Consider the following 57,671-nt stretch of genomic DNA (forward strand, 5'->3'; position numbering starts at 1 on the left):
CCATCCGCTTTTTACTGTTCAAGTAACGTATCTAATTGCGCCATTGTGGCCTCAGGAGAATTTGTGATAAATCCTGAAATGCCTGATTGCGCCAACTTAATGACGTCATCGGTCTCGTAATTTTCCACATATACAGTGATGTTCAGTTTGTTTAGAAATTGGATGAATCCCTCACTTGCGGGCTGAAATGGACCAATCTTGCCCGCTAAAACGAAAAGGTCAGTCCGAGGACGATACAGATGACCGAAACGACTAGTATATGCTGCATATGCTTGCTTCTGTTCGGCCACGCCTGCTCCTACAGCGGCCATATGTTGTGTGTACAAGTTGAAACGATCCACTTGTTCATCATATTGACTGATGACAGCGACTTGTTCTTGAGCTTCACATTCTTCAAGCAGTTTCCATAACTTAGAAGGCATCAGACTCCCTTCATAGGTATCTGGGGAATCAGCGATACGAATGATGAAAAGAAGATGTGGGTAAAGGGCGAGCATATCTTTAAGTGAGCAATGGGAGGATTCTGGATGCTCATTGTTTACAAGAACGATTTCTTCATTGGCTGTTAGTTTTACATCCATAGCAAATCCGTGAACTCCTAGGGAAGCAGCGTCAGCAGCTTGTTGCTCACTATTGGTGATGTCAGTTAATTGTTGAATAACAATAGGTCCTTCAAAGTGAAGCGCTTTTTTCCCTGGTCTCGCGTTTGGACGGATGATTGCTTTTGAAGCGGCCCAGGCTGCTGCGCCCGCTGCACCGACGGAAAGGGCAACTTTTGTTTTTCTTCCCATGTCAAATTCCTCCTTGTTTTGAAACTGTTACGTTCATTATAAAACAAATCGGACGAACTGTCAGTAAAGTCTGGTTGCGGCTTTTTTCAAACCTATGGTATTGTAAGGGGAAGAAAAGAGGGATACTATTGGTTGATCGTCAAGGAGTTATCATTTATCTCCATCATCTGAAACAGGCGAAATCGTTCCGTAAATACGGACACGTTCACTATATATCACGACGCATGAAGTACGTTGTCCTCTATTGCAGTCAAGACGACGTCGAGGACGTCATTCGTAAAGTCGAGAAGCTCTCGTCGGTAAAGAAAGCAATTCCTTCCTATCGACCGTTTGTGAGCACGGAATACGAGAATGTACGTCCTGACAAAGCCAAGGAATACGATTACAAAACAGGTCTATAAGGTTAGTCGAGTGGCGGTAATAAGTGATTGAGCCGTAAAACTCCAGTTACGTATTGGTAGAACAACTTTGTTTCTGGAAACTCAGATGAATGTTTAAGTTCTACTGGAATCGGCTTGCTGCCGACAGTTGCAGCGGCTTCTTCAAACATGAGTTGTCGTTTAGAAACACTTCCTTCTTTTGATGGGATTCCTTCCCGGCAAATATAGATCGGGTAAAATCCACCTTCACCAGCAGGAGAGAAAGAAGCTGCTAAAGAAATGGAAGGTTTGCCATCTTTTGTGGTTGTTTTGAATAGGAAGGTTCTTTCAAGTCTGTTTGAGTTTGTAGTAATTAGTTCGCACAATTCAAAAATATCCGAGTACCCTTCACCTAGTTCGATGAATCGTTGTTGTCGCATTTGTGATGCACACACCTTTCAAAAAGAATCTTTTCCATCATAGCATGCTAAAGGATTCTTTGCAGATTGGTACGTAAGGGATAAATAAGGGAGTTACAAAATGAGAGTGATCGCTGGAACGAGAAGGGGAATCCCTTTAAAATCGATTACAGGAACGGATACAAGACCGACATCTGACAAAGTAAAAGAAGCGTTGTTTAGTAAAATTGGTCCTTTTTTCAACGGAGGCATTGCAGTCGAGTTATTCGGTGGAAGTGGCTCGCTTACTTTGGAAGCGCTCTCGCGTGGATCGGACAGCGCTTGGATTTTTGAGAAGAATCCTAAAGCATGTGCGATCATTAAAGCGAATGCTGAGAAATGTAAGTTTCAGGAGGAACTTCACATAGTTCGAGGGGATGCCAGATCGGCAGCTAGTATTTTTGCTAAAGCAGGTGTTCAAGCTGATTTATTATTTTTAGATCCACCCTATGCAAAAGAAGAATTTTACAATCTTGCTTTACAGTTTGTAGAACAGGATTTGTTGTCAAATCATGCAATTATTGTTTGTGAACACGAAAAACAACTCACTCTTCCAACTTCATATGGTGCGTTTGCAACAGTAGGGACTACAGTGTATGGCGGAAGTGCAATCACTATTTACAAGAAATGAGGGTCTATCATGTCTAGAGTGGCAGTGGTGCCAGGAAGTTTTGATCCGCTGACGAATGGTCATCTTGATATTATTAAACGGGCGGTAAAAATTTTCGATGAAGTTCACGTTGTGGTCATGAATAATTCATCTAAAAATCCGCTTTTCACGGTTGAGGAACGCCAACAGCTAATTGCACAGGCGACAGCAGAGTATCCGTCTGTGAAGATTGACTCCTCTTCAGGTTTGCTAATTGACTATGCTAAAAGTATTAAGGCGATTGCGATTGTTAGAGGATTACGTGCGGTATCTGATTTTGAGTATGAAATGCAAATTACATCGATGAACCGCTTTTTGGATGAGGACATTGAGACATTCTTTGTCATGACAAAGAATCAGTATTCTTTCCTCAGTTCGAGTATTGTGAAGGAAGTGGCGAAGTATGGCGGAGATGTCTCGGCATTGGTTCCGGAGACAGTCAATCGGGCATTAAAGAAAGTGTATACATAGCAGAGCGAACAATGGGTATGGCAGTTGCCGTACCCATTGTTTTTGTTTAGCTCATTTTGTGAATTTGCTTTTAATTATAGGTTAACTGCGTTGATTGGATCTGAAGTGAATTTAACACTGGATCGCAAAAGCATTAAGTCAAAGAAGTATATAAAGAATCACAGGGACTGCTAGGACACTCCAGATACGACCAATTACATAAGGTTTGAGTGACAGTTCGGCAGAGCGCGCAATAACGAATACTTGCATGTGAATACTTAAGCCATTGATCGAGAGAATGGCGGCAATTAAATACGGAAAGATGGGGGAATTATAAAAATGCTGCGTAGCGGATTGCACACCAGATGTCATTTCGAAGAACGAAAGTACAACTGTTTTCACAATCCCCATCTCCACTGATGCAGCGGCTTGTATAACAGTGGTCAGTACGTTGCCGAGAGAAGAAAAGAACACGACAGTTGTTGCAACTAAAATGATAATGGATGAGCTTTCTTTAAAGGCATCCAATAGAGGCGCTGAACTTGGAGCTGAGGTGGGAACATTTTTTGGCATCTCGAGTTGAGAATTTCGTGATGCCATTAACAAAAGAACGAATAGGAAAAACAGAATGTTAGCCACGTGTATTGCAATGAGTAGTTTCCATCCTGACATCGAATTTCCAAACAATTCGAGCCCCACATATCCCACAATGAACATTGGACCAGGTGCATGACAAGCTGCTAGTAGAAGGCTGCTTTCGTAAGCTGAAAGCTGCCCGTTTCGTTTCATTTCACTTACTGTAACCGCCCCGACTGGAAATCCACCAAATGAGCCCAGAGTGTACGCTTTCAAGTAGCGCATCCAAGGAGGAGAAGAATTTTTGGAAACGGGTAATTTTAAGAGCCATTGGGTTAGAATAATGTAAGGCAGTAAATAGGGGAGCAATGCCTGCACAAATAATTTCACGCCTGTCTCTGCGCCGTCATGTGCAATCCCTGGTTGTAAAATGAATAAGGCGATGAGCGCCCAAATCATAATGACGTTAATCATGCTTCTCTTGCAAGTATAGGTAGCTTTGTTTGCACGCTTGCGGCTCCTTTCTCTAATGTGTGAGAAGCTCAAACAAAAAACATTGTGCCGCTCTTTTTTCGGATGGTACACTTAACCATATGTAAAATAGGTACAGGCTATTAATGGAGGTGCAGGAAAATTACATTTAAACGAATTGGCATAACCGCAATGCTTACAATTTTGATTGCATTGTTCATGCTCTATCCACTTGACAGTTACATATCCCAACCTGGTGGCGCCTATGAATTATCACCACTCGTCAAAGTGGAAGACGGCGACGAAGACGATTCAGGAACGTTTAGTCTCATGACAATTTCTGTTGGGAAAGCAACACCTGCAACCTATTTTTGGTCTAAGGTTTCAGACAAAATGCAGTTACTTCCAGCGAACAAAGTAAGACGCCATGGCGAGAGTGATCAGGAATACAATGTGCGGCAGTTGCGGTTGATGAGTGATTCACAATTCAACGCTATTACAGTTGCCTTTGAAAAGGCCGGGAAACCGGTGGACATTGATTTTGCTGGCATTTACATTCAACACGTCGTAGAGGGAAGTGCATCAGACGGAAAACTAAAAGCGGGTGATCGAGTTGTTGGAGTAGACGGAAAGCCGCTGATTGAGCCTGATCAGTTCGCTACTTATATTGCAGATCAGCGTAAAGGTGACACAATTCAAGTTGAAGCAGAGCGAGACAAGAAAAAATTCCAAACAGACATTACATTAAAAGAAATTCCGGAAGCAAAAGGAAAAGTAGGACTAGGGATTCAATTTTTAGAAGATCGCTCACTGAAAACGATTCCGAAAGTGAATTTCAATACATCTGAAATCGGAGGTCCTTCTGCGGGATTAATGTTTACTTTGGAAATTATTAACCAATTAAAATCGGGAGATATCTCAAAAGGATATACCATTGCGGGAACCGGTGAAATGATGCCAGGTGGAACTGTTGGGCGAATCGGTGGGATAGACTTTAAAGTCATGGCAGCTGATCGTGATGGGATGGAAATCTTCTTCGCTCCAGATGACGATTTACCTGAAGAAGTGAAAGCTGCGAACCCAGGCATTAAGACCAATTATGAAGAAGCCGCAGAAACCGCAAAAAAAATAGGTACGAAAATGAAAATCGTACCCGTTAAAACCGTGGATGATGCATTGAGCTATCTAGAGAAGTTAGAACCGAAAAAATGAGTTAGTCTTTCCGGATCGGAGGGATCCTATAGTCAAGCCCGAGCTGTGGCTGGGTTGAATCAATGCCAAAAGCGTACAAATCCGAAATAGTCGCAGAGAAGATAGCAGACGCACTTTCGGAATTGGCTAGGCGGCTAACTACAGGCAGTTTCATCTCCTCTTTCATTTCTTTCAAATAGGATTGGCCGATGGATGTCATTCCTAAGAGTCGCAAGTGATCTGGATTCTGCATGGATTCTCGATCATTGTATGTGAAACCTGTGAAGATATGAGTAAGCATGCGTTGGATCCGTGTCCAGGTGTATCGCTTCGATTTTACGATTGCCATGAATTGCTGAAACGTATCAGCTTTTTTTGCTGCTTTGTACAAAAGGTTTTCAAGTCCTTCTGAAACATCTGCAATGGTTGCAAGCCACAGGGGACCTTCACGCAGGATTTGGAATCGAAGAAGTGGATAAAAGCTATCCCAGCTACCAAAACGTCCGCGCTGCACAAGCCAATCGTTGAGTGATTGAACAACTGAATGGGGTACAAACTGCTGAATGTTCTCTGTGCTCTTGCTTTCGAAAAACGCTTTTCGGATACCTGTTGCACTTGCAATTGCCGTGTCATGCGTAACATCATCATGATATCCGGCACCAAGTCGTGGGAGGGTTGTGGGAACCATTGCAGACCCCATTTTTCTAGCTGATTCCATATAGTGAAAACCTAAAATGTTATTAGGTAGCGATAAATCCACAGTCTCATGTTCGGTATTAGTAGAACGAATGAGTGTTGAGTAGGCTCTGTTCAATGCTTTTGGATAGCTTATGCCTTCTTGAACTGCATCCCGGATAGTGTCGTCATACTGAGTTTGAACCGATTCTATTCGGTTCAGCGTTTCAATAAAGGGGGCGATTGAACCGTTTTCACTTCCGAAACAATAACTGGAGCACCCAGCAGCATCTAAAAGTTGGATAGCACCGGATGCAAACGAAGGTGCGTTTGAGGTTGCACGTTCGTAAGGTAATTCGAAAACTAGGTCGACTCCATTGTCAATGGCCATTTTTGTACGTGTCCATTTGTCGATTAGTGCAGGTTCACCACGCTGCAGAAAGTTTCCACTCATTACTGCGATAACTAAATCTGATTCGGTTTGAGCTTTCGCAGAGATTGCATGGTGCAAGTGTCCGTTGTGAAAAGGATTATATTCTACAACAATGCCAACAGCTTTCATGGAAAATCACTCCTGTTTGAAGAATTCTATTCGTTTAGTATAATGAACTAAGCGTTCAAGTGACAAGAAAATATCTTGACATCTTTTTTTATCCGCTATATAATCAAAAGTGTTGTCTTGAGGTGATAGGCATGAAATGGTCAATTCATCAATTGCGTAAGTTCAGGCAGGGAGCAGCAATGCCGCTTGACGAAGTGGTTGATCTTGGATCTGTAAGGGAAAGAAACCCGGAAATCCGGGCAATTTCACCTGTTCAGTTAAAAGGAAGTTGTACAGTTGGTTCGAAAAAGATATCGTTTCATTTCCATTTGGAAGGTTCGTTGACATTACCATGTGCTCGCACATGGGAAGATGTTCATTTTCCGTTCTCTATTGAGTCGGACGAGCAATACAGCTGGGATGAAGACGTGTTAGCACAAGACGATGAAATCCACCCGATTACGGGAGATGTAGTCGATCCAATGCCAATCTTTGAAGAACTCATTCTTTTGGAAATACCATTACAGGTCTACTGTGATGATGCGGAAACCATGACGGAAGCCTCCGGCACGGGTTGGTCGTATGCGACTGACGAAGAGTACAATCTACAATTGACAGAAGAACAGGATAAGAAAACGGATCCTAGACTTGCAGGCTTAGCAAGATTTTTTGAATCCGATAACGACTAGTCGAAATAAAGGAGGTGCCCTCTAATGGCAGTACCAAAGAGAAGAACATCTAAAACCAAAAAGAACATGCGCCGTACACATTACAAGTTACAAGTTCCAGGTATGACAACTTGTGAAAACTGTGGTGAAATGAAATTGGCACACCGCATCTGTAAGTCTTGCGGTCAATACAAAGGGAAAGTTGTTGTAGGCGAATAATTAGATTCTGCCGCAACTCCCGGATAGCATTTGCTATCTTAAGACTACCGTGAGACCATGGCTCACGGTAGTCTTTTTTTATACATATAATTAGGAGGCATCAGCATGTCAGTTAACATTACATCTGATCAGGGAATTGTCACGTTTACAATAACGCGCCCTGAAGTTCGCAATGCCGTAAATCATGAAGTGATGGATGGTCTTGAACAATTCATTGACTTGGTTGAAAAAGATGTTGATATAAAATGGGGTGTTGTCACGTCTGAAGGTGGAGAAGCTTTTTGTTCGGGAGGAGATCTCGGAGAGTTCCATTCGTTAGAAACGTCTGCACAAGCACTTCCTATGCTCTCTCGAATGACAGAGTTGTTATACAGACTTGCAACGTTACCAATCCCGGTCATTGCACTGATGGATGGTACAGCAGTCGGTGGTGGTTGTGAAATTGCATCGGCTTGTGATTATAGATTGATGAAATCAGGTGCTAAAGCAGGATTCATCCAAGGGACGCTTGCGATTACAACTGGCTGGGGTGGCGCATCGTTGCTATATGAAAAAGAACCGGGGCATAGTGCTATCCTTCAACTATTAACTGAAGCGCGTGTCCATACAGCTGAAGACTTAGCTGAACGGGGATGGATAACGGAATTGTATACAGGCGACAAACAAGTCGCACTTGACCGATTCACTTCGAAATTCGAACATATCCATTCTTCAGTGATGCGTGCTTATAAAGCGATTGCAATCCGTAAATGGGAACGGTCAGATTTGAAAAATAGAATGATTGAAGAGTGCAAGCAGTGTTCAATTCTCTGGGAATCTGAAGCGCATCATGCGGCTGTTCATCAATTTCGTAGCCGGTAAACACTTCTTCAATAGATTGAATATTCAAAAGATAAACGAATAGTTGAAAACGGTTTCATTGTTCAGATAAACTAGTAAATAGATAAATGAAAATCATCTATCTGCAGCAAACAAAGTTGAGGAGGAACACAATATGACACAAGTACTTTCTACAATGACAGGAACAGTATTCACAATTGAGGTTGAAGTAGGGCAAGAAGTGAAAAAAGGGGATGTCGTTGTAATCCTCGAATCGATGAAGATGGAAATTCCAGTAGAGGCTGAAATGGATGGGAAAGTAGCATCGATAGCTGTAAAAGAAGAGGATTTTGTTGACGAAGGAGACCTAATTCTGACGTTTGAAGGATAAGCGAATTAGTTAAGGGGGAGTTCACATGACAAACCACACAGAAGAACAAAAGGGGTATAATCATAAGCTTGAACAGCAACTCGAGAAAATCTTTGCTGGCGGACAGCCTAAATATCATGAAAAATCTGCACAACAAGGGAAGTTATTTGTACGCAAGCGTCTTGAGTTACTGTTTGACGACGGTGAGTATACAGAAGATGGACGTTTCGCGAATTGTGAAGCTGGAGACTTGCCAGCGGATGGTGTCGTCACCGCTATGGGGAAAGTCGGTGGCCAAACAGTTTGTGTCATGGCAAACGATTCAACGATTAAAGCTGGCTCATGGGGTTCTCGTACAGTAGAGAAGATTATTAGAATCCAAGAAACGGCTGAAATGCATCGTGTACCAATGCTGTATTTAGTCGATTCTGCAGGCGCTCGTATTACGGATCAGCTGGATATGTTTCCGAATCGGAGAGGCGCAGGTCGAATTTTCCATAACCAAGTGAGACTGTCAGGGTTTATCCCGCAAATTTGCGTTCTGTTCGGACCGTCAGCTGCTGGAGGTGCGTACATACCAGCTTTTTGTGATCTTGTCATCATGGTCAAGGGGAATGCATCGATGTATTTAGGTTCTCCGAGAATGGCAGAAAAGGTCATTGGTCAGAAAGTGTCATTAGAAGAAATGGGCGGTGCGGAAATGCATTGTTCAGTCAGTGGATGTGGGGATGTACTGGCGGAAGACGAAGAGGAAGCGATTGCTGAAGCAAAACGGTATCTTGCGTTCTTCCCTGCGAACTTTACGGAGTCTGCACCTGTAGCGGACGCGGTGGCAGCGAAAGTTGGCCGAACATTGGAAGAAATCATTCCTGAAAACCAGAACGCACCGTTCGATATGTATGAAGCTTTGGATGTGTTAATTGACGAGGGTAGTTTCTTTGAAGTGAAAAAGAAGTTTGCGGCTGAATTGATTACAGGACTCGCGCGTATTAACGGCAAGTCTGTAGGGATTATCGCAAACCAACCAAAGGCAAAGGGTGGCGTGTTGTTCGTGGACTCTGCGGACAAAGGTGCGAAATTCATCAACTTATGTGATGCCTTTTCAATTCCTCTGCTATTTCTAGCGGATGTCCCGGGGTTCATGATCGGGACAAAAGTGGAGAAAGAGGGGATCATACGTCATGGAGCCAAACTAATAATGGCGATGAGTTCTGCAACTGTACCGAAAATTTCAGTTGTTGTTCGAAAAGCATACGGCGCTGGACTTTACGCGATGGCGGGTCCTGCGTTTGAACCGGATGTATGTATCGCATTACCAACTGCACAAATCGCGGTGATGGGACCAGAAGCGGCCGTGAATGCTGTCTATTCGAACAAAATTGAAGCAATTGAAGATCCGAAAGAGCGCCGCGCGTATGTACAGGAAAAACAGCAGGAATACAAAGAAGAGATTGATATTTATCGATTAGCTTCTGAAATGATTATCGATGAAATCGTGAAACCTTCTGATTTGCGATCAGTCCTTACTGCACGTTTTGAGCTGTATAGTACGAAGAGTATTCCGCAGCCTCCACGGAAGCACCCGGTTTATCCAGTTTAATTGATAAGAGTTTCTGTCCGCCTAAAGGGCGGACTTTTCTTGTGAAAGGGGGGATAGAATGGAAGTTGTCATTGCAGGAGCAGGAGCGATGGGGCTCTTAATTGGTTCTTACTTGGCTGAAGCGGGGATGTCGGTGTCGTTTTTAACTAGACGTGAAGACCAAGCTATTGAACTTCGCGAATATGGTGTGACAAGAATACAAAATGACCGAGAAATAACTTTTCAAGTTGCTGCATTTTCGGATTTGACACGTGCCCCTCGTAAAGCCATGTGGATTCTTGCTTTGAAGTCGATTGATCTTCATAATGTAGTGGAAAAGCTGGAGAACAATGTACATCCTGAACATCTAATGTTCATCCAAAACGGACTTCGTCATTATGAACTTGGACTCTCAACATCCATTCCATCTGTATCAGCTGCATCGTTGACACATGGCGCAGGGAAAAGGGATGACAGAACTGTGATCCATAACGGTGTCGGAGTAATGAGTATAGCTCCTATTAAAGGCGGTCAGAAATTATCTTTTCCGCTATTTGAAGCAGATTCACCTTCATTTCCTATTCTGCACGAAGAGGATGCATATCAGATGTTGCTACGAAAGGTGTTAGTGAATTGCTGCATTAACCCGTTGACGGCTATTTTAGAGTTGAAAAATGGTGAATTACTTACTAATAATTCCGCTCATCATCTTATGCAAGTAATCTATGGAGAACTTGCAGCTGAATATCCAGAGATAGCAAAGAAACTGTCTTTTTCAGATGTAGAAGAAGTGTGCAGAAGTACTGCAGATAACCGCTCTTCTATGTTTGTTGATAAAAGAAATAAGGTACCAATGGAAATCGACACGATTATTAGTGCAGTTCTCGAAGGACACGAAGAAAAAATGCCAACACTTAAATTGTTTGAAACATTGCTGAAAGCAATTGATGAAAGGAAAGAAGACACATGAAAGAGATGTTACAGTTTTTGTTGTCACTCATCATCATTGTGCCATATTTTTTGACAATGGTATTGTTTGTAATTGTAAAAGTGAGTGGTTATTCTTCCGTAAGGTCATTTCGAATTGCGGCAGATGTAACAGTACCTTTTTTGTTCCTATCTGTGAGCGTGTTACTTAGAATGATCACAGGGATACAAGCCGGTGTCTTGCTAATTGTAGGGGTGCTTATCGTAGGGATTGGTTTTGCGATTGCAGAGAGAGTTCGTAGTAAAGAGTTCCGAATGAAGTATATGTTCCGCAATCTTTGGAGAATGCTGTTTCTTATACTGTCATTGCTCTACATCGTCTTGCTGTTGTTAGGTGTCGTACAAACGGTTGCTGAATTTTTAAGGGGTTAGCTGATCAGCAAGCGTATGTTTTTTAACAATGACAGTGGAGTGATATACTCAATCCATAAATAGATGGTGAAAAAAGGGGCTTGAACGATGGAAATTGCATCACAAAACGTACATAAAAGCGCCGTTATGGAGGCGTATGGACAAGACGCGCAGTTCAACAAAACATTCTATGATTATCCACTTAGCGCTGAAAGTTACCCACAGCGACTAGCTGAATTGAACAGTCGCCTGTTTCAACGACAGGAGCTTGCGAGTACAATCCGCTCCTATATGGAGCCTTTCGGAATTTCGGATGCCGCTTCTGCGCATTTAAAAGAACTCTCAAATAATGGAGTTGTTATCGTTGGGGGACAGCAAGCTGGACTCTTGACGGGACCTCTCTATTCCATCCATAAAGCGATTACTGTTATTTTACTTGCGGCACAACAACGGAAAGAGTTGGATGTTCCCGTCATACCTGTATTTTGGGTAGCCGGAGAAGACCATGATTTAGAAGAGATCAATCATGTCTTTTCAGAACAAGATGGCAGACCGTTGAAACAGCAATATCCGGAAAGATTTGTCTTAAAGACAATGGCATCAGATACTGAGTATGATGCTGTACAAATGACTAGCTACATACGTCAAGTTTTCCGGGATTTCGAAGAAACCGCATATACTAAGGAATTATTAGAAGAAGTGCTTCAATCAGCAGAACAAGAACATACATTTACTGGTTTCTTTGTTCGATTGATGAATGGCCTATTCCAAAAACACGGACTGTTGTTCATAGACTCAGCAGAAAAGTCGTTGCGTAAGCTCGAATCCGACTATTTCAAAAAACTCATTAAAGAGTCTGAAACAATTGCTGGAATGATTGCAGGTAAGGAGCGACTGTTTGAAGAACAAGGCTTCGGAACACCTATTCAATCATCAAAAGATGCGGCTCATTTGTTTTATATTCACGAAACAGGCAGAGTCTTATTGAGTAGAAATGGTGATTTGTTTATCAATGAATCAGCAGGTATTCAGTTTACAACTGCAGAAATGCTTGAAATCGCTGAACAAACTCCATGGCTACTAAGCAATAACGTTGCGACGAGACCTTTAATGCAAGATATGGTATTCCCTGTTCTTGCATTTGTCGGAGGACCTGGTGAAATTGCTTATTGGTCGCTGTTGAAAGATGCTTTTAATCATTTAGACATGAAGATGCCTATACTCGTACCTAGAATATCCATGACGTTAGTTACTCAACAAACCTTGCACGCATTGGAAAAGTCAAAACTGACAGTTGCTGAAGTGATGGCTGGAGCAGTCATTAGCAGAAGAGCAGATTTTCTAGACGAGCAACGAGACGTTGAACTCGAACGGTTACTACAAGAAACTGGGGACGTCATTCAGGAACAATACAACAAAATGGAGCAGCACATCTCTGATAAGGACTTGGCGAATCTTGCTGAAAAAAATCTTGCTTATCATTTACGTCAGCTTAACTATCTTCAAGATAAAGCGGAAGATGCCTTGCTTAGGAAATACGCGGCGGCAATCCGGAACTACAGTCTGATAGAAGGGGACTTGTATCCCGAAAGAAATCTTCAGGAACGTACGTATACTCCATACCCATATTTAAATGTGTATGGACCTAAGTTAATCGACGATTTACTGAATGCCTCGTTACCGATTAATGGTCAACATGTTGTTATCTACTTATAATTGATTTGTTAGAGCATCTCTTATGCACAGCAACTGTGCATATAGGGGTGCTTTTCTTTGTAATAAATGTAACAAACTCAATAAATGAAGTACTATTGATACATTTTCATTGCAATATGGGAAATTGGTGGAGGAAAGTGGGGGGATGTGGTACATTAAATTTATATAGTGGGGTGAAGGGTATGTTCATGGGCGAATATCAGCATACTATCGATACAAAAGGCCGTTTGATAATCCCTTCAAAATTCAGGGAAGATCTTGCGGATGGATTTGTGTTGACTCGTGGCCTGGACAATTGCCTCTTTGGTTATCCAATGAATGAATGGAAAAAGCTCGAAGAGAAATTGAAAGCGCTGCCCGTGACCAAGAAAGACGCCCGAGCATTCACGCGATTTTTCTTTTCTGGTGCAACTGAAGTTGAACTGGACAAGCAAGGACGTGTAAATATTCCATCTTCACTACTTGGCTATGCCAAAATCTCTAAAGATTGCATGGTTATTGGTGTTTCCGGAAGATTTGAAATATGGTCTGAAGAAAATTGGCAGACTTATTACGAGGAGTCCGAGGAATCCTTTAACGATATCGCAGAGAATATTATGGACTTTGACTTTTGATGAGTTAGTTTGAATTTTGACGTTAATTTTAGAAAGCAGGCGGTACCAGTGTTCGATCATACAACTGTTTTACTTCACGAAGCTGTAGAAGGCCTTTCCATACAACCTGAAGGAATCTATGTGGACTGCACACTTGGCGGTGCGGGACATAGTACGGAGATTGCAAAGCGTTTATCAGGTAAAGGAAGACTTATTTGTTTTGACCAAGATATGACTGCTATCGAAGCGGCGAAAGATACGTTATCCGAGTATTTGGATAGAGTGACGTTCATTCACGCTAATTTCAGTCAGCTAAAAGAGGAACTCCAAAGAATTGATATAGAATCTGTTGATGGAATTTTGTATGATCTTGGTGTTTCTTCACCGCAATTGGATACACCTGAACGAGGATTTAGTTACAATCATGATGCACCATTGGACATGAGGATGGATACCACAGCTGCTTTGACTGCTTTTGAAGTAGTGAATGAATGGAGTTATCAAGACTTACTTCGTATTTTCTTCCGCTACGGAGAAGAGAAATTCTCGAAAAGTATTGCCCGTAAAATCGAGGAAGCACGAGCTGAAAAGCCGATTCAAACGACTGCGGAACTTGCAGAGCTTATTAAAACTGGAATTCCTGCAGCTGCAAGAAGAACAGGTGGCCACCCTGCAAAACGAGTGTTTCAAGCTATTCGAATTGCAGTCAATGATGAATTAGGTGCGGCAGAAACATCGCTGACAGATGCTATTGAACTCCTCAACCCTAAAGGGCGCATCAGTGTCATCACGTTTCACTCGTTGGAAGATCGATTGTGCAAGACGATTTTCAAAGAAGCTTCCTCTCTACCGGAACTTCCACCCAACTTGCCTGTGATACCAGAAGGTCTTGACGTTAAATTGAAGCTGATTACCCGTAAACCTATTTTGCCAAGTGAAGAGGAAATAGAAGCGAACAAACGAGCAAGATCTGCAAAGCTTAGAATAGCTGAAAGAAAATGAAAAGGGGATGAGGATGAATGGCTCTAGAGCAACGTAAAATCCAACCGAACTACATACCGGAACAGGAAACTCAAGCGAGTCCTGCATCGATACCTGCTCCGAAAACCCGGAAGTTTTTATCGCCGGGTGAAAAATTTCTAGCTGTTGTGTTCATTGCGGCTGTTGTGATGTTTTCAACGATGGTGCTTCATACACAGGCGCAAATCAATGATACAAATAAAGATATGCACTACCTTTCAAATGAAATTGAGGAAACATCAAAACAGAATATTGAATTGTCCAATCAAGTAAGCGAGAAATCGACGTACGAACGTATTTGGGAGAAAGCAAAAGAACTTGGCTTGAATCTGAATGAAAGTAACGTAAAGGTCGTGCCTGGACGATGAATAAAAAGAAATTTCGATTTCAAGGTGGAGCCTTTCTAATGCTGTTGTTATTTGGAGGGCTCTTTTTCCTTTTGTTCGGAAGAATGCTTATAATCCAAATTACCGGACAAATCGATGGACGTCCCCTTGCGGCAATGGCAGATCAGAAATATTTAAAAGAAAGTGTGTTAAAAGCAAACCGAGGACAGATTGTTGACCGAGCGGGGGAAGTTATAGCGACGGATACGCTGAGTTATCGGTTGGTTGCCGTTCTTAGTAAGGATGCAAGTAAAGGTTCTAAAAAACCGCAACATGTAACTGATTTTGAACATACTGCAGAAGTGCTAAGTAAGTATATTGATATGGACAAGGATGCTATCCTGAAACGATTTGAAGATGCTCCAGAAAAAGCATATCAAGTGGAATTCGGCAAGGCTGGCCGCTCCATATCAAATGAGGCTGCTAATGCTATCAAAAAAGAGGATTTACCAGGTATCCGTTTCTTCGAGGACAAAAAACGACTTTATCCGAATGGCAATTTTGCTTCTTATTTGGTAGGCTTTGCGATGCCAGAAGAAACGGAAGACAAAACTGTCGAAACTATTGGGAAGATGGGACTCGAAAAAACATACAACAAACAACTGACCGGAATTGACGGAAAAGCGGACTTCAAAACAGATCGCTGGGGAATTCAGTTGCGAGATACGAAAAAAAATATTGAAGCCCCACAAGATGGCCAGACTATACAGCTCACACTAGACAAAACGATCGAGAATTTCACAGAAGATGCGCTCAATCGGGCTGAGGAGAAATACCATCCTGAAAAAATGCTTGCTGTCGTTGTGAATCCGAAAACCGGCGAAATTCTATCAATGAGTCAACGTCCATCTTTCCATCCCGGAACACGCGAAGGATTGACCGAGAATTGGCTTAATGAAGCTGTTGAGGAAACATTTGAACCAGGATCGACGATGAAAATGTTTACACTTGCAGCAGCCATCGAAGAAAACAAATGGGATCCCGATGCTTACTACAAATCAGGACAATATGAAATTTATGATAAAACCATTCGCGATGTAAATAAGGTCGGGTGGGGGATGATTACATTTCTTGAAGGATTCCAACGTTCGTCCAACGTATCGATGGCATACTTGCTTGAGAAATTGGGAGATCAGACACTTATTGAATACTTTGAGGAATTCGGATTTGGGAAGAAAGTCGGAATCGATTTGCCGAATGAGGCACCTGGTATTCTGTTAGCTAACTATCCAAGTGAGCGACTCACAACTTCATACGGACAAGGTTCAACTGTTACTCCGATTCAGATGGTACAGGCAGCAACAGCCATCGCGAATAATGGAAAGATGATGACCCCTTATGTGATTGACCAAATTATTGATCCCAATACAGACAAGGTCGTCGAGAAACATGAACCTACGGAGAAAAAGAGCCCAATTAGTGAACAAACCGCTAAACAAGTGCGTGAAATTCTAGCTTCTGTTATTACTTCTGAACATGGAACTGGTAAAAAGTTCGCTTTAGAGGGATATGATGCAGGTGGAAAAACAGGTACTGCACAAATTCCAAAATCATCAGGTGGAGGATATATTGCAGGGGATGGTAATTACCTGTATTCATTCCTTGGAATGGCTCCAGTAGATGATCCACAGTTATTAACGTATGTACTCGTTCAAAAGCCTAAATTGAAAGCGGGTCAATATGGATCAGACCCGACTTCAGAAATTTTCACATCTATCATGGAAAGTAGCTTGAAGTATTTAAATATTGCTCCTGATGCTGAACAACCTGATAAGTCGTTGGAACTGAAAGATTATACAGGTAAATTATCAGAAGAAGTAACGGCGAGTTTGACAGAATTAGGATTAAAACCAGTCGTTGTCGGAAAACCAGGTAAAGTCGTTCAGCAGTCTCCAGCCGTCAACACTAAGTTAACTAAAGGCTCACTTGTGCTTCTCAAAACTTCTGGGGAAACTATGCTTCCTGACTTTACAGGATGGTCCAAGAAACAAGTATTAGTGTTCAAGAACTTCTCGGGTCTAGATATACGCTTTAATGGGGAAGGATTCGTTGTGAAACAAAGCCTATCGAAAGGTGCATCCGTGTCCGGAGATGACCCAATCGTAATTACACTAGAAGAACCCGAAGAACTTAACCAATCGAAGCCCGAATCAGAAGAAGAACCTGAAATTATTGGTGGTTGATGAATAGCTGAGCATACACTCTCATAAATTAGCAATAAAACGAGAGGTGTGAAGCTCTTTGAAAGAAATAATCGGAATGCGGTCTAAAAAGAGACTGCGAGCCGTGTTTGTTATTTTTTTACTCCTACTGGGAGCAACTGTCGGGAAATTATTTCATGCACAAATCATTAAACATGAATGGCTAAAAGAGCGCGCGCAAGCAAACTGGGATCGAGAAATTCCTTTTGGCGGGGTGAGAGGAGAGATTGTGGATCGAAATGGCAAATTGATTGTCGGGAACCAACTTGCCCCTACGCTTTACTTCATGCCTGCTCAAAACCCTGATCCTGAAGATGCGGCAGCGAAACTTGCTCCCATCCTCCAAGTCGATCAGGCGAAGTTAGCCGAGAAAATGAGTAAAAAAGATTATATGGTTAAATTGGCACCAGAAGGAAAAAACATTGCGAAAGCTCAAGCTGATGAGATTTCTGCGTTGAAAATCCCTGGTCTCTACACTGGTGTAGATTTCATGCGCAGCTATCCAAATGGCGAACTACTTTCACGTCTTCTAGGATTTACAGGTTATGATGGTCAAGGTCTTGCTGGTATTGAATATGCATACAACGAATTTCTGAACGGAACAGGGGACAGAATTCGAATGTATACTGATGCAAGAGGAGTGCCACTCCCCCATGTAGATGATGACTTCAAGGACGGAAAAGAGGGCTCATCCGTAGTTTTGACAATTGATGCCGAGATACAAAAAATTGTTGAACGAGAACTCTCACAAGCTATGGAAAAGTATGATGCCGCTCAAGCACTTGCGATTGTGATGAACCCTAAAACAGGGGAGCTTCTGTCTTTAGCGTCGGCACCAACATTCGATCCAGCAAACTATCAGGAAGCTGATCCTAATATTTACAACCGAAACTTACCGGTTTGGATGACGTTTGAACCGGGTTCCACATTTAAGATTATGACATTAGCGGCAGGACTGGAAGAAAAAGTTATTGACTTAGACCATGAAACCTTCAATGATCCAGGGTATACTATGGTAGGTGGAGCTCGCTTGCGTTGCTGGAAGCGGGAAGGTCATGGCCATCAATCATTTCTGGAAGTCGTTGAAAACTCATGTAACCCGGGCTTCATTGAAATTGGACGACGTCTAGGAGAAGAGAAACTTTCTTCTTATATTCGTGATTTTGGATTTGGTGAATCGACAGAATCGGGTATTGCAGGTGAAGCAAAAGGAATTTTATTTGCTAAAGATGCGTTTGGACCTGTTGAGCAAGCAACCACTTCTTTTGGTCAAGGTATAGCGGTAACTCCAATTCAACAAGTGCAGGCTGTAGCAGCAGCGGTTAACGGTGGATTGCTGTACAAACCATATATCGTCAAGGAAATTATTGGACCTGATGGTAAAGCATCTCAATCGTACGTACCTGAGATGAAGCGCCGTGTTATTAGTGAAGAGACTTCTGCTGAAGTTAGAAGAGCATTGGAATCTGTTGTTGCCAATGGTTCAGGACGTAATGCGTTTGTCGATGAAATTAGAGTCGGTGGGAAAACGGGGACTGCGCAAAAAGTTCAAGATGGAAAGTATAAAGAAGGAGACTACATTGTCTCATTCATTGGGGTTGCACCTTCAAATGATCCTGAATTAGTCGTCTATGTAGCAATTGATAATCCTAAAAACTCAGTTCAGTTCGGAGGAGTCATTGCAGCTCCGATTGTCGGAAGAATCATTGAAGAAATTGCGCCGTTGGCAGGTGTCAAACCACAAAAAGATCAGTTGGAAAAAGAATATCGTTGGGGCGATCCCATTACGCAGCAAATTCCAGATCTTCGAGGATTGACTAAAGACGAAGTTGCAAAACAGCAATATACGCTTAAAATTGAATGGCATGGAAATGGTAAGAAAGTTAATAAGCAGTTACCTGTACCAGGAACAGAAGTGAATGAAGGAGATGTAATTCACGTTTATACAGAGTAATTGTGCAAACATGACTGAACCAACAACTTGTTTGGGAACACAGAAGGAGAACTAGACATGACGCTCGTCACAACAATCACGGCTATTGCCGTAACATTTGGGCTTACAGCTCTACTGGGTTATGCGATCATTCCACTGCTAAGACGGATGAAATTCGGTCAAAGCATTCGTGAAGAAGGTCCTCAAGCCCATTTGAAAAAAGCAGGGACACCTACAATGGGCGGTCTGATTTTTCTTGTCGCGATTCTTATCGCAACGCCTATTTTGTCTTACATAAATGGCGTACTCACTACGCAGACAATTGTTCTATTGCTTGTATTGGTAGGATTTGGAGTCATCGGGTTTATAGATGACTTCATTATCGTGGTAATGAAACGAAATCTTGGTCTGACATCACTACAAAAACTGATTGGTCAAATCATTATTGCGATATTTGCATTTTTCCTATTGAAATTAGGACCTTTTGATACAGTGATCTCGATTCCCTTTACAGGATTTGAAATCGATATGGGAATCTTTTATGTCGTATTCCTGATTTTCTGGCTCGTTGGATTTTCAAATGCTGTGAATCTTACAGATGGATTGGATGGCCTTGTTTCAGGTACGTCATCGATTGCATTTTCTGCTTTCGGAATTCTAGCAGTTTCCTATAATCAGCAAGATATCGCAATGTTTTCATTTGTCGTATCTGGAGCCATGCTTGGTTTCCTATTGTTTAACATGAAACCAGCGCGAGTGTTTATGGGAGATACAGGCTCACTAGCACTTGGTGGAGCACTGGCAATGATTTCAATGCTCATTAAGCAAGAGTTCTTGTTGCTCATTATCGGGATTGTATATGTAATTGAAACATTATCCGTGATTATTCAAGTGATTAGTTTTAAAACGACAGGCAAACGGGTATTCAAGATGAGTCCGATTCATCATCATTTTGAACTTTCTGGATGGTCTGAATGGAAAGTGGTTCTTGTCTTTTGGGGAATTGCATTTCTTGCTGCAATCGTACCTGTACTTATGGAGGTGATGTAAATGCACAACGCAGCACAGTTTTTAGGGAAAAAAGCACTCGTGCTAGGATTGGCGAAAAGTGGTCATGCAGCTGCCTCGTTGCTTGCAACTTGCGGGGCATCTGTTACGTTAAATGACTCGGCACCGGATAATGGAAACCCACTTGCTGAAGAGTTACGGGTACAAGGAGTCCATGTGATTTGTGGTGGACATCCAGAAGATATCTTAGATGCTGGATTTGACTTCATCGTTAAAAATCCTGGTATTCCTTATACCAATCCTGTTATTTTACAGGCTGAGCAACTCGGAATTCCGATTTGGACAGAGATTGAACTTGCTTATCTAATTAGCGAAGCACCGTTTATTGGAATTACAGGTTCAAACGGAAAAACTACGACGACGACACTGCTTTATCACATGTTGAATATCGGGGATAGACACCCTCTAATAGCAGGTAATATTGGAACGGTAGCCAGCACAGTTGCTTCAACAGCAACTGCTGATGAAGTCATTGTTTTAGAAGCATCTTCGTTCCAATTGATGGGCGTTGATGAGTTCCGTCCGCATATCGCAATTTGGACAAATTTGTACGAGGCGCATTTGGACTATCACGGTAGTGCAACAGCGTATGCTGAAGCGAAAGCTCAAATCACAAAAAACCAAACAGCAACTGATTTCCTAATATATAACGCAGACCAACCAGTAATTAAGCGATTCATAGAAAACTCAAAAGCCACTCTGGTTCCTTTTACAACAAGAGGAAGATGCTCTGAAGGAATTTCAGCAGACGGTGAGTCGATATACTGGCTTGGTGAACCGATTATCTCAAGGAAAAAAATTACGTTACCTGGAGCGCACAACTTAGAAAATATTTTGTCTGCTACTGCTGCTGCATTGTTGTATGGCTGTGAACGAAGTGCGATAGAAAGTGTACTCAGTTCGTTTACAGGTGTTAGGCACCGCATGCAATTTGTAACGGAATATGATGGACGGAAATTTTATAATGATTCAAAGGCGACAAATACGCTGGCAACCAAAAGTGCGTTATCTTCATTTGAAACACCGACAATTCTAATCGCTGGCGGTTTGGATCGAGGACATTCGTTTGAGGAATTACGCTCCCATATGACCAATGTCAAAGCGCTTATTGGAATTGGTGAAACGGGTGATCGACTCTTACAGTTCGCTGAGTCATGCGGCGTAGGAATTGTTCATGAGGCAGGAACTCTTCGTGAAGCGATACTGGTAGCCTACGCCGCTTCTGATATAGGAGACACAGTTCTACTATCACCAGCTTGTGCGAGCTGGGATCAGTATCCTAACTTTGAAGCAAGAGGCGATGAATTTATCGAAGCTGTTCAAAAACTAAAAGCATGAACTATCAGTATTCGTTAATTCTTTAAATCTAACAGCGAAAGGATGCATCCACTGCTTTCAAAGTATAGAATGCTCTTTATGTTTTCAGCGGTAGCTCTCACGATAATCGGTGTGCTCTTCGTCCACTCAGCCGCAGCTTATTGGGGAGAAATCCGCTATGCTGATGCCGCTCCATTTGCCCTCAAACAACTTATTTACATAGGTGTATCCATTACCATTGCCTATTTGATGATGCGAAGCCCGCTCTTATCGACGGAGAGGTTTTGGACGTTATTTTATGTTGTAGCTGTCGTGTTATTAACGTTAGTGCTCATTCCGGGAATTGGCGCAGTTAGAAATGGTTCTCAAAGTTGGATTGCATTTGGTCCGATCAGTTTGCAACCTGCAGAGTTTGTGAAAGTGGCTTTGATTGGGAAGCTTGCTATGAGTATGAAGACTAAATCGGGCCAGAAAGTTTGGGATTGGCGTCATTTCGCATTGATCTTATTACCCTTTGCGTTAATTATGATGCAACCTGACTTGGGTTCAGCCGTCATAATGATCGTTTCAGCTTTTGTCGTATTGTTTGTTGCAGGGTATCCTCTCACTTTCTTTTCTTTGTTAGGTGTAACTGGTGTTGGAGCGTTCGCTGCGTTAATAGCAGCAGCACCTTACCGTTTAGCCCGCATTAAATCCTACATCGATCCATGGAGTGACCCGCTAGGTAAAGGCTTCCAAGGTATCCAATCGCTTTTTGCAATTGCGCCTGGAGGATTGCTGGGACATGGATTTGGAAATAGTAGACAAAAATATTTGTACTTACCTGAGCCTCAAAATGATTTTATCTTTTCGATTATTGCAGAAGAGACTGGCTTTATAGGTGCAACCGTTGTTTTATTATTGTTTGTCTGTTTACTTATAGGTGCATTCGGGGTCGCTATTAGAACTTCTGGATGGAAAGAATGTCTTGTTGTATCTGGCATGGCATCCATCATTATCTTCCAGACATTCTTGAATGTTGGTGTTGTTTCTGGCCTGCTTCCAGTAACAGGTGTTACTTTACCATTCATCAGTTACGGTGGATCTTCGATGCTGACGACATGGCTTGCCGTAGGTACGATTTTACATTTTTCTAGACAAAAGAAAGATTGAGTGAAAAGGAGGGGGAGGAAATGGAGAAGGTTATCGATATTGAAGAACGGATTCCGTCTATGCGCAAAAAGCGTCGTAAAAAGACGAATAGGAAGTTTGTAATCATTTTACTCTTATTTGTCACCATCCTCCTCGTCCTCCTTTACTTTCAATCGCAGGCGAGTAAAATCGATGCTGTCGTTCTAGAAGGCTCCGTGCTTCATGATAAGAATTTCTATTTAGAACAAGCTGGGATCTCTTCAGGTGACTCTATATGGGGATTTGGTATTGAGGATGCAACCAAACGTCTTCGTGCCGTAGAAGGTGTACAAGAGGCTACTGTTTCTCGAAAATGGTTTCGTGATGTACACATTACGGTAAAGGAATGGAGCCCGATAGCGTGGATGGATAGAAAAGGACAATACGAGCTTCTTCTTGAAAACGGAGATGTTTTCACGCCTGTTGAAAAACCTTTAGTGGACATTCCGATTGTGGATGGATTTGAAGACGAAGATGTGCGAAAACTTCTAGCCTCACAGCTTATGGAATTGGACGAGTCAGTTTACCAACTCGTTTCTGAAATTGTGGAGCAGGAAGATTCAAAGGGTGACAGCGTGATTTTGTATATGGATGATGGATATGAAGTTCACGCTTTACTCGGAACGCTATCGGAGAAGCTATCTTATTATCCTGAAATTGTGAATCAGCTGAATGGTTCAGAAAAAGGCGTGATTGACGTGGAAGTAGGAACGTATTTCACTCCGTATAGTAAATTGTATGGAAGTGAAGAAGGTAAAGTGGATGAAGAAAATGCGGACGAAGAAAAAGGTGATGACAGTGAGTCTGAAGACGAGTGATCGAAAAAAAAGGAATAACCGTATTTCTTATGCCCTCGTATTTTTAGTGCTTGGTTTCATTTTATCCTTTTCCTATCGTACGCTCGGTCCAGGGTCTGAAACACAGCAACTTCGCTCTCAAATCGATTCGAAAGAAGAGGGATTTCGAGAGGAATTAATCGAACAAAAAGAACGTAACAAGCAGCTAACTGATGAAATTTCATCAAAACAAAAGACGATTGCAGAAGTTGAACAAACTTTAAGTGACACGGAAGAAAATCATGATTTGCTCGTCAAAGAAGCAAAAAGTCTCCGGTTACTACTTGGAGTTGTTCCAGCAAGCGGACAAGGGGTTCGAGTGGAACTGGCTGATGGAGATTACGATCCGGCTGAACAAAATCCGAATGAATATATTGTCCATGAGAGCCAAGTTCTATTAGTAGTCAACGAACTCAAAATTGCAGGAGCTCAAGCGCTTTCGATTAATGGTCAACGTTTGAATGCGAACTCCAGTATAAAATGTACGGGGCCCGTCATTACAATTGATGGACAAACCTATCCTGCTCCTTTCGTGGTTGAAGCGATAGGGGATTCCAATGCGCTTAACTCGTCGCTGATGCTAAAAGGAGGCGTAATGGATAGTTTGTTATCAGATAACATTGAGATGAAAATCGAAAAACGAAAAGAGATTCTCATGCCTGCACTACGGGATGATATACAAGGATAATTCGATCCGACGAGGGAGGATGAGTGTGTATGAAGCGTAAATGGATGTTCACTTTCATCCTGCTCATTGTCGGTTTTATGGTTGCGGTACAGTACAATACTGTTCAGCAGCCGGAAGAGCGAGATACGCGGGACTTGTGGGCAATCAGAAACGAGTTAGCAAAGGAACGGAAACTCCATTCAGAATTATTGACTGAAGTTCGTGAACTGGATAAAACAATTGGGAAGTACAATGCATCCGAAGGAGCAAGTGCAGGTAAAGCATTAGCCGATACGGTTCATGATTTATACGGACAAGCAGGAATGATAGACCAAACGGGTGCGGGCATTGTAATAGATGTCGTCCCTTCTGAAGAAAGTATTGCATTCGGTACCCCACTTCACGAAGTGAGTCCTGAATTATTGACGCGCTTTGTCAATGAAGTGAATCGTTTTAAAGGGATTGACATGGAGATAGATGGAAAACGTGTGACGGGGTTAAGTGCCATCCGGGACATAAATGGTGAGACAACAGTGAATGGATTGGCTGTGTCGTTACCTCCATTTCAAATAAAAATCCTTTCTGCAGATATGGAGAGTAGTGAAAAGTTATATAACTTTTTACAATCCTCATCCATTCTCGATGACTTCTACTTAGATGATTTTGTGTTAGAGGTTGGACAACCTCAATCTGAAGTAACGATAAATGGTCGAATCGATAAATTTGAGAATCACTTTCTCAAAGAACTGCCAAAGGGGGGCTGACAATGTGGTTACCAATATTGGGGTTAATACTTGGGGTATCGCTAGGATTTCTCTCAGATATCCAGATTCCACAAGAATACGGTAATTATTTGTCAATTGCCGTATTGGCAGCACTCGATACCTTGCTTGGAGGCATCCGAGCTCACTTGCAAAGGGTGTATGATGATCAAGTATTCATCACAGGATTTTTCTTCAATATATTACTGGCTGCAGGACTCGCATTCCTTGGCGTACACTTAGGTGTGGATCTTTATTTAGCTGCTATATTTGCATTTGGAGTCCGGTTATTCCAGAATTTAGCCGTTATTCGACGGGTATTACTCACTAAATGGTCAGAGTATCGAAAAGTTTCTACGACAAATACTTCAAAATGAGAGGATTTCGAGAGGGGATGGCGAAAATATTTAGACAATGCAGTAAGAATACAATAGAATGGAAGAAGAGTCACAATGGGAGGTGCCAAAGATGAGTCAGTCAAATATGTATGTATCACTCGACATCGGGTCCTCCACTATCAAAGTCCTAATCGGCGAGGTGGATGGCGGGTCCCTACATGTGATCGGGGTAGGCAATGTTCAATCTGCCGGTATTCGTAAAGGATCCATTGTGGACATTGACGCAACAGTACAATCTATCCGTAAAGCAGTAGAACAAGCAGAACGGATGACAGGATTACAAGTTAAAGAGGTTGTTCTTGGAATCCCATCAAATGGTGTTACTCTTCAAGACGTAAAAGGTGTCGTCGCTGTAAACTCTGTGAACCGTGAAATTACTGACGACGATTTAGACCGAGTCATGGAGTCTGCACAAGTAATGTCTGTTGCACCTGAACGAGAAATTGTAAATATCATTCCGAAGCAATTCATCGTGGATGATTATGATGAGATAAAAGATCCTAGAGGGATGATCGGTGTACGTCTAGAAATGGACGGTACAATGATTACCACATCGAAAACACTAGTGCACAATATCCTTCGTTGTGTAGAACGCGCTGGGCTGTCCATTCGTGAAATCTATTTACAGCCGCTCGCTTCCGGGACGTTCGCGTTAACAGAAGATGAAATGAATCATGGAACGGCGTTCATCGATATCGGTGGCGGTTCAACGACAGTTTCCGTGTTCTGGGAAAATCGATTCGCCGCGACGACAGTATTACCTGTCGGTGGGGATCATATTACGAAAGATCTCTCGATTATTCTCAAAACGCCGACTGAACAAGCAAGAAAAATCAAGCACCAATATGGTCATGCATTTTACGATGATGCATCTGATGACGAGCTATTTGAAGTTCCGGTAATTGGTGCAGATACAAAAGATCAGTATAGCCAAAAATACATATCGGAGATTATCGGTGTAAGACTCGAGGAACTCTTTGAGCTTGTCCTTGAAGAGTTGTATCGCTTGGGTATCAGGGATCTTCCGGGTGGTGTTGTGTTGACTGGTGGCACGACCAAAATGGATGGCATTTTGCAACTGGCACGTCATGTACTCAACACGCGCGTCCGAATCCATACACCAGAATATATCGGTGTACGTGAGCCGATGTACTCAACAGCTGTTGGCCTAATTCGTTATGCGAGTATGGAGGATACATTCTTTGGAGAAGGTCACTCTGAACCAATGGGACAAGCGTATGATGAAACAGCTGCTGCACCTGCTGCAAGAAGGAGTCACGAACCGAAACAAGAAAAAGATTCATTACTTGGTAAAACAAAACGCTTTTTCGACAGCTTTTTTGAATAAATTCGAGTTCCAAATGAGACGTTGAATGATTAGGAGGAGAAGAGATGCTAGAGTTTGATACGAATATTGAAGCGCTTGCAGTCATCAAAGTAATCGGTGTTGGTGGCGGCGGTAATAACGCAGTAAATAGAATGATTGATCATGGAGTACAAGGTGTAGAGTTCATAGCGGTGAACACGGATGCACAAGCACTTAACTTATCCCAAGCCGAAGTGAAACTTCAAATTGGTGGGAAATTGACACGTGGTTTAGGAGCTGGAGCTAACCCAGAGGTCGGTAAGAAGGCTGCAGAAGAAAGCCGTGAACAATTGGAAGAGGCGCTTCGAGGCGCTGATATGGTATTTGTCACTGCAGGTATGGGGGGCGGTACTGGTACTGGAGCAGCTCCTGTCATTGCTCAAATCGCCAAAGATCTTGGAGCGTTGACAGTTGGTGTTGTGACTCGTCCATTCACATTTGAAGGACGTAAACGTTCGACACAAGCAATCGGCGGAATTACAGCAATGAAAGAATCTGTCGATACACTTATCGTCATTCCAAATGATAAATTGCTTGAAATTGTAGACAAAAACACACCAATGCTTGAAGCATTCCGCGAAGCGGATAATGTCCTTCGTCAAGGTGTTCAAGGTATTTCAGATTTGATCGCTGTACCTGGATTGATTAACTTGGACTTTGCCGATGTGAAGACGATCATGTCCAATAAGGGATCAGCGTTAATGGGAATCGGGATGTCCACTGGTGAAAACCGTGCATCTGAAGCAGCTAAAAAAGCCATTTCGAGTCCTTTGCTTGAAACATCGATCGACGGAGCAAAAGGTGTGTTAATGAACATTACCGGTGGTTCTAACTTAAGCCTATTCGAAGTACAAGAAGCTGCCGATATTGTCGCTTCTGCATCCGATGAAGATGTGAATATGATCTTCGGTTCTGTCATTAACGATGACTTGAAAGATGAAATCATCGTGACAGTCATTGCGACTGGTTTCACAGATGAGCAAATCACTCAAGTTCGAGGAACACGAGCAGCTGGATATGGCGGAATTCGTCAACGTGAGACGCAAGCACCACAAAGTAATCCGACTCCAAACAATCAAATTCGTCATGAAGAGCAGCCGCATCAGCAACCGGTTCATCAAGAACCTGTGCGCAGTCAGCAACAGACCCAACAAGACGATGGCTTAGATATTCCTACGTTTTTGCGTAATCGTCGTCGCAAATAATTAAAATGTACAAACCTCCGGCAATTGAGTCGGAGGTTTTTTGTGTTTTTCTTTCGAACAATCTGTCGAACTTTTCTTTCACTTAGGTACCGTAAAGTGACAAAACTCGTATTGGAAAAATGGTAGTCTTGCAAACAAGGAGGACAGCCTATGTATGGGGAAGTCATGATCGGCATAAATATGGTCTTCAATTATACAGTTCTGTCATTTGCGAATGCGACGGGAAATACAAAAATCAGCAGAAAACGATTAGCGTTAGCAGCCTTTGCAGGAGCAATCCCAGCCGTTGCTTTCCCTGGTTCCATCATTGCTTCGTTTTCTGCGTTTGCAATCATGACAGGCTGTGCATTCGGTTTTTCTGCGCGACTCTGGAAATCATCAGTGGGTTTAGTGCTAATCGGTGCATTTTTAGCAGGAGGGTTGCTATCGGCACTTCCATTTAGCCATTGGGGGCAAGATTTTCAATATCGATTGATTATCTATGTAGCTCTTGCCTATTGCTGTCTTCAAATTGTAAAAGTTAAATGGCTTGATGTTCGTAAAATTAGCCGATTTTCAGAGTTTGCTTGTAGTTCGCACTTACATCTTTTCGGCTCCTCTATACCTCTTCATGTATTCATCGATACAGGCAATAGTTGTACAGAGCCATTATCCAATGATGCTGTCCATTTTGTCTCATTACGGGCTCTAAAACCAATTATTCCAGATGAATTCCTTGAGAGTTTACAGCAAATTGGAAATGCACAAGGCGTTATTCCGGATATCACCCAATTTCCTGAACAATACAGGAAGGATTTACGTCTTATTCGAATTCAAACTGTCGAAGGAGCGAATTGGGCGGTAGGAATTAGATTTGACGATTGGGAACTGGAAGGAAATCGTCTACTTGAAAAAGGTTATATTGTTTTAACGGCTGACGATGCACGTTATCCACACAATGCATCTGCAATCTTGCATGTATCTGCCTTGGAAACTAGAGAAGAAGAAAGGGGAATGCTTCATGCTACATGAATTGAAAAAATGGCTATCCGTTCTTGCAGGAATATTTAAAAAGAAAAATGGGACTTACTATATTGGGGGGCATGAATCGTTACCGAAACCTCTGACTAGAGAAGAAGAAGCGGAAACTATTGCTGCATATATGGCAGGTGACCAACAAGCTAGAGATCGGCTTATAGAGAAGAATTTGCGTCTAGTCGTTTACATTGCTCGCCGCTTCGATAATACGAATACGCATATTGAAGATTTAATCAGCATTGGGGCAATAGGACTTATTAAAGCAATTGAAACATTCAAAAGTGATAAAAATATTAAGTTGGCAACGTACGCATCGCGTTGTATTGAAAACGAAATCTTGATGCATCTACGGAAAACCAATCGTACACGTTCTGAGATTTCTTTTGACGAACCACTGAATTCTGATGCAGATGGGAACGAGCTATTGCTGTCCGACATTTTAGGGACTGATGAAGATATTATTACAGATGATGTTGAAAAGAAAATCGAACGTCAGCATATGATAGATGCCGTAACGACTCTTAGTGATCGAGAGCGTCATATTATGGAATGTAGATTCGGGTTAACAGGAAAGATTGAGATGACCCAAAAGGAAGTTGCGGATTTACTCGGCATTTCACAATCTTATATTTCCCGTTTAGAGAAAAAGATCATATCGGAACTTCGAGAGCAATTGAATCATCCAATCGCATAATGGTTGAAATTGGCGTTACCGAAAACCGCATAGAACTCCACTCAGAGGATAAGCTATCTCGTACAGTCATCTACAGAATACGGAGGAATTCAGATGGTACGTACAAGAGTGGAAATTTGCGGTATCGATACATCTACTTTGCCGCTTCTGACGAGTGATGTCATGAAAGAGACATTCATCCGGTTGCAAAGTGGGGATGAATCAGCTAGAGACGAACTCGTAACAGCGAATTTGCGCCTCGTCCTAAGCCTTGTGCAACGATTTGCCTATCGTGGAGAACAAGCAGATGATTTGTTTCAAGTAGGGTGTGTGGGACTGCTTAAGTCGATTGACAACTTTGATTTAAAACACAATGTCCGATTTTCGACATATGCAGTTCCGATGATTGTCGGAGAAATCAAGCGACATTTGAGAGATCATCATTCCGTTCGTGTGTCACGCTCGCTCCGAGATATTGCATATAAAGCAATCCGTGCAAAAGAGGAATTCATCAATGAACACCAAAAGGAACCAAGAATATCAGACTTAGCTAAAATGACGGACATTCCAGAAGAGGATATCTTATTTGCACTCGATGCGATTCAAGATCCTATGTCCCTCCATGAACCGATGAATGGTGAAGGAGGAGACCCTGTGTATATGATGGATCAGCTGCATGACAAAACTGTATCGGAAGAGCGCTGGTCAACTTATGTGTCGATGAAGGAAACTATGACGGGACTGGATGATCGTCAGCAACTGATTTTGTCGAAGCGGTTTTATCTCGGACAAACACAGACTGAAATAGCCCGAGAGCTAGGAATTTCACAGGCTCAAATATCTCGATTGGAGAAGCAAGCAATCGCTCAAATTCGTGAAGGAATGGAACAAAGTAATTAATATAGGACGCAATGCGATTACCGCATTGCGTTTTTTTTGTGCGCCTATCTGCATAGAATATGGAAAAGGGGGATTTCTATGCGCTTTTCAGAATTTCAAAAAAAAGAAGTGATTGATATGCAACGCGGGAAATTTCTTGGATTCATTCAAGATGCGGCGATCGATATAACGAAAGGGAAAATTGATACGCTTCATATCGGTGATACGGAACGGTCTTTGTTTATGGAAATGCGTGTGAAAGACCAAAAGCAGTTTGGTTACGATGAAGTTGTGACAATTGGAAAGGATATTGTACTAATTAAAAAGAAAGAGCCTAAAAAGTGACTAATCGTTGATAACTAAGTGGCCGCTTGATACAATAGAACAAAGTATCGAGAAAAGTAGTGATCAAGATGAAACCATTACAGCAACGGATAAATACCATCGAAGAAACAATCTGTCAGGCGTGTGAGCGTGTTGGTAGAACTCGTGATGAAGTTACGGTTATTGCAGTCACAAAACAAGTGTCTGAAGAACGTACACAGAACGTATTGGACGAAGGGATCATCCATTTAGGTGAGAACCGACCTGAAGGGCTTCTTAATAAGCAACATGCGATTCCTCAAGGGGCTGTTTGGCATTTCATCGGAAGTGTGCAAAGTCGTAAAGTGAAAGAAATTATTGAGCGCATTGATTATCTGCATTCATTGGATCGATTGAGCTTAGCAAAAGAAATTCAGAAACGTGCTGTTGAACCAGTTGACTGTTTCGTACAAGTTAACGTTTCTTTTGAAGATTCTAAATCGGGATTGTCGCCAGCTGAGACACTAGGATTTATTGAGGCATTGAAAGATTATGACAAAATAAGAGTGATTGGTCTTATGACTATGGCTCCATTGACTGAAGATCAAGATACAATCCGAAAAGTTTTTAGAGGCTTGCGTGAACTGCGAGATGAACTTGCGGCTAAAAAGATGCAACACGCACCGTTAACCAAATTATCCATGGGGATGTCGAATGATTACAGTATTGCAATCGAAGAGGGCGCAACCCATGTGCGAATCGGGACTGCACTCGTCGGTTCAGAGAGCGAGGGAGACGAATGAGTATTAAAAACAAATTCGAAAAATGGTTTTACCTTGACGAAGAAGAGGCAGCGGCGCAAGAAACAGCGGCAAAGCAACAAGTTGCTCCGACACAACCAGAGAGGAAGCCAAGTAAACAATCCTCGATGAAAAATGCTCCCTTGCCAAAACAAAATCGCAAAGAACCTCAGACAGCCGGGAACATTGTGAGCCTGCAAAGCGTCCAAAAGTCGTCAAAGGTTATTTTAGTGGAACCTCGTGTCTATGCTGAAGCTCAAGATATATCAGAACATCTGACTAACAAACGTGCAGTTATTGTTAATTTACAACGTATTGATCGCGAACAAGGAATACGGATCGTAGATTTCCTGAGTGGTGCGGTTTATGCATTAAATGGAGACATTCAACGAATCGGCACAGATATTTTCCTTTGCGTTCCGGAAAACGTAGAAGTGAATGGTTCAATCTCCGACTATTTGAACGAAAGAAACTAAATGAGGTGTACCGACAGTAATGGCACAATTATTAATCCAGCTTTATAATGTAATTACGTATGCACTTTCCATTTATTCTATTTTGCTCGTCATCTATATCTTGATGTCGTGGGTACCGGCTTCCAGAGAAACTAAGTTCGGTAGAATTCTTGAAAAGATTACAGAACCATATTTAGGATTTTTCCGAAACTTCATTCCACCTCTTGGAATGATTGATATTTCCCCTATTGTTGCTTTGATTGCTTTGCGGCTAATCGGCGAAGGATTAGCACCGGTATTTAATTTCCTTTTACGTATGCTTTAATGTTCTGAACTGAACAATCATTTCGTTGAACCAATCCTCACGCTGTGGGGATTTTTCTATAAGGAGACCAGTACAATGGATGGCATCTTACAACACTTTAGAAAAGAAGAGCAGCCTTTTATAGAAATGGTGATGGACTGGGCGAGAGAGGTCGAGGATTTATACTCACCTAAATTGACCGATTTTCTTGATCCGCGTCAGCGTTTTATTGTGGAATCCGTCGTTAAGGGAAGCGGCTTGCTTGTTGCTGAAGATGGAGGTTTTGTTGGAGCTGAGCGAAAAAGGATGCTCATCTATCCTGATTATTATGAACCTACGCGCCAAGATTTCCAAATATCTGTATTCGACGTTCGTTACGCTTCCAAGTTCTTGACGTTAGAACATCCTGAGATTCTTGGTGCGTTAATGGGACTTGGTTTGGACCGGGCAAAATTTGGCGACATTCGTTTAAAAGACGAAGATGTGCAACTCGCGACTGTAATGGAGCTGAGTACGTACCTCACTGCTAATTTTACTTCAGCTGGCAAAGCAAAGATTCATCTTACAGAGTTGTCAGATCATGAAGGTTGGATTGCGCTTGAAGAAGCTTGGACCGAAGAAACGCAAGTCATTAGTTCTCTTCGACTAGATACGGTCATTGCTTCATTATTAAATGTTGCAAGGCAGAAATCTTCGACGTACATTCATGGAGGTAAAGTAAAAGTGAATTGGCGTGTGGTGGATCAGCCATCGTTTGAGTTAAATGAATCTGATGTGCTTTCAATTAGAGGGTATGGTAGATATAAAGTAATCGCGATTGAAGGTAGGACTAAGAAGGATAAAATCCGATTGGTTACTGGGAAGTTGGAATGATTTTTATGGACAGACTTTAGAAAAAGTCTATTTTCTGTTATAGTCAACGATATAACGAATAACGAACATCAAAAGGGGAGAGACTCGCATGGCGCTTACACCAATTGATATACATAATAAAACATTCGGAAGCAGATGGCGTGGCTACGATGAAGATGAAGTGAACGAATTCCTCGAGCAACTCATGAAAGATTATGAAAACTTGCTTGATGAAAACAGAGAATTGACACGTAAACTGAAAGAAACAGAAGAACAAGTGGCGCATTTCAATGCAATCGAAGAAACATTACAAAAATCAATCATGATAGCTCAAGAAGCAGCAGAGGATGTTCGTAGGAATTCTACACAAGAATCCAAGCTCATCATTAAAGAAGCTGAAAAGAATGCGGATCGCATTGTTAACGAAGCGCTATCTCGCTCACGTGAAATTTCAATGGAGATCGAAGATTTGAAAAAACAATCTAAAGTATTCCGCAACCGTTTCCGTATGCTAATTGAAGCGCAGCTGGATTTAGTGAAGATGGACGATTGGGATACACTTCTCGATTATGAACAGAACACGAAACAACTGGAAGCAGCTGCTGATCAGGAGTAACATCCACTTGACTTAAAGGCCAGTTCGCCCCTATAATATGGTTCATATTGAATGACAGGCATTGAAAGAGACAGTACTTTCCAAGTAGGCTGTATGTAGCGAGTTGGGGATAGTGGGAGCCCGATTGCAGGTTGGAAAGGAAGATCACTCTGGAGCCGGATTGCAGCAGCAATCCCGGAGCACACCCCGTTACGGTGTTCGAGAGGTAGCCGTGATTTCTATACGGCTGCAACTAGGGTGGTATCGCGAGCACAGTCCTCGTCCCTTTTATGGGGACGGGGTTTTTTGATGTTTTATTTTTATTCAAAGAAATCTTAGTATCAACACTGTAACGAAACGGAACACCATCATTATTGAGCTGTTATTTCAAAGGAGGAATTGGAATGGATTATAAAGACACGTTACTTATGCCGAAAACTGACTTTCCTATGAGAGGCGGTTTACCGACGAAAGAACCGCAAATGCAAGAACAGTGGGAAAAGGACAATATGTATGCAAAAGTTCAGGAACGAACAAAGGGAAAACCGACGTTCATTCTACATGACGGACCTCCATATGCTAACGGTGACCTCCACATGGGTCACGCGCTTAACAAAGTGCTCAAAGACATCATCGTACGTCATAAATCTATGACAGGCTTCCATGCACCATACGTTCCAGGCTGGGACACACATGGTCTGCCAATCGAACAAGCACTTGTGAACAAAGGTGTAAAGCGTAAAGAGCACAGCATTGCGGAGTTCCGTGAAATGTGTAAAGACTATGCTCTCACTCAAATCGACAACCAGCGTACTCAGTTTAAACGTCTAGGTGTTCGAGGCGATTGGGATAACCCTTATATCACACTAAAACCTGAATTTGAATCGCGTCAAATTAAAGTATTCGGTGACATGGCGAAAAAGGGATATATCTATAAAGGATTAAAGCCAGTTTACTGGTCACCATCCTCTGAAACAGCATTGGCTGAAGCAGAAATTGAGTATCAAGACAAAAAGTCACCATCTATCTATGTTAGCTTCCCAGTTCGTGATGGCCAAGGTGTATTAGAGTCAGACGTCAATATCTTGATCTGGACAACAACGCCTTGGACAATTCCAGCAAACTTAGGAATTTCCGTACACCCAGACTTTGTTTACACAATTGCAGAAGCAAACGGTAAAAAGTTCCTTGTTGCAAAAGACTTAGTTGAGGGTCTAGCTACTGAACTCGGATGGGAAAACTACACGACTGCAGGTGAATTCAAAGGTCGCGAACTTGAGCGTATCACTGCAAGTCACCCAATTTATGATCGTGAATCACTCGTAATGCTTGGCGAACACGTTACTGCTGATGCAGGTACTGGTTGTGTTCATACAGCACCAGGACACGGTGAAGACGACTTCTACGTAGCGAAACAATATGGTCTCGGCGTCTTATCCCCTATCAACGACCGTGGTGTGATGACTGAAGAAGCACCATTGTTTGAAGGATTATTTTATGAAGATGCTAACAAAGCCGTGACTGAGAAGTTGAAAGAAGTAGGAGCACTTGAAAAGCTTTCGTTCTTCACTCACTCATATCCGCATGACTGGCGTACGAAAAAGCCGGTTATTTACCGTGCAACTGCGCAATGGTTTGCATCAATTGAGACATTCCGTGACGATCTTCTTGAAGCAATCCGTAAAACGAACTTCACGCCAACTTGGGGTGAAACTCGTCTCTACAATATGGTCCGTGACCGTGGTGACTGGTGTATTTCACGTCAACGCGTATGGGGTGTTCCGATTCCTGTGTTTTATGCAGAAGATGGCGAACCAATCATCACAGATGAAACAATCGATCATATTTCAGCATTGTTCCGTGAACACGGTTCAAACATCTGGTTTGAGTGGGACACGAAAGATTTACTTCCAAAAGACTTCTCACATAAAGGAAGCCCGAATGGTACATTTACGAAAGAAACGGATATTATGGACGTGTGGTTCGACTCCGGTTCGACACATCAAGGAGTTCTTGAGGAGCGCGAGGATCTCTCTTACCCAGCAGATCTCTATCTCGAAGGATCTGACCAATATCGTGGATGGTTCAACTCATCATTGACGACAAGTGTGGCGATTAACGGAATTGCACCATATAAAGGCTTGCTGAGCCACGGATTCACATTAGACGGTGAAGGGCGCAAGATGAGTAAATCGATCGGTAATGTTATCCTTCCTTCTAAAGTAACTAACCAATTCGGAGCCGATATTTTACGTCTCTGGGTATCTTCAGTCGATTACACAGCAGATGTCCGTGTTTCCGATTCAAACTTTAAGCAAGTTTCTGAAGTGTATCGTAAAATCCGTAACACAGTCCGTTTCCTTCACGGGAATACTTCTGATTTCACACCAGGAACAGATACGGTTGCTTTTGAAGAGTTACGCCCGGTAGATCAGTATGTGTATGTAAAGCTTCAAGATTTGATTCGTGACGTGAGAACGGCTTACGAGCAATATGAATTTGCGAATGTCTACCATGCCATCAATTCATTCTGTACAGGTACATTGAGCTCCTTCTATCTTGATATCGCGAAAGATGTTGTCTACATCGAAGCTGTCGATCATCCACACCGTCGTGCGATGCAAACAGTTATGTATGATGCACTTCTAGCACTATTGAAGCTAGTTGCACCAATCTTGCCACACACAGCGGACGAAATGTGGGCATACTTGGAGCACGAAACGGCAGAGAGCATTCAACTTACGGATATGCCGGAAGCAAAAGAGCTTGAATCGACAGAGCTCCGTACTCAGTTCGATCAGTTGATGCTTGTACGTGACGATGTGTTGAAAGCGCTGGAAGAAGCACGCAATAACAAGACAATCGGTAAATCATTGGAAGCTCATGTCACTGTAGCTGTCCGTGATGAGCTTGCTCCACTATTTGCAACAGAACAAATCGACTTTGCTCAATTCTTCATTGTATCGAAATTCAGCGCTGTTGCTGCATCTGAGATGCCGGATATCGCAGTTTCGCTTGCGACGGGTCAAGTAGCTGTTGACAAAGCATCTGGAGAAAAGTGTGAACGTTGCTGGACAATTTCGGAGACGGTCGGTTCAAACGCTGATTATCCTGAGTTGTGTCAGCGTTGCGCAGACGTTGTTGCGCATCATTATGCTTAATTGTTAAAAAGGCGCTGCAATCCGTCTATCGGGTCTTGCAGCGTTTTTTTCTTTCATACCTGTTAGAGTTGCGCGTGTAGGGTTAGGGTATGATAAACTATACAAGATACTGCAGGATGGAGGGAACCGGGTTGTTCATTTATTATGGTATTGCTGCGCTTGTCATTTTGGTCGATCAGCTGACAAAATGGTTGGTTGCTACAAATATGGAAATCGGCGAACGAATTCCTTTAATAGAACCTTATCTAGGCTTGCTGTCTCATCGAAATCGTGGTGCGGCATGGGGCATGTTAGAAGGTCAAATGTGGTTATTTGCAATTGTTACGATTGTCGTCGTTATCGGCATCGTTTACTATTTTCAAAAAGAAGGAAAGAACGAACCGTTGTTTGCATGGAGTTTAATGTTATTGCTTGGTGGCGCTGTAGGTAACTTTATTGACCGCATGGTGCGAGGCGAAGTGGTGGACTTTGTCAACGTCCTCATCCCGGTCATCAACTACGATTTCCCGATATTTAACGTAGCAGATGCAGCCTTGACATGCGGTGTCGTACTCGTGATCATTCATTTAATCTTAGATGAAAAAAAGAATAAGAAAGATAAGGTGGCATAATGGAACAGTTTCAATATGTAATTGAAGAACAGACAGCAGGAGAACGGATTGACAAAGCGCTTGCATCTGTAAATGCAGACTGGTCCCGGACTCTTATTCAGCAATGGGTAAAAGACGGAATTGTCTTAGTGAATGGTGTTGCGGTGAAATCGAATTATAAGGTGAAGTCTGGAGATTCACTTACAGTCGATGAACCGGAACCGGAAGAACTCAATATGCCTGCTGAAGATCTAAATCTTGAGATTGTCTATGAGGACAGTGATGTGCTAGTTGTGAACAAGAGAAGTGGAATGGTAGTCCATCCGGCTCCTGGACATACGACAGGAACACTTGTGAACGGGCTTATGCACCATTGCACAGACTTGTCAGGCATCAATGGCATCATGAGACCGGGTATTGTGCACCGTATCGATAAAGATACGTCAGGATTACTCATGGTTGCTAAAAATGATAAAGCGCATACGTCACTCGTTAATCAGCTTGTGGAGAAATCCGTGACACGCGTTTATACAGCACTCGTTCATGGCCATATTCCTCACGATAACGGTACAATCGATGCGCCTATCGGAAGAAACCAGAAAGATCGCCAAAGCATGTCAGTCGAGAACAATGGCAAACATGCTGTTACTCACTTTAAAGTGCTGGAGCGATTCGGGGAATTTACACTCGTGGAGTGCCGCTTGGAAACAGGTAGAACCCATCAGATTCGTGTCCATATGAAATATATCGGTCACCCACTTGCAGGAGATCCGAAATACGGTCCGAAAAGAACCATCGATTTTGATGGTCAAGTTCTTCATGCAGGAACACTAGGATTTGTACATCCAGTGACGGAAGAGTATATGGAATTTAAAGCGCCACTGCCAGACGACTTCGAACAGTTGCTGAGTGAAATGAAATCCAAAAAAGGTTGACGGATAGAATTTCAAGCTGTATGCTTGTTGTAGAAACTTCATAGCGAACCTTTAACGCCAATCCAGAGAGGTTGGGAAGGATGCACGTTGTTCAGAGTCACGCTTGCGAGCGCAGACTGCTGGATTGTATTCACGCACGCAAACCTTCCTGCCCGAAAGACGGCCGGAAGGTTTTTTGTATGGAACGCTTTTTGGAAGAAAATATTTGTAGTTAAAGGGAATACCATGTATTAAGCATTATTCAAAAGCTGAAGGAGGCGTTTGACATGGCAGAAAAAGCTAATATTTTGGATGAAAGTGCCATCAACAGAGCACTCACCCGCATCGCACATGAAATCATTGAACGTAACAAAGGCATCGATCATTGTATTCTAGTCGGCATCAAAACAAGGGGAGCTTTCCTTGCAAACCGACTTGCAGAAAAAATCGAACAGATCGAAGGCAAGCCTATCCGCATCGGTGAACTTGATATTTCTTTATACCGCGATGATCTAGGCCTGAAATACGAAAACAAAGAACCGCTTGTTAAACAAGTAGACATCAACTACAGCTTAACAGATGAAAAGGTAGTCCTGATCGATGATGTCCTCTATACAGGACGAACAGTGCGAGCGGCAATGGATGCGGTCATGGACTTAGGAAGACCTTCGTCTATCCAACTCGGAGTTTTGGTAGATCGTGGACATCGTGAACTTCCGATTCGACCGGACTTCGTCGGAAAAAACATTCCTACTTCAAGTGAGGAAAAAGTAGTTGTAAACTTAGTTGAAACAGATTCAGAAGACAGCGTCACCATTCACTCTAGATAATTGAAAATAGCTTGGAGGCGCACAGACTATGGCAGAAAAAGTATTGGATATTCACGAAAAACCCGCAGCCGGTAAATGGCTTGCATTAAGTCTCCAGCACATGTTCGCCATGTTCGGGGCAACAATTCTAGTCCCACAACTCGTTGGACTTAGCCCAGCAATCGCATTACTCACGAGTGGTATTGCAACACTCATCTTTGTAGTCATCACACAAGGTAAAGTTCCAGCTTATCTAGGATCTTCATTCGCTTTCATTGTCCCGATTACAGTTGCTACTGAAACTGGGGGCATCGGTAGTGCGATGATCGGAAGTATGTTCGTAGCACTCGTTTACGCGATTGTGTCCCTTCTAATATGGAAGACAGGTCATAACTGGATCATGAATATTCTACCTCCAGTCGTTGTGGGACCCGTTATCATGGTCATCGGTCTCGCAGTAGCACCAACTGCGGTTGGTATGGCAAGTCGTATCGATGTTAACGGAGTGTCAACTTACAGTCTTCTTCATTTCTCAGCAGCTCTCGTCACATTGGCGTCAGCAATCATTTGCCTCATGTTCTTCAGAGGTGTCATCAGCTTGATGCCGGTCTTGATTGGGATTATCATAGGCTACTTTTACTCAGCTGCAATCGGCATTTTGAACTTCCAGCCAGTACTTGATGCGAAGTGGTTTGCAGTTCCAGAATTCTTAATACCAGGAGTCGATTATGACTTTGTTGTAACACCAACTTTGTTGTTTGTCATGGTTCCGATTGCGATTGTGACGATTTCAGAGCATATCGGTCACCAGCTCGTACTTGGGAAAGTAGTGGAACGTGACTTCATCCGCGATCCAGGACTGAATCGTTCGTTGCTCGGCGATGGACTAGGAACATTGATAAGTGGAGTGCTCGGTGGTCCGCCGAAAACGACTTACGGTGAAAACATCGGAGTCATGGCGATAACAAGAGTATACAGTGTCTATGTCATCGTGGGAGCTGCAGTGTTTGCGATTCTATTCTCCTTCATGGGGAAAGTCATGGCACTCATTTCAACCATCCCAACAGCTGTTCTTGGTGGAATTTCAATCCTGCTCTTCGGGATTATCGCATCATCCGGATTACGCATGCTCGTCGATCATCAAGTGGATTTCGACAAACAGCGGAATCTAGTTATCACATCGGTCATTCTCGTCATTGGAATCGGTGGTGCATCCATCAACTTTAGCGAAACCTTCCATATCGAAGGAATGGCATTAGCGGCAATTGTTGGTGTAGTGCTGAACTTAGTACTTCCAGGTCGTGAGAAGAACACGTTGGATGATGTTGAAGACGAACCATTGCTTGTAGATAAAGACAACTAAATACGTTAGACCTTTTAACATTGTACAGAGAGACAAGGAAAGGTTTATGTGGCAGGGACTGTAAAAGGGATCTGCATACATAAATGGCCTTCCTATATGCTGGGAAGGCCTTTTTTAAAACCTTCCCCTAACTAAGAGGAGGACGACAAAATGGATAACTTACTTACGATGAAACAATTTAGCGAAGAGAATATTATGGAAATCTTGAATTATGCGGAGTACTTGAAGCGTCATGGAATTCGGGAATTGCCCGGGAAATATTTAGTGAGCAACTTGTTTTTTGAGCCAAGTACACGCACAAAACTAAGCTTCGAAATCGCTGAAAGAAAATTAGGATTAGAAATTATCCAATTTGATCCAGGTCATTCAAGCACGACTAAAGGCGAAACGCTTTTTGATACAGTACGAACATTGGAAGCACTTGGTGTCAACGCAGTTGTCATCCGTCATCCTGAAAAAGAGTATTACAAACAACTAGAGGGCATTAAAATCCCAGTATTCAACGGCGGAGATGGAACAGGGCAACACCCGAGTCAATCACTGTTGGACCTATTTACCATCAAAGAGGAGTTCGGTTACTTCTTAGGGCTGAATGTAGTGATTGCTGGAGATTTGTCGCACAGCCGTGTCGCTGCATCGAACGCAGAAGCTTTACAAAAACTCGGTGCAAATGTGCAATTTGTCTGTCCTGATGAGTGGTCTGGGGATTATGAGACTCTTCCAGGTTGGGACAGTGTGATCGAACAAGCGGACGTGGTAATGCTGCTACGCGTTCAACATGAGCGCCATGACGAGAAGATGAGCTTCACGAAAGAAGAGTATCACGCGCAATATGGATTGACTGCTGAGCGTGCAGCTATGATGAAGGAAAATGCAATTATCATGCACCCAGCACCGATCAACTGGGGAGTTGAAATTGCCGAGTCACTGACAACTCATCCAAAGCTAAGAGTCTATGAAGCTGTTGAAAATGGTGTTTACATCCGTGCTGCTGCAATGGAAATGATCTTAAGAGGGGGAAATGTTCATGCACAAGCTGCTCCGAAATATTTGGCTATATGATGAAACTTCACAGAATTTAAAGGATGTACGAATTCAAGATGGTAAAATTGTGGAAATAGGACAAAAACTAGAAGTGAATGGTGCTGAAATAATCGAAGGCAACGGTTCTTGCCTTGCACCTGGGTTTGTCGATGTACACGTTCACTTACGCGAGCCAGGTGGCGAGCATAAGGAAACGATTGAGAGTGGAACGAAGGCTGCAGCAAAAGGCGGTTACACAACAATCTGTGCGATGCCAAATACACGACCAGTTCCAGATACAATTAAAAACATTGAACATGTCAATGAATTGATTGAAAAAAATGCTGTCATTCGAGTTTTACCATATGCATCCATAACTATCCGTGAAGCCGGAAAAGAACGTACGAATTTGGCGGAGCTAAAAGAACATGGTGCGTTTGCGTTCACAGATGACGGTGTAGGAATCCAACAAGCAGGAATGATGCTTGAAACGATGCAAGACGCAGCAAAATTGAATATGGCGGTCGTTGCTCACTGTGAAGATAATACGCTCATTTATGGTGGCGCAATGCACGAAGGGATCCGGAATAAGGAACTTGGACTTCCGGGAATTCCGTCTGTTGCAGAGTCAGTTCATATTGCACGCGATATTCTTCTTGCAGAAGCAGCGGGCGCACATTACCACGTTTGCCACGTTAGTACGAAAGAGTCCGTTCGCGTCATCCGAGATGCAAAACGAGCAGGTGTCCATGTAACAGCTGAAGTGACTCCTCACCATTTATTGCTAACAGAACACGACATTCCTGAAGATGATGCTGTCTGGAAGATGAATCCGCCACTACGTGGAAACGAAGACTTGGCGGCACTGCGAGAAGGATTGCTTGATGGTACGCTTGATTTCATCGCAACAGATCATGCACCACATAGTGCAGAAGAGAAAGCTGCAGGATTCAAGATAGCACCGTTCGGAATTACTGGGTTTGAAACAGCATTCCCGTTACTTTACACACATTTTGTGAAAAACGGAGATTGGACATTGAAACAACTGATCGACTGGTTTACGAAAAAGCCATGTGATGTTTTTGACCTTCCGTATGGCTCGATTGAAGAAGGGGCTAAAGCCGACCTTGTATTGCTCGATTTGACAACTGAGCAAGCCATTGACCCAACTACGTTTTTATCAAAAGGAAAAAACACGCCGTTTACAGGAGTGAAATGTACAGGATGGCCAGTACTGACACTGTTCGGAGGAGAAACGGTCTTTTCAGAACAACAGTGAGGACCGCAATAATCCAGAGAAATAGAAGGGGGTTCTTGCATGATTGTGCAGAACAGAATGACTATATGCGCAACACGTCAAATCGCCGATAATATTATTGAAATGGTACTTGAAGGTAACTTAGTGAAAGAAATCGCTTCACCTGGTCAATTTGTTCACATCCGTGTAACGGATACATTTGAACCATTACTTAGACGACCGATTTCAATTGCTTCATTCGATAAAGAAAAAGAACAGATGACACTTATTTTCCGCGCTGAAGGCAGGGGAACCCAGTTACTTGCTGCAAAACAAATTGGTGTAGAAGTAGATGTTCTTGGTCCGCTTGGAAATGGCTTTTCTGCAGACAATTCAGCACCGGGAGAAACAGCACTACTGATTGGGGGCGGAATTGGAGTTCCTCCTTTGTATCAATTGTCGAAAGAACTGACAGCCAAAGGCGTTCACTGCGTACATATTCTAGGATTTCAATCAGCTACTGCTGTATTTTATGAGGAAGAATTTGCAGCACTTGGCGAGACAAGAATCGTAACTGCAGATGGTAGTGCGGGGGAACAAGGTTTTGTCACAGATTCCCTTGCACGAAATCCTGTAGATTTCACAACATATTATACATGTGGCCCAACTCCAATGCTTCATGCAGTACAGCAAGCATTTCATGATAAACAGGGATTCTTATCGTTTGAACAGCGCATGGGGTGTGGCATTGGTGCTTGTTTCGCATGTGTATGTGAAACTCAAACGGGACAAGACATGCCTTACGTCAAAGTTTGCTCGGATGGACCTGTATTTCCGGCGGGGGTGGTTGCGATATGAATCGATTAGCTGTTGAATTACCTGGTTTGTCACTAAAAAATCCGATCATGCCTGCTTCTGGATGTTTCGGGTTCGGTAAAGAGTATGGAAATTTGTATGATTTGTCACAGCTTGGGGCAATTATGATTAAAGCAACGACGCTGGAAACACGTTTCGGCAACCCGACACCACGTGTAGCGGAAACGGCTGCAGGTATGTTGAATGCAATCGGACTTCAAAATCCAGGATTGGAACGGGTGATGGCAGAAGAGTTAACGCGACTTGCACAACATGACGTTCCGATTATAGCTAATGTGGCAGGCTCTGAAACGGAAGATTATGTACAAGTTGCTGAAGCTATATCTAAGGCACCCAACGTGAATGCGTTAGAACTAAATATTTCATGTCCGAATGTAAAATGCGGCGGAATTGCATTCGGAACAGATCCAAAACTTGCAGCAGAGTTGACTTCGGCTGTAAAAGAAGTATCAAGTGTCCCGGTTTATGTGAAACTATCACCAAATGTATCGGACATCACTGTAATTGCTAAAGCTGTGGAAGCAGCTGGAGCAGATGGTATTACCATGATCAATACACTCGTTGGCATGCGCCTTGACCGGAAAACAGGGAAGCCAGTCATCGCAAACGGAACTGGTGGACTTTCTGGACCAGCAGTCAAACCTGTAGCTATTCGAATGGTGTATGAAGTGAGTAAAGCGGTTAATATTCCTATCATCGGAATGGGCGGAGTAACGGACGCAGACGATGTGATCGACTTTTTATCAGCAGGAGCAAGTGCAGTAGCAGTCGGCACAGCAAACTTTGTCAATCCATTCGTTTGTCCGGAAATCATTCATGCCTTGCCAACCTTGTTAGATGAACTAGGGTTAAAAACAATTACAGATTTAATCGGAAGGAGTCATGCGGTATGAACACATCCCCAATCATTGCATTGGATTTCGAACACCAAGAAGCCGCATTATCCTTTTTAAAACCTTTTGAAAGCGGTACGTTTGTCAAAGTAGGGATGCAACTTTTTTACAAAGAAGGTCCAGCAATTGTTTATCGTCTAAAAGAACAAGGATTTGACGTGTTTCTAGATTTGAAATTACATGATATTCCGAATACCGTGAAGTCCGCGATGACTTCACTCGCGTCAGTTGGTGCTGATTTAGTGAATGTGCATGCAGCAGGGGGCTCATTCATGATGGATGCAGCACTTGAAGGCTTGGATATAGGTACTGCAACGGGTAAGAAGAGACCTGCGATCATTGCGGTCACACAGTTGACTTCAACAACGGAAGATCAGATGCAGCGCGAGCAGCTCATTCAAACTTCATTGAACGATTCAGTCCTCCATTATGCAAAACTTGCTCAAGCTTCCAAGTTAGACGGTGTCGTATGCTCCGTTTTAGAAGCGGGATCTATTGCTGAAGTATGTGGAAACGAGTTTTTGAAAGTGACACCAGGTATTCGACTTGCAAATGATGCAGCTCACGATCAAAAACGAATCGCGACACCAGCGGAAGCTAAGAAAATGGGATCGACACATATTGTGGTTGGTCGCTCGATTACAGGAGCTGCAGATCCGTTAGCTGCTTACAAGGAAATTGCACGACAGTGGAAAGGACTGAGTGAATGATGACAAAACAAGAAATCGCGAAAATTTTATTGCACGTAGGGGCTGTAACCCTTAGTCCAGATGAACCCTTCACATGGGCGTCTGGCATTCAATCACCCATCTATTGTGACAACCGTCTCATTATGTCAGATCCAGGCGGTAGAAGACGAATTGCTGAGGGAATGGCAGCTTCTATTAAAGCAAATTATCCAGAAACAACTGTCATCGCGGGTACTGCAACAGCGGGAATTCCACATGCAGCATGGATTGCTGATATTTTAGGGTTGCCGATGGTGTATGTTCGTTCGAAAGCGAAAGGACATGGACGAAGCAAGCAAATCGAAGGGAAAATTAAGCCGGAAGACCGTGCTGTCATTGTGGAAGATTTAATTTCTACGGGTGGTAGTAGTTTGACAGCAGCTGACGCATTGCTAGAAGCTGGCGTTCAAGTAGAAGGCGTTGTCTCCATCTTTACATACGGATTGGAAAGTGCAGACACTGCTTTCGAAAAAGCTGGTTTATCCTACACAAGCCTCACAGATTTCAATGCCCTCGCTGAAGTCGCAACCCGTTCCGGAGCAATCCGCGAAGAATCCGTTGCCTCTCTCCTTGACTGGCACCAAAAATTAAAATCAGGCACATTGCAATAAATGACGGAAGCTGGCGTTTTACGCTGTGCTTCTTTTTTTATGGAGATTTTTTAATCGACAGCATTCGATGGGTGTCGTTTGTTGGGAGAAAGTGAATTCCTATGTAGTTTTGCGGCGATTCGAGGAGATATATGTAAGGGAAGGTTGGTTTATGAGCAGTTTTGTCGATTTATGATCACTTTTTGGAGTTTATGAGCGCAAAATGATGTTTATGATCACATTTTGTGTTTTATGAGCGTTTTCGACGATTTATGATCATTTTCTCGAGTTTATGATCGAATTCTAGGGTTTATGATCACCCCCCAAAACAACATAAGAAAAACCAGCAAGGCGTTAAGCCTAGCTGGTCTCGGTTATGCTTTCAATTGTCGTACGACATCTTCATCCGGCGTGACAAAAATCGTCTTTTGTTCAAAATAGATGACAAATCCTGGTTTTGAACCATTGGGCTTTTTCACGTGACGAACTTCTGTGAAATCGACAGGAACAGATGCTGAACCTCGCGCTTTACTGAAGTAGGCGGCGAGCGTCGCGGCTTCTTGAATCGTTTTTTCACTCGGATCTTCATCGTGAATCACAACGTGAGATCCAGGTATATCTTTTGTATGAAGCCAAATGTGATTCCGTGCAGCAAGCTTAGAAGTTAGCCAATCATTTTGTCGGTTATTTTTTCCGACTGAGATTTTAATACCATCGGTCGACTGGTACGATTCCGGCATGGGCTTCTTCGGTTTCACTTTCTTCTTGCCTTTTCGAGCTTTCATGAGACCGAGTTCCGCAAGTTCATCCCGGATTTCATCGATATCGTCAGTAGATGCTTGCATGACCTGCTGTTTCACCATTTCAAAATACTCGATGTCCTCGTGTGCTTTTTCTAATTGACTTGCGAGTTGAATCAAGGCATTCTTCGCTTTTGTATACTTGGAAAAATAGCGCTGCGCATTGTCAATCACGGATTTGCGTGGATCGAGCTGAATGGTGACCGTCGTTCCTTGCTCGTAATAGTTTTCAACAACTGCCTCTTTTTGCCCCTTTTCAATCGCATAACTATTCGCTGTCAGAAGCTCTCCATAAAGCTGGAAAGTATCAAGACGTCCCGCATCGTTGCGTTCTTTTTCTAGCTTTTGGACTTTTAATTTCAATTTCGCAATTTCGTTATCCAGCCAGCGCTCTAAATCGGCCGCTTGTGCTTTAACTCGTTCCCGAACCGCACGAGCAAAGTAGACTTTATCCAACAATTCACCAAGGGTTGGATAAACAATCTCGGCTCCTTGAGTGAAAGTTAGCTCAGCTGCAGAAAATAATAACTTCCCGTCTTTTTCTAAAGTGTTCGGATGGATTGGACCCTCTGAAAATATCTGAACAAATGATAGATATGTCTGGAATGCAGATTGCCCTGTTGAACTCTTTAATCGATACAGGAGTTCTTCAGCGTGAATGGGTGAAAATCCTGATAGTTCCTGAACGACTGCTTTCGGAGTATCAAACGTCGGGAGCAATTCTTCAAAGACTTCTTGTGTGAGTGTAAAGGGATTCCGTTTATCTTGTGGTGGAGCCGGAATATACGGTTGCCCAGGCATAATTGTGCGGTAGCTGTTTACGCTCGGAGGCAAATGCTTCATGCTGTCGATAATCATATCCCGTTCAGGATCAATCAGTAAAAAGTTACTGTGACGACCCATGATTTCAAATATGATCGCACGTTCCATGTCGTCACCAATTTCGTTTTTTGAGCGGATGGTAAACTTCAAGATTCGGTCAGTTCCCATTTGCTCAACGGCTGTAATGGTTCCCCCTTCAAGATGTTTCCGCAGTGTCATGCAAAACATTGGAGGCTCTTTTGGGTTTTGAATCGTTTCTTCTGTAAATTGTACGCGTGCATAGGATGGATGCACCGAAAAAAGTAATTTTCGGTTTTGACCGCCTGCACGGATAATGAATACGGTTTCTTGAGCGTTTGGTTGGTGAATCTTTGTGATTCTTCCATTTTCAATAGTTTGTAGTTCGCGTTTCATCGCGGTTGTGAACAACCCGTCAAATGCCATGTGAATTCCTCTTTCTTTTCGTTTCCTCCATTTTAGCACTACGCGTCAAACATATGGTATAATACGAATACAAACTTCGGATCGAACTGGATTAGGGATGATTTGAATGGAGAGACTACATTAGAAGAGGGATCGCATGTTTAAACAACGAGGACTTTTGATTGTTCTTTCTGGCCCATCGGGAGTCGGAAAAGGAACTGTCCGGAAAGAGCTATTTACACAGCCGGACACCAATTATGAATATTCGATATCGATGACGACGCGTCAGCCAAGAGAAGGCGAAGTGGATGGAGTCGATTATTTTTTCCGTCCACGTGAAGTATTCGAAACACTGATTGAGGAAGGTAGACTTCTTGAGCATGCGGAGTATGTCGGAAACTATTACGGTACACCGCTTGATTATGTCAACGAAACACTCGATTCCGGAAGAGATGTTTTCTTGGAAATTGAAGTAGTCGGTGCTGCACAAGTGCGGGAGAAAATGCCAGACGGTCTATTTATTTTCTTAGCGCCACCAAGTCTTTCACATTTAGAGCAACGGCTCGTAGGTCGAGGAACAGAAGTTCTGGAAGTCATCGCATCACGTGTCGCAAAAGCGCGTGACGAGTTAGAGATGATGGACTTGTATGATTATGTAGTAGAAAATGATGAAGTGACGAAAGCTTGTGATCGCATCAATGCAATTGTCACAGCTGAGCACTGTCGAAGAGAACGCGTTGAAGAACGTTATTTAGCCATGTTGGAAGGGGAATAAGACAATGTTATATCCATCTGTAGATTCACTAAAAGAGAAGATCGACTCAAAGTACACACTCGTTTCACTTGCTGCAAAGAGAGCTCGCGAAATGCAAGAAAAGAAAGATGAGCAACTCGTTTCCTATACATCACATAAAAATGTCGGTAAAGCTCTTGAAGAAGTAGCAGCAGGCATGCTTCATAAACGCAAGACGGACGCTTCCGTTGTCTATGAGGACGAAATTTAAACGTACTTGAGTTGAATACACATATGGAAGCTCCCTTAGAAAATGTACTTTCTTTGGGAGTTTGTCATTTTCGGGGAGGATGAAGGTGTTGTTAGCCAATAAAAAAGTTTTGCTTTGTGTGACCGGTGGCATTGCAGTCTACAAAGCGGTTGCACTGGTTAGTAAATTGAGTCAATCCGGAGCGCAGGTGAAAGTGGTGATGACCCGCTCTGCGATGGAATTCGTTCAGCCGCTATCGTTTCAGGTGATGTCCCGGAACGATGTTTATTACGATACGTTCGATGAGAAAGATTCGTCAGTTATAGCACACATCGATCTTGCAGACTGGGCAGATTTAATAATCGTGGCACCGACTACTGCAAATTTCATAGGCAAACTAGCAAATGGCATCGCAGATGATATGGCATCAACCCTCTTACTTGCAGCGACAGCTCCTGTATGGATTGCCCCTGCGATGAATGTCCATATGTATGAGCATCCAGCGGTTCTTCGGAATATCGATCGCCTTTATCGAGACGGCGTTCGATTCATCGAACCATCCGAGGGCTTTTTAGCATGTGGATATGTTGGCAAAGGCCGTCTGGAAGAGCCTGAGCGCATTGTAGAATTAATCGATTCGTTTTTCAATGAAACTCCGAAGCTTCCGCTAGCTGGAAAAAAAGTCGTCGTAACAGCAGGTCCGACATTAGAGCGGATTGATCCGGTCCGATACATTTCAAATTTTTCAAGTGGCAAGATGGGGTATGCGATGGCACAAGCTGCGGTTGAACTAGGAGCTGAAACGGTTCTTATTTCAGGACCTGTGTCGCTTGACCCGCCTACAGGTGTAGAGCTTATTCGTGTCGAGAGTGCAGCTGAAATGCTTGCTGCAGTGTTGGGTCAGTATACGGATGCAGATTACGTCGTGAAATCTGCTGCAGTTGCGGATTATCGTCCAAAAAAAGTACATGACCAAAAGATGAAGAAAAAAGAAGGTGCTGCATCGTTGGAGCTGGAGCGGACAACCGATATTTTGAAATCGTTAGGTGAAATGAAATCGACGCAACGGCTCATCGGATTTGCGGCAGAAACGACAGATGCCGTTACATATGGAAAAGGTAAGTTGGAATCGAAAAATCTCGATTGGATTATTGTCAATGATGTCACAGATCCTGCAGGAGGTTTTGGCAGTGATGCCAACGTCGTAACTTTAATTTCAAGGACTGGTGTTGAGATTTCGTTCCCAGCTATGGAGAAAAAGGAGCTTGCAAAACATCTACTCACAACAATTGTTCATGAAGGACAAGATTCCCTATGATCGCTGAAGTGATCGTGGACGTCGCAGCGTATCCGATAGATCGTCCATTTGACTATAAAATCCCTGAACTGTTTTCTGGATTTGTTGAACCTGGGATGCGTGTGAAAGTCCCATTTGGTCCACGGAAAGTTGTAGGGTATGTGATTGCGTTGAAAGAAGAAAGCGACTTGGACATCAGTAAGATAAAACCTTTAGAAGAGCTTATCGATTTTGAACCAATTCTCTCTACGGAGTTACTTGAACTTTCGGAGTGGCTTGCTACAGACACGCTCGCCTATCGTATAGAAGCTCTTCAAGTCATGCTGCCAGCAGCAATGCGAGCAAAGTATGAGAAGTTTATCCAAGTGGAGGACCTTCAAGCGATTACAGATGAACCATTCTTGAAGATGCTTCAAAAACGAGATCGTGTCCCTTTGAAAAATGCTGACACACCCGAGCTTTTGAAGCAATTGAAAGTGTATACAAAATCAGGTGCTGTGCGTGTCGATACCCTGGTTAAGCAACAAACTACGGTTAAACGAGTCCGCATGATTCATATAGAAAGTGCAGAAATTCTTCACCAACTGATAGATACACTTAGTAAGCAAGCAGTTAAACAGCGCGAACTGATGGAGTGGATGATAGCGTACGCTGGACAAGCCATTGAAGCAGGAAAATTGATGGCGGATGCAAGTGTATCTGCACCAGTGCTGAAAACAGTAATCGAAAAAGGGGCTGCACAAGAAAAAAAGTTGGAAGTGTATCGCGAACCTGAATCCTTGGAGATACGAGACACTGCCATCCCCAAACAGCTCACTAGTTATCAGCAACACGCTGTAGATGAAGTACTTGATGCATTTCGAACAAGTTCTGACACGACGTTCCTATTGCATGGAATAACAGGGAGTGGCAAAACAGAAGTCTACTTACGCTCTATCGAAGAAGTGCTATCAACAGGTAAAGAAGCAATCGTTCTTGTTCCTGAAATTTCATTGACACCTCAAATGACTTCACGATTCAAAGAGCGATTTGGCGATCAAGTCGCAGTTATGCATAGTGCGCTATCTGCAGGTGAGAAATATGATGAGTGGCGTAAAATTCACCGGAAAGAAGTAAAAGTGGTCGTTGGAGCACGTTCTGCTATTTTTGCTCCGTTTGAAAAACTAGGGATCATTATTCTGGATGAAGAGCATGAATCGACTTATAAGCAGGAAGATTCTCCACGTTATCATGCAAGGGATGTCGCGATTTGGCGGGCACAATTCAATCACTGTCCCGTTATTCTCGGGAGTGCAACTCCTGCACTTGAATCTTATGCGCGTGCCTCAAAAGATGTTTATCATCTTCTCGAATTGCCAACGCGTGCAAAAGACCAGGAGCTACCGAACGTCTCTATAGTTGATATGCGTGCTGAACTGAAAGAAGGTAACCGTTCGATGTTTTCAGTCCCGTTGGCGGAAGCTATTCGGGATCGATTGGACAAGCGGGAACAGACCGTACTATTTTTAAATAAACGTGGATTCTCTTCGTTTGTTTTATGTAGAGATTGTGGGACGACGATTCAATGTCCGAACTGTGATATTTCATTGACATATCATCGAGCTACTGAAAATTTAAAATGCCATTACTGTGGTCATGAAGAACGAGTGCCTCACATTTGTCCTGAATGCGAAAGTGAGCACATTCGATTTTTTGGAACGGGCACACAAAAAGCGGAAGAAGAAATTACAAAACTGTTCCCTGAAGCGCGCGTGCTTCGTATGGATGTTGATACGACTCGTCAAAAAGGCTCACATGCCCGATTGCTCCAGAAATTCAGTGAAGGCCAGGCAGATATTTTACTTGGCACACAAATGATTGCCAAAGGGCTCGATTTTCCGAATATCACATTGGTCGGTGTTTTAGCGGCAGATACGACACTCCATTTGGCAGATTTCAGAGCTGCGGAAAAAACATTCCAATTGCTGACACAAGTGAGTGGGAGAGCAGGGCGTCATGAATTGGAAGGGGAAGTATTCGTCCAAACGTACACGCCTGAACACTACGCCATTGAACTTGCTAAAGCTCAAGTGTATGAACCGTTTTATCAGATGGAGATGAGTAGTAGGAAGCAATTTGGGTATCCTCCGTTTTACTACATCGTCAATGTTCAATTTAGCCACGAAGACTTAATGAAAGTTGTGGGATATGCTGAAAAAGCTGTGCGATTTTTGGCGGACGGATTAAGTCCAGAAAGCGTCATTATCGGTCCGACAGCTTCTGCCATTAGTCGGGTGAATAATAGATATCGCTATCAATGTTTGATAAAATACAAAAAAGAACCAAAACTGACAGAGACGCTACAAGCACTCATCCGCTTTTATCGAACAGATTGGATAAAAGACGGATTACTGCTTTCTGTTGATAAATCACCTGTCGTTATTTACTGAATAGGGATCAGAAAAGAGGAATTTGTTTGACTGTACTAGAAATTGTTAAATATCCAGCTGAAATATTAGAAACGAAAACAAAAGAAGTGACGAAATTTGACCGCAACTTACATCGGTTGTTGGACGATATGATGGAAACGATGATTGCTTCAGATGGCGTAGGAATTGCAGCACCGCAAGTCGGTCACTCGATCCGTGTTGCAATTGTGGATATCGGTGAAGGAGATCCACCTATTGAACTTATCAATCCAGTCATTACAGCAATTGGTGGAGAAGATGTGGACTTGGAGGGCTGCCTCAGCTTCCCGGATTTGTACGGTGAAGTAAAGCGTCCTTTCTATGTACGATTAGAAGCACAAGAGCGTGATGGTTCACTTTATGAACTAGAAGCTGAAAGTTTTGAGGCACGTGCAATTATGCATGAAATCGATCACTTGGATGGCATTTTGTTCAATACGAAAATCAGCAGGATTGTCGATGCTTCTGAATTTGAAGAATTGGACGAAGAACTTGTTCAACTTGAGAAGGACGGTGAAGGGATTGAATAAGCTTTTATTTATGGGAACTCCTGATTTTTCAGCCCCTATTTTACGTATGCTTCATGAAGAAGGGTATTCAATTGTCGGAGTTGTGACTCAACCTGATAGACCTGTTGGCCGAAAGCGCGTCTTGACACCACCTCCTGTGAAAGCGGAAGCATTGCGTCTAGGGCTTCCTGTCATTCAACCTGAAAAATTGAAAGGCTCCGCTGAGTTGGAAGAGATAAAAGCGCTTGCTCCGGACTTAATCGTCACAGCAGCATTTGGTCAGATTTTGCCAAAAGAATTGCTTGATGTTCCTAGACTAGGGTGCATCAATGTCCACGCTTCCTTGCTTCCAGCGTATCGTGGTGGGGCACCTATCCATCAGGCCGTCATGGATGGATGCACCGAAACTGGTGTAACGATTATGTACATGGTCCAGAAACTCGATGCAGGGGACATCATTTCACAAGCGACGGAACCAATTTTACCGACTGATGATACGGGTATCATGTTTGAAAAATTATCTCGTACGGGAGAAATTCTATTAAAAGAAACGTTGCCGTCCATTTTGGAAGGAACGAATACACGGATTCCTCAAGATGAAAAACTGGTTACATTTGCGAGAAATATCTCACGCGAACAAGAGCGTATTGACTGGACACGTCCTGGTGTGGACATTCACAACCAAGTTAGAGGGCTTTCTCCATGGCCAACAGCTTATACAACATTCGGGGATGAAAACGTGAAGATCTGGAAGACCGAAGCAATAGCAACAGAAGAAGAAGGCAAGCCAGGTGAAATCATCGAGTTGACGAAGGAACATATCCTTGTAAAGTCCGGTGATCAAACAGCAGTTGCGATTACAGAATTGCAGCCTTCAGGCAAAAAACGCATGACTTCATCTGTTTTCTTAAATGGAACGGGTAGCCAGTGGAAAAAAGGAGATCTCTTCCTATGACAGCAAAGAAGAAAATAATGTTGCAAGGGAATGTCCGCGACGCGGCACTTTCCATTTTACTAGAAGTGAGTCGTAACCAAGCGTACAGCAATCTATTACTAACACGAACAATGAAAACGTATGCGATTAGAGAACAGGACAAACCGTTGTTAACGAATTTAACTTACGGTACGTTGCAATATCGATTGACGTTAGACTACTACCTAGCACCATTCATCAAAGGGAAACTGGATGATTGGGTTCGTGAATTGCTACGTATGTCGCTGTATCAGATCGTCTACTTAACAAAGATTCCTCCACATGCTGCTGTAAACGAAGCTGTGGAAATCGCAAAAGTACGGGGACATAAAGGAACAACCGGGTTCGTAAATGGAGTACTTCGCTCTGTATTGCGCCAAGGAGTCCGTTCTCTTGATGAAGTAACGGACGGAATTACACGTCTGTCATTAGAGACAAGTCATCCTGAGTGGCTAATCCGTCGTTGGATTGACCAGTACGGGTTGGAAGTCACTTCAGAAATGGCACGTGCTAATAATGAGCCACCAACGAATACGGCACGTGTCAATATCGCTCAGACAACTGTAGAAAAAGCGTTGCATCAGTTGAAGAGTGAAGGTGCTAAAGTGGAGTTAGGGAAAGTGGTACCTGAAGCTATTTATTGTCATTCAGGAAATGTCGCGAAAACCTATACGTATACCAAAGGATGGCTAACTGTTCAAGATGAAAGCTCGATGCTTCCTGTCTATGCACTTGATGTGCATCCAGGTATGAAAGTACTTGACATGTGTGCAGCACCTGGCGGGAAAACGACGCAAATCGCTGAGCATTTAGAGGATACAGGAGAAGTGCATGCGCACGATCTTCATGAACACAAACTGCAACTCATCGAAGAGAATGCAGAACGGTTAGGTCTGAAATCGATTTGGACATCTAGTGGTGATAGCCGTGAACTAGGATATACGTATGCACCGAACACTTTCGACCGAATTTTAGTAGATGCTCCATGTAGTGGGCTGGGAGTTATCCGCAGAAAACCGGAAATTAAATATAACAAGACAGAAGCCGACCTTGAATCACTCACAAAAATCCAAGCAGAGTTACTTGAAACAGCTTGGACACTCGTCAAGCCAGGTGGGAAAATTGTCTATAGTACATGTACCATCGATAAAACCGAAAATGATGGAGTTGTTCTTCAATTTTTAGAACGTCATCCTGAAGCTTTGAAATTGGTCCCGGAATTCTTCGAAGAAGCAGGACTCGCGACACCGAACGGAATGCTACAAGTATTGCCTCAACACTTTGGTAGTGATGGATTCTTTGCAGCTACCTTGCAAAAACCAGCTAGTAACGACTAAAAAGACGTACAGGGATGGGGGAAGCGCAATGCATTTCAGTGTACGAACCGACATAGGTAGGAAACGCACGTTCAACGAAGACCAAGGTGCTGTATTTGTACTTGATAATGGCTATGCACTCGCTGTCATTGCTGACGGTATGGGTGGTCATCGTAGTGGTGATGTCGCAAGTGCAATGGCTGTCTCGTTAATAGGAGAGCATTTCAGCAAATTAGGTTCTAGCATACCTCAATCTAAGGAGACGTGGATTGCATGGCTTGATACGATTATTCGTAAAGTGAACCAGCTAATTTTTGAAAAAGCACAATCGTCTCCTGAACATGAAGGCATGGGAACGACGTTAGAAGCTGCAGTCATTGCAGAAGGAAGCTGTTACATCGCACACGTTGGGGATAGCCGAGTCTACTCAGTTAATTCTGAAACAATCACTCAGCTGACTAAGGATCATTCCTACGTAAATGCACTACTAGCTAGTGGCGAAATTACGGAAGAAGAAGCGGAAGTACATCCTCAACGAAATTGGATTATGCGAGCTGTCGGTTCTGAGCGCGACATCGAGCCTGAATTTTATCATGTACCTTTTACCAAAGGAGACTATTTGTTATTGTGCACAGATGGTCTAAGTAACAAAGTGGAAGCTGAAATGATGAGGGAACTCATTGTTGCGGACAACACTCTTGAAGAAAAAGTCATTCAACTGATCGATTTGGCTAACGAAAGGGGTGGAGAGGACAACATTACTGCGGTACTGCTTGCCTCCTCTGACCTTGGAGCTGGTGCTGTATGATAGGTAATCGAATTGGTGATCGCTATGATATCATCGGCACAATCGGTGAAGGCGGGATGTCAAAAGTATACGTAGCACATGATGTTATTTTGGATCGGGATGTCGCAATTAAAGTCTTGAACTATGATTTTGCAAACGAAGAAGAGTTGAAACGCAGATTTCAACGTGAAGCGCTTTCTGCCACCAGTTTAACCCATGCGAACATCGTCAATATTTTTGATGTGGGAGAAGAAGACGAACTTCATTATTTAGTGATGGAATACGTGAAAGGTCTGACATTAAAGCGCTTTATTTTGGAAAATGGTCCACTCGAACCTGAAAAGGCCATTCCAATCATGTTGCAGCTCGTTGCCGCTATTTCCAATGCCCATCACAATGGGATAATCCACCGTGATGTGAAGCCGCAAAATATTCTAATGGATGAAGATGGGAACGTGAAAATCACAGACTTCGGAATTGCGATGGCGCTTACAGCAACATCCCATACGAAAACGAATTCCGTGCTTGGGACCGTCCATTACCTATCACCAGAACAAGCACGAGGTGGTATGGCAACTAAGAAATCTGACCTGTACTCGTTAGGAATCGTCTTTTACGAATTACTAACAGGGAAGCTCCCATTCTCAGCAGAATCAGCAGTGGCGATTGCACTCAAGCATCTTCAAGAAGAAACACCCTCTGTGAGGGCTGATTTCCCGATGATCCCACAAAGTGTTGAAAATATTATTTTAAAAGCAACCGCAAAAGACGCTAGACATCGATATGTCTCAGCGGATGCAATGTATGAGGACTTACTAACAGCGCTTAACCCGTCCCGTTCTAATGAACCAAAATTCACGATCCCGTTCGATGAGGACGAAACACGTGCACTTCCTGTCATTAAAGATGCACCGAGTTTACTGGATTCTGAACAGACGGTGAAAATGGAGCCGGTTCGAATAGAGCCAGAGCCGGTGAAACCTAAGCCTGTCCCTCAAAAGAAAAAACGTAAAAAGTGGCCAATTTTTGCTAGTATTGCAATTCTAATTGCAGCTGCAATCGCAGTCCTTTATATTACTGGCGTGTTCGATCAGAAAGTGACCGTACCTGACGTATTAGGTAAAGATGAGGCAGATGCAATCGCACTCCTTGAAGAAAGTGGTTTTGTTGTTGACGACAAAGTTCCGCAACCATCTGAGGAATATGAAAAAGGCGAAGTTTTCCGAACGATACCTGAAGCAAACAAAGAACGTGATAAAGGAAGTTCGGTCAAGTTGTACATTAGTACAGGAAAAGAAACGATGACCTTTAGTGATTACACGGATAGAGACTATAATTCCATTAAAGAACGACTGGAAACTTATGAATTCAAGTCTGTTAACTCAGAAGAAATTTATGATGATCGGCCTGAAGGAACCATCTTGAGTCAAGACCCCGATCCGGATACAGAAGTAGTTCCGG

60 protein-coding genes and 1 other annotated feature (1 of these 61 running past the window's edge) are annotated in these 57,671 nt (G+C 42.9%); of the genes, 55 read left to right on the plus strand and 5 right to left on the minus strand.

The features are described from left to right. Nucleotides 1-11 precede the first annotated feature (11 nt). The gene (locus RL70_RS02370; protein WP_039041839.1) at nt 12-791 is read right to left on the minus strand and encodes a hypothetical protein; all 780 of its coding nucleotides are present in this window, start codon (nt 789-791) and stop codon (nt 12-14) included. Nucleotides 792-919: 128 nt separating this feature from the next. On the opposite strand from RL70_RS02370, the gene RL70_RS02375 reads away from it, so the two are divergent. Continuing rightward, nucleotides 920-1,192: a YlbG family protein gene (locus RL70_RS02375; RefSeq protein ID WP_025785176.1), complete on the plus strand. Its 273-nt coding sequence runs from the start codon at nt 920-922 to the stop codon at nt 1,190-1,192. 2 nt (nt 1,193-1,194) lie between these two features. On the opposite strand, the gene RL70_RS02380 is transcribed toward RL70_RS02375, so the two are convergent. Then, the gene (locus RL70_RS02380; protein ID WP_039041840.1) at nt 1,195-1,590 is read right to left on the minus strand and encodes a hypothetical protein; all 396 of its coding nucleotides are present in this window, start codon (nt 1,588-1,590) and stop codon (nt 1,195-1,197) included. A 100-nt stretch (nt 1,591-1,690) separates the two neighbouring features. Between RL70_RS02380 and rsmD the strand changes: the two genes are divergently transcribed. Beyond that, a complete protein-coding gene (gene rsmD, locus RL70_RS02385) occupies nt 1,691-2,239 on the plus strand; it encodes a 16S rRNA (guanine(966)-N(2))-methyltransferase RsmD (protein ID WP_039041841.1) in 549 nt (182 codons plus the stop codon). A gap of 9 nt (nt 2,240-2,248) precedes the next feature. Further along, nucleotides 2,249-2,728, plus strand: coding sequence for a pantetheine-phosphate adenylyltransferase (gene coaD / locus RL70_RS02390; RefSeq protein WP_039041842.1), 480 nt, complete (start codon nt 2,249-2,251; stop codon nt 2,726-2,728). A gap of 138 nt (nt 2,729-2,866) precedes the next feature. Here coaD and RL70_RS02395 read toward each other — a convergent pair whose 3' ends face one another. Beyond that, complete coding sequence (locus RL70_RS02395; protein ID WP_052245735.1) at nt 2,867-3,757, minus strand: hypothetical protein; 891 nt, start codon at nt 3,755-3,757, stop codon at nt 2,867-2,869. Between the two features lie 174 nt (nt 3,758-3,931). Between RL70_RS02395 and RL70_RS02400 the strand changes: the two genes are divergently transcribed. Next, nucleotides 3,932-4,966, plus strand: a complete 1,035-nt coding sequence (locus RL70_RS02400) for a SepM family pheromone-processing serine protease (protein ID WP_369795182.1) — start codon at nt 3,932-3,934, stop codon at nt 4,964-4,966. A gap of 1 nt (nt 4,967) precedes the next feature. On the opposite strand, the gene RL70_RS02405 is transcribed toward RL70_RS02400, so the two are convergent. After that, nucleotides 4,968-6,182 carry a nucleotidyltransferase gene (locus RL70_RS02405; protein ID WP_039041844.1) on the minus strand — a complete coding sequence of 405 codons (1,215 nt, stop codon included), beginning with the start codon at nt 6,180-6,182 and terminating at the stop codon, nt 4,968-4,970. Nucleotides 6,183-6,313: 131 nt separating this feature from the next. On the opposite strand from RL70_RS02405, the gene RL70_RS02410 reads away from it, so the two are divergent. From RL70_RS02410 to pyrE, 42 genes are all read left to right on the plus strand, one after another. Next, nucleotides 6,314-6,850: a DUF177 domain-containing protein gene (locus tag RL70_RS02410; protein WP_039041845.1), complete on the plus strand. Its 537-nt coding sequence runs from the start codon at nt 6,314-6,316 to the stop codon at nt 6,848-6,850. A 24-nt stretch (nt 6,851-6,874) separates the two neighbouring features. Continuing rightward, nucleotides 6,875-7,048, plus strand: a complete 174-nt coding sequence (gene rpmF, locus RL70_RS02415; RefSeq protein WP_025785164.1) for a 50S ribosomal protein L32 — start codon at nt 6,875-6,877, stop codon at nt 7,046-7,048. A 105-nt stretch (nt 7,049-7,153) separates the two neighbouring features. Continuing rightward, a complete protein-coding gene (locus RL70_RS02420) occupies nt 7,154-7,909 on the plus strand; it encodes an enoyl-CoA hydratase/isomerase family protein (RefSeq protein ID WP_039041846.1) in 756 nt (251 codons plus the stop codon). 133 nt (nt 7,910-8,042) lie between these two features. Continuing rightward, nucleotides 8,043-8,258, plus strand: coding sequence for a biotin/lipoyl-binding carrier protein (locus RL70_RS02425; protein ID WP_039041847.1), 216 nt, complete (start codon nt 8,043-8,045; stop codon nt 8,256-8,258). A 25-nt stretch (nt 8,259-8,283) separates the two neighbouring features. Continuing rightward, nucleotides 8,284-9,837 (plus strand): acyl-CoA carboxylase subunit beta, encoded by a 1,554-nt coding sequence (locus tag RL70_RS02430; RefSeq protein WP_039041848.1) that lies wholly within the window; start codon nt 8,284-8,286, stop codon nt 9,835-9,837. 58 nt (nt 9,838-9,895) lie between these two features. Next, the gene (locus tag RL70_RS02435) at nt 9,896-10,786 is read left to right on the plus strand and encodes a 2-dehydropantoate 2-reductase (RefSeq protein WP_039041849.1); all 891 of its coding nucleotides are present in this window, start codon (nt 9,896-9,898) and stop codon (nt 10,784-10,786) included. Then, nucleotides 10,783-11,175 (plus strand): DUF3397 family protein, encoded by a 393-nt coding sequence (locus tag RL70_RS02440; RefSeq protein WP_039041850.1) that lies wholly within the window; start codon nt 10,783-10,785, stop codon nt 11,173-11,175. Before RL70_RS02435 ends, RL70_RS02440 begins: the two co-directional genes overlap by 4 nt. Before the next feature lie 87 nt (nt 11,176-11,262). Then, nucleotides 11,263-12,870 (plus strand): bacillithiol biosynthesis cysteine-adding enzyme BshC, encoded by a 1,608-nt coding sequence (bshC, locus tag RL70_RS02445; protein WP_039041851.1) that lies wholly within the window; start codon nt 11,263-11,265, stop codon nt 12,868-12,870. Nucleotides 12,871-13,052: 182 nt separating this feature from the next. Further along, a complete protein-coding gene (gene mraZ / locus RL70_RS02450) occupies nt 13,053-13,484 on the plus strand; it encodes a division/cell wall cluster transcriptional repressor MraZ (RefSeq protein WP_039041852.1) in 432 nt (143 codons plus the stop codon). A gap of 48 nt (nt 13,485-13,532) precedes the next feature. Next, a complete protein-coding gene (gene rsmH, locus RL70_RS02455) occupies nt 13,533-14,465 on the plus strand; it encodes a 16S rRNA (cytosine(1402)-N(4))-methyltransferase RsmH (protein ID WP_039041853.1) in 933 nt (310 codons plus the stop codon). 17 nt (nt 14,466-14,482) lie between these two features. Further along, entirely contained in the window at nt 14,483-14,851 is a 369-nt protein-coding gene (gene ftsL / locus RL70_RS02460) for a cell division protein FtsL (RefSeq protein ID WP_039041854.1), read from the plus strand. Nucleotides 14,852-14,889: 38 nt separating this feature from the next. Further along, the gene (locus tag RL70_RS02465; protein WP_052245736.1) at nt 14,890-17,052 is read left to right on the plus strand and encodes a penicillin-binding protein; all 2,163 of its coding nucleotides are present in this window, start codon (nt 14,890-14,892) and stop codon (nt 17,050-17,052) included. Nucleotides 17,053-17,128: 76 nt separating this feature from the next. Beyond that, on the plus strand, nt 17,129-19,024 hold the full coding sequence (locus RL70_RS02470; protein WP_039041994.1) for a stage V sporulation protein D: 1,896 nt from the start codon (nt 17,129-17,131) through the stop codon (nt 19,022-19,024). A gap of 57 nt (nt 19,025-19,081) precedes the next feature. Beyond that, entirely contained in the window at nt 19,082-20,053 is a 972-nt protein-coding gene (gene mraY, locus RL70_RS02475; protein ID WP_025785145.1) for a phospho-N-acetylmuramoyl-pentapeptide-transferase, read from the plus strand. Continuing rightward, on the plus strand, nt 20,054-21,409 hold the full coding sequence (murD, locus tag RL70_RS02480; RefSeq protein WP_039041856.1) for a UDP-N-acetylmuramoyl-L-alanine--D-glutamate ligase: 1,356 nt from the start codon (nt 20,054-20,056) through the stop codon (nt 21,407-21,409). It abuts the gene before it with no gap. A gap of 78 nt (nt 21,410-21,487) precedes the next feature. Beyond that, nucleotides 21,488-22,540: a putative lipid II flippase FtsW gene (gene ftsW / locus RL70_RS02485; protein ID WP_231567218.1), complete on the plus strand. Its 1,053-nt coding sequence runs from the start codon at nt 21,488-21,490 to the stop codon at nt 22,538-22,540. Nucleotides 22,541-22,560: 20 nt separating this feature from the next. Next, nucleotides 22,561-23,376, plus strand: coding sequence for a cell division protein FtsQ/DivIB (locus RL70_RS02490; protein ID WP_039041858.1), 816 nt, complete (start codon nt 22,561-22,563; stop codon nt 23,374-23,376). Then, nucleotides 23,321-24,082, plus strand: a complete 762-nt coding sequence (locus RL70_RS02495) for a DUF881 domain-containing protein (protein WP_039041859.1) — start codon at nt 23,321-23,323, stop codon at nt 24,080-24,082. The genes RL70_RS02490 and RL70_RS02495 overlap by 56 nt, the downstream gene beginning before the upstream one ends. 29 nt (nt 24,083-24,111) lie before the next feature. Next, nucleotides 24,112-24,825: a DUF881 domain-containing protein gene (locus RL70_RS02500; RefSeq protein ID WP_039041860.1), complete on the plus strand. Its 714-nt coding sequence runs from the start codon at nt 24,112-24,114 to the stop codon at nt 24,823-24,825. A 2-nt stretch (nt 24,826-24,827) separates the two neighbouring features. Next, on the plus strand, nt 24,828-25,199 hold the full coding sequence (locus tag RL70_RS02505; protein WP_025785139.1) for a small basic family protein: 372 nt from the start codon (nt 24,828-24,830) through the stop codon (nt 25,197-25,199). A gap of 91 nt (nt 25,200-25,290) precedes the next feature. After that, nucleotides 25,291-26,568, plus strand: a complete 1,278-nt coding sequence (ftsA, locus tag RL70_RS02510) for a cell division protein FtsA (RefSeq protein ID WP_039041861.1) — start codon at nt 25,291-25,293, stop codon at nt 26,566-26,568. Nucleotides 26,569-26,612: 44 nt separating this feature from the next. Continuing rightward, nucleotides 26,613-27,791, plus strand: a complete 1,179-nt coding sequence (gene ftsZ / locus RL70_RS02515; RefSeq protein WP_039041862.1) for a cell division protein FtsZ — start codon at nt 26,613-26,615, stop codon at nt 27,789-27,791. A gap of 150 nt (nt 27,792-27,941) precedes the next feature. Continuing rightward, a complete protein-coding gene (locus RL70_RS17185; protein ID WP_052245737.1) occupies nt 27,942-28,802 on the plus strand; it encodes a sigma-E processing peptidase SpoIIGA in 861 nt (286 codons plus the stop codon). Beyond that, complete coding sequence (gene sigE, locus RL70_RS02525) at nt 28,792-29,502, plus strand: RNA polymerase sporulation sigma factor SigE (RefSeq protein ID WP_025785135.1); 711 nt, start codon at nt 28,792-28,794, stop codon at nt 29,500-29,502. The genes RL70_RS17185 and sigE overlap by 11 nt, the downstream gene beginning before the upstream one ends. A 93-nt stretch (nt 29,503-29,595) precedes the next feature. Further along, a complete protein-coding gene (gene sigG / locus RL70_RS02530) occupies nt 29,596-30,381 on the plus strand; it encodes an RNA polymerase sporulation sigma factor SigG (RefSeq protein ID WP_039041863.1) in 786 nt (261 codons plus the stop codon). 78 nt (nt 30,382-30,459) lie between these two features. After that, entirely contained in the window at nt 30,460-30,705 is a 246-nt protein-coding gene (locus tag RL70_RS02535) for a PRC-barrel domain-containing protein (RefSeq protein WP_039041864.1), read from the plus strand. A gap of 68 nt (nt 30,706-30,773) precedes the next feature. Next, nucleotides 30,774-31,466 carry a YggS family pyridoxal phosphate-dependent enzyme gene (locus RL70_RS02540; protein WP_039041865.1) on the plus strand — a complete coding sequence of 231 codons (693 nt, stop codon included), beginning with the start codon at nt 30,774-30,776 and terminating at the stop codon, nt 31,464-31,466. Further along, nucleotides 31,463-31,939 carry a cell division protein SepF gene (locus RL70_RS02545; RefSeq protein WP_039041866.1) on the plus strand — a complete coding sequence of 159 codons (477 nt, stop codon included), beginning with the start codon at nt 31,463-31,465 and terminating at the stop codon, nt 31,937-31,939. The genes RL70_RS02540 and RL70_RS02545 overlap by 4 nt, the downstream gene beginning before the upstream one ends. Before the next feature lie 19 nt (nt 31,940-31,958). Beyond that, a complete protein-coding gene (locus RL70_RS02550; RefSeq protein WP_039041867.1) occupies nt 31,959-32,243 on the plus strand; it encodes a YggT family protein in 285 nt (94 codons plus the stop codon). A gap of 75 nt (nt 32,244-32,318) precedes the next feature. Further along, the gene (locus RL70_RS02555) at nt 32,319-33,095 is read left to right on the plus strand and encodes an RNA-binding protein (protein ID WP_039041868.1); all 777 of its coding nucleotides are present in this window, start codon (nt 32,319-32,321) and stop codon (nt 33,093-33,095) included. An 88-nt stretch (nt 33,096-33,183) separates the two neighbouring features. Beyond that, nucleotides 33,184-33,690, plus strand: a complete 507-nt coding sequence (locus RL70_RS02560) for a DivIVA domain-containing protein (protein ID WP_025785128.1) — start codon at nt 33,184-33,186, stop codon at nt 33,688-33,690. Between the two features lie 52 nt (nt 33,691-33,742). Then, nucleotides 33,743-33,959 (plus strand) — a binding site (T-box leader). Nucleotides 33,960-34,073: 114 nt separating this feature from the next. Next, nucleotides 34,074-36,830: an isoleucine--tRNA ligase gene (gene ileS / locus RL70_RS02565; protein ID WP_039041869.1), complete on the plus strand. Its 2,757-nt coding sequence runs from the start codon at nt 34,074-34,076 to the stop codon at nt 36,828-36,830. 131 nt (nt 36,831-36,961) lie between these two features. Continuing rightward, on the plus strand, nt 36,962-37,441 hold the full coding sequence (lspA, locus tag RL70_RS02570) for a signal peptidase II (protein ID WP_039041870.1): 480 nt from the start codon (nt 36,962-36,964) through the stop codon (nt 37,439-37,441). After that, on the plus strand, nt 37,441-38,355 hold the full coding sequence (locus RL70_RS02575; protein WP_039041871.1) for an RluA family pseudouridine synthase: 915 nt from the start codon (nt 37,441-37,443) through the stop codon (nt 38,353-38,355). The genes lspA and RL70_RS02575 overlap by 1 nt, the downstream gene beginning before the upstream one ends. 266 nt (nt 38,356-38,621) lie before the next feature. Next, nucleotides 38,622-39,164 (plus strand): bifunctional pyr operon transcriptional regulator/uracil phosphoribosyltransferase PyrR, encoded by a 543-nt coding sequence (gene pyrR, locus RL70_RS02580; RefSeq protein ID WP_025785123.1) that lies wholly within the window; start codon nt 38,622-38,624, stop codon nt 39,162-39,164. Between the two features lie 28 nt (nt 39,165-39,192). Then, complete coding sequence (locus RL70_RS02585; RefSeq protein WP_039041872.1) at nt 39,193-40,506, plus strand: solute carrier family 23 protein; 1,314 nt, start codon at nt 39,193-39,195, stop codon at nt 40,504-40,506. Between the two features lie 150 nt (nt 40,507-40,656). After that, nucleotides 40,657-41,568, plus strand: a complete 912-nt coding sequence (locus RL70_RS02590; protein WP_039041873.1) for an aspartate carbamoyltransferase catalytic subunit — start codon at nt 40,657-40,659, stop codon at nt 41,566-41,568. Beyond that, nucleotides 41,534-42,808 (plus strand): dihydroorotase, encoded by a 1,275-nt coding sequence (locus RL70_RS02595; protein WP_039041874.1) that lies wholly within the window; start codon nt 41,534-41,536, stop codon nt 42,806-42,808. The genes RL70_RS02590 and RL70_RS02595 overlap by 35 nt, the downstream gene beginning before the upstream one ends. Nucleotides 42,809-42,847: 39 nt before the next feature. Further along, nucleotides 42,848-43,624 carry a dihydroorotate dehydrogenase electron transfer subunit gene (locus RL70_RS02600; RefSeq protein WP_039041875.1) on the plus strand — a complete coding sequence of 259 codons (777 nt, stop codon included), beginning with the start codon at nt 42,848-42,850 and terminating at the stop codon, nt 43,622-43,624. Beyond that, on the plus strand, nt 43,621-44,535 hold the full coding sequence (locus RL70_RS02605; protein ID WP_039041876.1) for a dihydroorotate dehydrogenase: 915 nt from the start codon (nt 43,621-43,623) through the stop codon (nt 44,533-44,535). Before RL70_RS02600 ends, RL70_RS02605 begins: the two co-directional genes overlap by 4 nt. Beyond that, nucleotides 44,532-45,245: an orotidine-5'-phosphate decarboxylase gene (pyrF, locus tag RL70_RS02610; RefSeq protein ID WP_039041877.1), complete on the plus strand. Its 714-nt coding sequence runs from the start codon at nt 44,532-44,534 to the stop codon at nt 45,243-45,245. Before RL70_RS02605 ends, pyrF begins: the two co-directional genes overlap by 4 nt. Beyond that, nucleotides 45,242-45,874, plus strand: a complete 633-nt coding sequence (gene pyrE / locus RL70_RS02615; RefSeq protein WP_039041878.1) for an orotate phosphoribosyltransferase — start codon at nt 45,242-45,244, stop codon at nt 45,872-45,874. The genes pyrF and pyrE overlap by 4 nt, the downstream gene beginning before the upstream one ends. Nucleotides 45,875-46,227: 353 nt before the next feature. Here pyrE and RL70_RS02620 read toward each other — a convergent pair whose 3' ends face one another. Beyond that, nucleotides 46,228-47,919: an NFACT family protein gene (locus tag RL70_RS02620; RefSeq protein ID WP_039041879.1), complete on the minus strand. Its 1,692-nt coding sequence runs from the start codon at nt 47,917-47,919 to the stop codon at nt 46,228-46,230. A gap of 136 nt (nt 47,920-48,055) precedes the next feature. Between RL70_RS02620 and gmk the strand changes: the two genes are divergently transcribed. The 9 genes from gmk to pknB all read left to right on the plus strand — a co-directional run. Next, nucleotides 48,056-48,673 (plus strand): guanylate kinase, encoded by a 618-nt coding sequence (gene gmk, locus RL70_RS02625; protein WP_039041880.1) that lies wholly within the window; start codon nt 48,056-48,058, stop codon nt 48,671-48,673. A 4-nt stretch (nt 48,674-48,677) separates the two neighbouring features. Beyond that, nucleotides 48,678-48,902: a DNA-directed RNA polymerase subunit omega gene (rpoZ, locus tag RL70_RS02630; RefSeq protein WP_025785112.1), complete on the plus strand. Its 225-nt coding sequence runs from the start codon at nt 48,678-48,680 to the stop codon at nt 48,900-48,902. Nucleotides 48,903-48,990: 88 nt separating this feature from the next. Then, nucleotides 48,991-50,199 carry a bifunctional phosphopantothenoylcysteine decarboxylase/phosphopantothenate--cysteine ligase CoaBC gene (gene coaBC / locus RL70_RS02635; RefSeq protein WP_039041996.1) on the plus strand — a complete coding sequence of 403 codons (1,209 nt, stop codon included), beginning with the start codon at nt 48,991-48,993 and terminating at the stop codon, nt 50,197-50,199. Further along, entirely contained in the window at nt 50,196-52,607 is a 2,412-nt protein-coding gene (priA, locus tag RL70_RS02640; protein WP_039041881.1) for a primosomal protein N', read from the plus strand. The genes coaBC and priA overlap by 4 nt, the downstream gene beginning before the upstream one ends. 26 nt (nt 52,608-52,633) lie before the next feature. Next, nucleotides 52,634-53,155, plus strand: a complete 522-nt coding sequence (gene def, locus RL70_RS02645; RefSeq protein ID WP_039041882.1) for a peptide deformylase — start codon at nt 52,634-52,636, stop codon at nt 53,153-53,155. Then, the gene (gene fmt / locus RL70_RS02650) at nt 53,148-54,089 is read left to right on the plus strand and encodes a methionyl-tRNA formyltransferase (protein WP_039041883.1); all 942 of its coding nucleotides are present in this window, start codon (nt 53,148-53,150) and stop codon (nt 54,087-54,089) included. The genes def and fmt overlap by 8 nt, the downstream gene beginning before the upstream one ends. Beyond that, nucleotides 54,086-55,444 carry a 16S rRNA (cytosine(967)-C(5))-methyltransferase RsmB gene (gene rsmB, locus RL70_RS02655; protein ID WP_039041884.1) on the plus strand — a complete coding sequence of 453 codons (1,359 nt, stop codon included), beginning with the start codon at nt 54,086-54,088 and terminating at the stop codon, nt 55,442-55,444. The genes fmt and rsmB overlap by 4 nt, the downstream gene beginning before the upstream one ends. Nucleotides 55,445-55,472: 28 nt before the next feature. After that, nucleotides 55,473-56,231, plus strand: coding sequence for a Stp1/IreP family PP2C-type Ser/Thr phosphatase (locus tag RL70_RS02660; RefSeq protein ID WP_039041885.1), 759 nt, complete (start codon nt 55,473-55,475; stop codon nt 56,229-56,231). Continuing rightward, nucleotides 56,228-57,671, plus strand: the 5' portion of a protein-coding gene (gene pknB / locus RL70_RS02665) for a Stk1 family PASTA domain-containing Ser/Thr kinase (RefSeq protein WP_039041886.1). Its footprint extends 536 nt past the window's final position; only the first 1,444 of its 1,980 coding nucleotides appear in the window; its start codon is at nt 56,228-56,230; its stop codon lies off the right edge, out of view. Before RL70_RS02660 ends, pknB begins: the two co-directional genes overlap by 4 nt.

Origin of the sequence: Sporosarcina sp. ZBG7A (assembly GCF_000813425.1) — a bacterium.
Taxonomy (GTDB): Bacteria; Bacillota; Bacilli; order Bacillales_A; family Planococcaceae; genus Sporosarcina.

Coding starts and splice junctions, on each gene's coding strand:
- rsmB (WP_039041884.1), top strand. CDS start 54,086: ATGACAGCAAAGAAGAAAATAATGTTGCAAGGGAATGTCCGCGACGCG.
- RL70_RS02605 (WP_039041876.1), top strand. CDS start 43,621: ATGAATCGATTAGCTGTTGAATTACCTGGTTTGTCACTAAAAAATCCG.
- mraZ (WP_039041852.1), top strand. CDS start 13,053: ATGTTCATGGGCGAATATCAGCATACTATCGATACAAAAGGCCGTTTG.
- RL70_RS02430 (WP_039041848.1), top strand. CDS start 8,284: ATGACAAACCACACAGAAGAACAAAAGGGGTATAATCATAAGCTTGAA.
- RL70_RS02540 (WP_039041865.1), top strand. CDS start 30,774: ATGAAACCATTACAGCAACGGATAAATACCATCGAAGAAACAATCTGT.
- RL70_RS02470 (WP_039041994.1), top strand. CDS start 17,129: ATGCGGTCTAAAAAGAGACTGCGAGCCGTGTTTGTTATTTTTTTACTC.
- RL70_RS02500 (WP_039041860.1), top strand. CDS start 24,112: ATGAAGCGTAAATGGATGTTCACTTTCATCCTGCTCATTGTCGGTTTT.
- ftsL (WP_039041854.1), top strand. CDS start 14,483: ATGGCTCTAGAGCAACGTAAAATCCAACCGAACTACATACCGGAACAG.
- RL70_RS02370 (WP_039041839.1), bottom strand. CDS start 791: ATGGGAAGAAAAACAAAAGTTGCCCTTTCCGTCGGTGCAGCGGGCGCA.
- RL70_RS02495 (WP_039041859.1), top strand. CDS start 23,321: ATGAAGAAAATGCGGACGAAGAAAAAGGTGATGACAGTGAGTCTGAAG.
- pyrF (WP_039041877.1), top strand. CDS start 44,532: ATGAACACATCCCCAATCATTGCATTGGATTTCGAACACCAAGAAGCC.
- bshC (WP_039041851.1), top strand. CDS start 11,263: ATGGAAATTGCATCACAAAACGTACATAAAAGCGCCGTTATGGAGGCG.
- murD (WP_039041856.1), top strand. CDS start 20,054: ATGCACAACGCAGCACAGTTTTTAGGGAAAAAAGCACTCGTGCTAGGA.
- RL70_RS02420 (WP_039041846.1), top strand. CDS start 7,154: ATGTCAGTTAACATTACATCTGATCAGGGAATTGTCACGTTTACAATA.
- RL70_RS02585 (WP_039041872.1), top strand. CDS start 39,193: ATGGCAGAAAAAGTATTGGATATTCACGAAAAACCCGCAGCCGGTAAA.
- RL70_RS02465 (WP_052245736.1), top strand. CDS start 14,890: ATGCTGTTGTTATTTGGAGGGCTCTTTTTCCTTTTGTTCGGAAGAATG.
- RL70_RS02545 (WP_039041866.1), top strand. CDS start 31,463: ATGAGTATTAAAAACAAATTCGAAAAATGGTTTTACCTTGACGAAGAA.
- RL70_RS02660 (WP_039041885.1), top strand. CDS start 55,473: ATGCATTTCAGTGTACGAACCGACATAGGTAGGAAACGCACGTTCAAC.
- priA (WP_039041881.1), top strand. CDS start 50,196: ATGATCGCTGAAGTGATCGTGGACGTCGCAGCGTATCCGATAGATCGT.
- ileS (WP_039041869.1), top strand. CDS start 34,074: ATGGATTATAAAGACACGTTACTTATGCCGAAAACTGACTTTCCTATG.
- RL70_RS02555 (WP_039041868.1), top strand. CDS start 32,319: ATGGATGGCATCTTACAACACTTTAGAAAAGAAGAGCAGCCTTTTATA.
- RL70_RS02405 (WP_039041844.1), bottom strand. CDS start 6,182: ATGAAAGCTGTTGGCATTGTTGTAGAATATAATCCTTTTCACAACGGA.
- pyrR (WP_025785123.1), top strand. CDS start 38,622: ATGGCAGAAAAAGCTAATATTTTGGATGAAAGTGCCATCAACAGAGCA.
- RL70_RS02410 (WP_039041845.1), top strand. CDS start 6,314: ATGAAATGGTCAATTCATCAATTGCGTAAGTTCAGGCAGGGAGCAGCA.
- ftsZ (WP_039041862.1), top strand. CDS start 26,613: ATGCTAGAGTTTGATACGAATATTGAAGCGCTTGCAGTCATCAAAGTA.
- coaD (WP_039041842.1), top strand. CDS start 2,249: ATGTCTAGAGTGGCAGTGGTGCCAGGAAGTTTTGATCCGCTGACGAAT.
- RL70_RS02600 (WP_039041875.1), top strand. CDS start 42,848: ATGATTGTGCAGAACAGAATGACTATATGCGCAACACGTCAAATCGCC.
- ftsA (WP_039041861.1), top strand. CDS start 25,291: ATGAGTCAGTCAAATATGTATGTATCACTCGACATCGGGTCCTCCACT.
- mraY (WP_025785145.1), top strand. CDS start 19,082: ATGACGCTCGTCACAACAATCACGGCTATTGCCGTAACATTTGGGCTT.
- pyrE (WP_039041878.1), top strand. CDS start 45,242: ATGATGACAAAACAAGAAATCGCGAAAATTTTATTGCACGTAGGGGCT.
- ftsW (WP_231567218.1), top strand. CDS start 21,488: ATGTTTTCAGCGGTAGCTCTCACGATAATCGGTGTGCTCTTCGTCCAC.
- RL70_RS02590 (WP_039041873.1), top strand. CDS start 40,657: ATGGATAACTTACTTACGATGAAACAATTTAGCGAAGAGAATATTATG.
- RL70_RS02535 (WP_039041864.1), top strand. CDS start 30,460: ATGCGCTTTTCAGAATTTCAAAAAAAAGAAGTGATTGATATGCAACGC.
- RL70_RS02440 (WP_039041850.1), top strand. CDS start 10,783: ATGAAAGAGATGTTACAGTTTTTGTTGTCACTCATCATCATTGTGCCA.
- RL70_RS02435 (WP_039041849.1), top strand. CDS start 9,896: ATGGAAGTTGTCATTGCAGGAGCAGGAGCGATGGGGCTCTTAATTGGT.
- gmk (WP_039041880.1), top strand. CDS start 48,056: ATGTTTAAACAACGAGGACTTTTGATTGTTCTTTCTGGCCCATCGGGA.
- RL70_RS02395 (WP_052245735.1), bottom strand. CDS start 3,757: ATGATTAACGTCATTATGATTTGGGCGCTCATCGCCTTATTCATTTTA.
- sigE (WP_025785135.1), top strand. CDS start 28,792: ATGCTACATGAATTGAAAAAATGGCTATCCGTTCTTGCAGGAATATTT.
- RL70_RS02425 (WP_039041847.1), top strand. CDS start 8,043: ATGACACAAGTACTTTCTACAATGACAGGAACAGTATTCACAATTGAG.
- RL70_RS02505 (WP_025785139.1), top strand. CDS start 24,828: ATGTGGTTACCAATATTGGGGTTAATACTTGGGGTATCGCTAGGATTT.
- rpmF (WP_025785164.1), top strand. CDS start 6,875: ATGGCAGTACCAAAGAGAAGAACATCTAAAACCAAAAAGAACATGCGC.
- RL70_RS02595 (WP_039041874.1), top strand. CDS start 41,534: ATGCACAAGCTGCTCCGAAATATTTGGCTATATGATGAAACTTCACAG.
- sigG (WP_039041863.1), top strand. CDS start 29,596: ATGGTACGTACAAGAGTGGAAATTTGCGGTATCGATACATCTACTTTG.
- RL70_RS17185 (WP_052245737.1), top strand. CDS start 27,942: ATGTATGGGGAAGTCATGATCGGCATAAATATGGTCTTCAATTATACA.
- RL70_RS02490 (WP_039041858.1), top strand. CDS start 22,561: ATGGAGAAGGTTATCGATATTGAAGAACGGATTCCGTCTATGCGCAAA.
- RL70_RS02575 (WP_039041871.1), top strand. CDS start 37,441: ATGGAACAGTTTCAATATGTAATTGAAGAACAGACAGCAGGAGAACGG.
- RL70_RS02550 (WP_039041867.1), top strand. CDS start 31,959: ATGGCACAATTATTAATCCAGCTTTATAATGTAATTACGTATGCACTT.
- rpoZ (WP_025785112.1), top strand. CDS start 48,678: ATGTTATATCCATCTGTAGATTCACTAAAAGAGAAGATCGACTCAAAG.
- RL70_RS02620 (WP_039041879.1), bottom strand. CDS start 47,919: ATGGCATTTGACGGGTTGTTCACAACCGCGATGAAACGCGAACTACAA.
- RL70_RS02380 (WP_039041840.1), bottom strand. CDS start 1,590: ATGCGACAACAACGATTCATCGAACTAGGTGAAGGGTACTCGGATATT.
- RL70_RS02560 (WP_025785128.1), top strand. CDS start 33,184: ATGGCGCTTACACCAATTGATATACATAATAAAACATTCGGAAGCAGA.
- rsmD (WP_039041841.1), top strand. CDS start 1,691: ATGAGAGTGATCGCTGGAACGAGAAGGGGAATCCCTTTAAAATCGATT.